The following is a 57,322-nucleotide window of genomic DNA, read 5'->3' as shown; positions in this document are numbered from 1 at the left end:
TCATCCATGACCATCGGTCTTAACCAATATCTGATCGTCGCCGCTATCCTGCTCACGCTTGGAATCGCTGGTATCATCCTCAACCGCAAGAACATCATCGTCATTCTGATGTCGGTCGAACTGATCCTCTTGGCCGTCAATCTGAACCTCGTGGCCTTCTCGTCTTACCTGGGCGACCTCACGGGCCAGGTCTTCGGACTTTTGATCCTGACCGTGGCGGCAGCGGAATCGGCCATCGGCCTGGCGATCCTCGTCGTCTATTACCGGAACCGCGGCACGATCGCGGTCGAAGACATCAACATGATGAAGGGCTGAGGCGGGTCAGATGTATCATCTCATCGTCTTCCTGCCACTTCTCGGCAGCTTGATCGCGGGTGTGTTTCGCCGCCAACTCGGGGCACACCGGGCGGAGCTGGTGACCACGTCGCTCGTCGGCATCTCTGCGCTTCTGTCCTGGGTGGCATTTTTTCACGTCGGACTCGGCGGCGGCACCACGCGCGTCCTCGTCGCGAATTGGATGACGGTCGGCAATTTGCAGATCGACTGGGCGTTCCGCATCGACACGTTGACGGTCGTCATGTTCGTGGTGGTGAACACCGTCTCGACGCTCGTGCACGTCTATTCGATTGGATACATGGAGGAAGATCCGCACCGTCAGCGTTTCTTCGCCTATCTGTCACTTTTTACCTTCGCCATGCTGATGCTGGTGACCGCCGACAACCTCGTTCAGATGTTCTTCGGCTGGGAGGGCGTGGGTCTCGCCTCCTATCTGCTGATCGGCTTCTGGTATGAGCGGCCGAGCGCCAATGCGGCGGCCATCAAAGCATTCGTGGTCAACCGGGTTGGTGACTTCGGTTTCTCGCTTGGCATCTTCCTGGTCTTCGCGCTCACGGGCTCGGTTGCCTTCGATGCGGTCTTTGCCGCCGCTCCGGGCCTCGTGGGGAAGTCCTTTCATGCCTTCGGCATCACCGGGAACGCTCTCACCATCACCTGTCTGCTGCTGTTTATGGGCGCCATGGGCAAGTCGGCGCAGTTCCTGCTGCACACCTGGCTGCCCGACGCCATGGAAGGTCCGACCCCGGTGTCGGCCCTGATCCATGCGGCGACCATGGTGACCGCCGGTGTGGTGATGGTGGCGCGCCTCTCCCCCCTGTTTGAGCTGGCCCCGCACGCGCTTAATTTCGTGCTCATCATCGGTGGGACGACAGCGTTCTTCGCCGCCACGATTGGTCTGGTTCAGAACGACATCAAACGCGTGATCGCCTATTCGACCTGTTCGCAACTTGGCTACATGTTTGTGGCACTCGGCTGCGGCGCCTATGGCGTGGCCGTCTTCCACCTCTTCACGCATGCTTTCTTCAAGGCCTTGCTGTTCCTTGGCGCCGGATCGGTGATCCATGCGATGCACCACGAGCAGGATATGCGGAAGATGGGCGGTCTCGCGGGTAAGATCCCGATGACGTTCCTGATGATGACGATCGGCACGCTTGCGCTGACCGGTTTCCCATTGACGGCGGGCTATTACTCCAAGGACGCGATTATCGAGGCCGCTTACGTCTCCCATCGACCGGCGGCTCTCTACGGCTTCCTGATGACGGTCATCGCGGCAGGGCTGACCTCGTTCTACTCCTGGCGCCTTGTCTTCCTTACCTTCTTCGACGTTCCGCGCACCGTCGAAGGATCGACCGAGCCTCATGATTCAAACGCGCATGACGAACCGATTGCGGGTGATCAGCATAGCCATGCGCATGGAAATGCCGCGGCCGATGTACATGGGCATGCTCATGGCCATGGGCATCATCATGAACCGCACGAGTCGCCCAATGTGATGCTCATCCCGCTTTACGTGCTCGCCTTTGGGGCTTTGTTCGCCGGGCTCATCTTCAAGCATTTCTTCATCGGTACGGGGGCGGAAAGCTTCTGGAAGGAAGCTCTCTTCTTCTCGCCAAACAATCATGTGCTCGAAGACATGGAGCATGAAGTTCCCTTCATGATCGGTTTCCTGCCGACGATCATGATGCTGCTCGGGTTCTTCGTCGCTCTCTATATGTACATTCTGGCACCCGGCACCGCACAACGGCTCGCGGAACGAAACCGACCCTTGTACCTGTTCCTGTTGAACAAGTGGTACTTCGACGAGCTCTATGACTTCCTGTTTGTACGTCCAGCCTTCTGGATAGGACGCCTGTTCTGGAAGGGTGGCGATGGGATGATCATCGACGGGTTTGGACCGGACGGGGTCGCGGCGGCTGTGATCGGCGCCACCGGCCGCGTCGTGAAGATCCAGACGGGCTTCGTCTATCATTATGCCTTCGCGATGATGCTCGGCGTGGCGGCCTTCATCACCTGGTATTTGGTCGGGGGTATTCACTGATGTTCGGGTTCGGAATTCTTTCAGGCCTGATCATTCTGCCTCTCGTCGGCGCCGCTTTCATTCTGGTGCTGCGAGGTGAGGACGAGTCCACGCTGCAGAACGCGCGCTGGGCGGCGCTGATGACCACCGTGGTGGTGTTCCTCTTGTCGCTCGTCGCCTGGGGTCGCTTTGATACAAGCACGTCTGCGTTTCAGCTCATCGAGAGCAAGGCGTGGTTCGGCTCGGGCATCGGTTACAAGCTCGGCGTCGACGGTATCTCGATGCCGTTCGTGCTTCTCACAACCTTCCTGATGCCCTTCTGCATCCTGGCGTCCTGGTCCTCGATCCAGGTTCGCGTGAAGGAATATTTCGTCGCCTTCCTGGTTCTTGAATCCCTGATGATCGGCGTGTTTTCGGCGCTTGATCTCGTGCTGTTCTACCTCTTCTTCGAGGGTGGTCTCATTCCGATGTTCCTGATCATCGGGATCTGGGGCGGGAAGCGGCGCATCTACGCGAGTTTGAAGTTCTTCCTCTACACGTTGCTCGGCTCGCTGCTGATGCTGCTCGCGATCATGAAGATGTATGGCGTCGCCGGCACCACCGACATCACGGTTCTCCTACACACGCCTTTCGCGCGCTCCATGCAGATCTGGCTCTGGCTGGCCTTCTTCGCCTCCTTCGCGGTGAAAATGCCGATGTGGCCTGTCCACACGTGGCTGCCCGACGCGCACGTCGAGGCGCCGACGGCCGGTTCGGTGATCCTGGCAGGTATTCTCCTGAAGATGGGTGGGTACGGCTTCCTCCGTTTCTCACTTCCCATGTTTCCGGAGGCGTCGCATTATTTCGCGCCTCTGGTCTTCGCCCTGTCGGTCATCGCAATCGTCTACACCTCGCTGGTCGCGTTGGTGCAGGAGGATATGAAGAAGCTCATCGCTTATTCGTCCGTCGCCCATATGGGGTTCGTGACGATGGGCATCTTCACGATGACGACCCAAGGCGTCCAGGGCGCCGTGTTCCTGATGATCTCCCACGGGATCGTATCCGGCGCGCTGTTCCTCTGCGTCGGCGTGATCTACGACCGGATGCATACCCGTGAGATCTCGGCCTACGGTGGACTTGTCAACCGGATGCCGCGCTATGCGGTGGCCTTCATGGTGTTTACCATGGCCAATATTGGATTGCCGGGCACGTCCGGTTTCGTGGGTGAGTTCTTGACCATGCTGGCCGCATTCCAGGTCAACACCTGGGTGGCGCTGATCGCGACTTTGGGGACCATTCTGGCAGCCGCCTATGCGTTGTTCCTCTATCGTCGTGTGGTGTTCGGAGCGTTGGAAAAAGCTTCGTTGAAGACCATCATGGACCTGAACGCGCGCGAGATTGTCACTCTGGCGCCGCTGATCGCCCTCACGCTCTACTACGGCGTCCACCCTGGGCCGGTGCTCAATGCGTCGCAGGCGACGGTCGACGGTGTGGTGAAAGCCGTCTCCCTACCTGCCCCGACCCACACCGCAAATCTTGCCGGCCAATAAGGAAGAACAATGGTCATCGCCGGATTTAGTCTCGCACCCGTTCTGCCCGAGTTCATCCTCGCCGTCGGTGCGCTTCTGCTTCTGCTTTTTGGGGCGGTCGCCGGGGAGCGGCTGACCAAGGTAGTCTATGAGATCGCGATCGTTATCCTGGGTGTCGTCCTGCTCACGGTTATTTTCGACAAGCGCGGCGAGAGCATCAGCTTCGATGGTGCCTTCGTGGATGACCCGTTCAGCCATTTCATGAAAGTATTGGCGCTGATCGGGTCGATCGCGACACTGATCATGTCCATCCCGTTTCTGCGACAGCAGGGGATCAACAAGTTCGAGTTTCCAATCCTTGTCATGCTGTCGACGCTCGGCATGATGACCCTGATTTCGGCCGGCAATCTCATCGCGCTCTATCTTGGTTTCGAGCTCATGAGTCTCGCGCTCTATGTGATCGCGGCGTTTCACCGCGACGACGGTCGCGCGAGCGAAGCGGGCCTCAAATATTTTGTGCTCGGCGCCTTGTCGTCCGGGTTGCTGCTCTACGGGGCATCGCTGATTTACGGCTTCACGGGGTCGGTTAATTTCGCGGTGATCGGTACGGCACTGCAGGGCAACGCCGGAATCGGCGTGGTGTTCGGTCTCGTGTTTCTAAGCGCCGGCCTGGCCTTCAAGATGTCGGCTGTTCCCTTTCACATGTGGACACCTGACGTCTACGAGGGTGCACCGACTCCGGTAACGGCTTTCTTTGCGACAGCGCCCAAGATGGCTGCGGTTGCCATCACGGTGCGTGTCGTCATCACGGCCTTTCCGGGCATTGTGGCGCAGTGGCAGCAGATCATCATCTTCATCTCGATCGCCTCAATGCTTTTGGGATCGTTCGCCGCGATCGGGCAGACAAACTTCAAGCGGCTGATGGCCTATTCGGCGATCGGAAATATGGGCTTCGCTCTGGTGGGGCTCGCCGCAGGGACCGAGGCGGGTGTCTTCGGCGTATTGATCTACATGCTGATCTATCTTGTGATGACGCTTGGGACTTTTGCGGCGATCCTGGCCATGAAGCGGAAAGGTCTCAATGTTGAGACGATCTCCGACCTGGCGGGGCTGTCTCGGCATAACGGCCCCATGGCGTTCTTTCTCGCCATGATCATGTTTTCCCTGGCAGGCATTCCGCCGCTCGCGGGTTTCTGGTCGAAATTCTATGTCTTTCAAGCGGCTATCCAGGCCAACTTGTTCGCGCTGTCCGTGATCGGCGTGCTTTCGAGCGTCGTTGCCGCCTTCTACTATCTCAGGATCGTCAAGTTGATGTATTTCGACGAACCTGTAGAAGCCTTCGATCCGATGAGTCCGGCCGTAAACGTGGTTTTGTCGCTTGCGGGAGTCTTTGTCCTTCTGTTTACGATCTGGCCAGGTCCGTTCAAGGATGCGGCGACGGTCGCAGCTCACTCCTTGTTCTGAGGCGTGACCTTACGATTGCGGGACATCGATACTGCGCCCCTGACACATGTGGCGCGGCTTGGCTCGACGAATGAGGAAGCATTGGCTCACGCCCGAAGAGGCGATGCGGGGCCGCTTTGGATTAGTGCCGACCAGCAGACGCAAGGGCGTGGTCGACGGGGTCGATCATGGGTTTCGCCCGTGGGCAATCTCTATGTGTCGCTCATGTTTCGAACCGGAGCGGCACCATCTGCCTTGCCGCAGTTGGCTCATGTCGCCGCGGTTGCTCTTGTTCAAGCGATTCGGGCGACGGCAAGCCCTGTGTCTCGCCTGTGCATCAAGTGGCCCAATGACGTCCTGGTCGACAAGGCAAAGGTGGCCGGGATTCTGGTGGAAGCCACTATGGCGCCCGACCGGACACAAGCCTGTGTGATCGGCTGGGGAGTCAATTGCTCGTATCACCCTGAGGGACTGGCGTACCTCACGACCGACCTCTCGCGCGTGTCCGGGCGTGCCATCTCGGCGGCGGACCTGCTTCAGCACCTGCGCCCGGCGATGGCGGAACATCTCGCCTTGTGGGATGAGGGCCGAGGTTTTGGTGAAATACGGGCTCTGTGGCTCGCGGACGCCTTGCCGGTCGATACGCCCTTGACCGTCCGCTCGGATCGGGAGCAGGTGGAAGGTCGATTTCAGGGTATTGACGGACAGGGTCGGCTCCTGTTGCTCGGGCCTCACGGCCCTGTGACGGTCGAAGCCGGAGATGTATTTTTGGACGAAAGATCAGCCGCCTCTGTCGGCTGACAATGGTGGATGATGATGGCAAATCGCGACGACAATCTCGTCTTCTGCGCCCTTGGGGGCTTGGGCGAGATCGGCATGAATGCGGCTCTCTATGGTTTCGGACCGCCCAATCGCCGAAAATGGATCATGGTGGATTGTGGCTTGTCCTTTGCCGGGCCGGAGTTGCCCGGCATCGATCTGGTCATTCCCGACATCAGTTTTGTGGAGTCGATCCGGCGGGACCTTCTCGCGCTCATTATCACGCATGCCCATGAAGACCACATAGGAGCTGTGGCGGACCTTTGGCCAAAACTCGGATGCCCTGTCTATGCGACACGTTTCGCGGCGGGATTGTTGGAGGTCAAGCGTCTGAACGAGCCGGGTGCGCCGCGGATCCCGATCACGATCATGAAGCCGGGCCAGCGGCTCGATCTTGCACCCTTCGAGGTGGAGATCATCTCGATGGCACATTCGGTCCCTGAGAGTACCGGTCTGGCCATTCGGACCCCAGTGGGTCTTGTGGTGCACAGCGGCGACTGGAAAATCGATCCGACGCCATTCGTGGGTGAGCCGACCGACGAAGCCCGCCTGCGGGAGATCGGGCAGGAGGGCGTCCTGGCCCTCGTCTGCGATTCGACCAACATCATGCGACCGGGGGTCAGCCCGTCCGAGACGGAAGTCGCCGACCGTCTGCGCGAGATCATCGAACATTCACCGGGCCGTGTAGTGGTCACCACTTTCGCGTCCAATGTGGCGCGGTTGCGCGCGGTCGCTGTTGCGGCTGCTGCCTGTGGACGAAGTGTTATCGTGCTTGGCCGCGCGATGGACCGTGTCATCGGTGTGGCACGGGAATGCGGCTATCTGGATGGGGTGGCGCCGTTCCTGTCCTCCGACGCTCTCGCTCAACTGCCTCGCGAACGGGTCGTTATTCTAGCCACCGGAAGCCAGGGGGAGGTGCGTGCAGCTCTCGCCCGCATTGCTCAGGATGATCATCCAGATGCGCGCCTGACGCAGGGAGATCGGGTGATCTTCTCGTCGCGCACGATCCCGGGCAACGAGCGGGAGGTGGGAAAGATCATCAACGGTCTGATCCGTCAGGGTATCGAAGTGGTGACCGACCGCACCGAGCTGGTGCATGTCTCGGGGCACCCCCGTCGTGAGGAGGTGGCCCAGCTCTACGGCTGGTTGAAGCCTCACATCGCGATCCCGGCGCACGGCGAGCCGCTTCACCTGTCTGAGCACGCGGCGTTCGCACGTTCGATCGGGGTTCCGCATGTGATCCGGGCAAGTGACGGGGATGTGGTGCTGATTGGTCCGGATGAGCCAGGCATCATCGCGGATGCACCCCATGGGCGCATCGCCAAGGACGGCAACATGCTGGTTCCGGTTGGCGACCCGTCGATTGCCGCCCGAAATCGGTTGGCCTTTGCGGGAGTGGTCTCGATTGCCTTCGCGATCAGTGCACGGGGTGAACTCACGGGAACGCCGGATGTCGTGTTCTCGGGGCTTCCGTCCAGGACCCGGGATGGCCAAGCCATGGATGCCGTCATCGACGCCGCCATTTTCGACACGCTCGATAATCTCGGTCGCAACAAGCGCCGGGATGCCGACGCGACCTCGACGGCTGTCGAGCGCGCTGTTCGTGGCCAAGTCGGCGCGGCTTGGGGCAAGAAGCCGACCGTGCATGTGTTGGTGGTCGAGGTCTGATCGGGCGTCTGTCGCATGACCCTGCCGGTCAGTCTCCCGATGGCACTCGCCATTTACTTCACTCTTTGGTGGACGCTGTTGTTCGCGGTGCTGCCGTTCGGAGTTCGCTCGCAGCAGGAGACGGGCACCACGGTGCCCGGCAGCGAGCCCGGCGCTCCGCAGACCCCGGCTCTTCTGAAAAAGGCGCTGTGGACGACCGTTCTCACGACGGTCGCCTTCGCGGCCTTGATGGTGGTCCTGGCCTTGAATCCCGATGCGTGAGACCGTTCAGGCCTCCACAGCCTCGGATTTCAGCATGAAACAACCGCTGATGCGCCACTGACCATCGACCTGGGTCATCGTGTAGGCGGCGGTCCAAACGCCGCCTTTGCTGTCGACGATCGTCATCTTCTGCACCAGTCCAAGGGCCGTCTGAGACAAGTCGCCAAAGTGGGTTGACTTGGGATGCACGAGCGCGCTGTAGGATTGGTGCACCATGCTCATGAAGGCGCCGGGATCCGGGAATTTCTCTTTGATTCCAGGCGACGCGAAGGATTCCGCAGTCGTACCATCTTCGCTTTGAAGCGCATTCAGCTGTTGTGTGATTACCGACTGGATGGCCGTTTGGGCCGCCGCGTCGGGCGCATCGCCGTCCGCCAAGGCGGGTGAGACGGAACACAGTGCAAGGAGGGCAGACACCAAGATCGCAGGGCGCATCGCAGGCCTCGCTCGTTCGGTCGCCAATCGACCTGATCTGATCATGGCGCTGAACCATGTATCGGACCAGAGCCAAGGCTGCGACTTCTTCTCAGGCAGCTTCGGCTTGACCATCAGGCACGATGCCGCTAGGTGCAGTGTGGCTCGGTGAGAGCGCGTAGCTCAGTCGGTAGAGCATCTGACTTTTAATCAGAGGGTCCTGGGTTCGAGTCCCAGCGCGCTCACCAAGCGTTATCAACGGGTTTAATGTTGTTTAGGGTCACTCCTGCTTCCCAGAAAACTTGTTTGGGAAGCACATGGGAAGCTTGATGTTATCCACAGCTTAATGGCCGGACCCTCTCGGCCACTCCGGCACGCGATCAATGGACAAGCACTACGCCCACCTTGCGCCGTCCTATATGGCCGATACGATCCGGAGCATGGGGCCTGACTTAGACGCTTGAGTGCGTGATTCGGCCCTAGTGGGCCGTAATTGCAGAAGGCTCGTTCGACCTGGAACAGGAGCTTCACACGTCGCCGCGCCGTAGCAATCAAAAACCGATCCGGATGTACTCGATCCGGCAGCGAACCGTCGCACCCGCATTTCCGCGCAATTTGAAAAAATCCACTGCGCCATAGGCGGTCTCGCCTGAGCCCACGTTCTGGACAGGATGACTGTTGGTCTCGATGGGTTCATCTTCAACCAGCGCCGTACAATCAACGGCGATAATAGCCACCGGCTGTGACGCGTGGTTTGTCACACTGAAGTTCACGGTCGCTTCGTCACGTCCGTCGATCTGCAGCTTGCCCGTTTTAAGTGTGGCATTGCTCGGATCGAGAAATCCCTCCGGCAGAGCAACAGCGCCCGCGATGCCCGTCGAAAGGACTAACAGCACCGACGCCACGACCATCAATCGCATGAATGCGCTCCACGAAGCACTGCTCCAAGGTCGTAGCACGACGGCTCATACGCGCAAAAGTCCTGGGCGCCTTGCCGGATTAAGCAACCTGTGTGACCGTGCGTCTACTAGATCTGGAGCACAGTATTGCTGAAATCGTTCGTTTTTGCGGTCTTCTCTTTCGGCGCTATCTCGACCGCCAACGCGGCCGGCGCGGGCACCGATCTAAAAGACAAGGCCGACGAGGCAATGACGAACTTTCAGTTTTGCACCGCAGAGAAGATCGCCACCCTTGGGAAGGCGGAATCGTCCGAGTTCCTCGTGACTGCGGCCTTGGAAGCATGCCGGCAGGAAGCGGATAATGCGACCGAGGCTTTCTTCGCGTTCGCCAAACAATCTATGCACGCGACGGCGCAGCAGCATGAAGCGATTGCGGAGCTCTACGCAAAAGAGATGCACACCCGGGTCGTTCAGCTCGTCGTCGCTTTCAAATCGCAGCACTAGACGCGCAAAAGCCCCGCTCTTCGACAAAAGCAGGGTGCTCTAGCGCGTCACCTCGCCGGATGCTCCAACGGCGCGGCGCGCCGTTCGTAAAGCAAGTCAAATGCGACCCGCGCTTTGGATGGCGCGCCGAGGCAATCCTTCATAAGCCGTCTGGCTATTGTGTTCGCCTGCATCTCCTCAGCGTTCAAAGTCACGACATTGGATGCCGGCTTGCGAGCGGATAGGCGCGGCGATGCTGGGCAATCGCGAAGGCGATCGGATCGGCGGGGGTGTGGGTCGGCAAAGCGGTGTAGTTCACGCCGAAGGGCGTGGTAAGAATTTGGGTAGCCATTGGACGAGGCTTTTCGTTTGATGGTCAGGCCCGGCGAGGAATTGCACTTCCTCGCCGGTGCCGTCATCATGCGACGAAGTTCGGCCGCCGTCAATAGCCAACACATTGAAAGTATTCGTTTTTGTCGTAACGAAAGCGACAAAAGCGATAGCTTCGGGACACGGAGAGATGCAGCCAATGTCACAACGTGAGTTTTATAAAGAAGGCGATGGCGAGATCGGCTCTCGGTTCTTTCTTGTGCACGATCTGGAACATGGGTCCATGCCGGTCCATGTCCTTCACCTGCAAACAACCGAGCATGACACCTCGCATGCCACAAGCGAAACAGCGTTCATTCTGAGCTTGCCAGACTTTCTTCACGAAAAAAGTCCGGCGCAGGGCGCACTTCTAGACCTCATTGCCACTCTGGCAGCGAGCGAGCCTTAAGGCCCGCCGGCAAGCGTCCAAAACGGAGCACCCAGTTGGCACTTAGCGACCGCAAGAGGCTGGCGGAGCGACGCCCGGGTGCGGGCAAGATGGGGCGATCTGACGCCCGATCGTCTCACCGAGTGCCGCATCCCAACTGGAGAAAGAGGGCTTCCAGTGCAGCATCCGCGGGTCATAGTGCGACTCGGAAAAGGCGTCGCGCAATGGCGAGCTGAGGAGCAGGCGGGCGATGGACGCTGAGGAAGAGAAGAGAACCCTGAAAGAGGAGCTCGATCGCCTGAGAACCGAGGTGGAAGCTGGTCAGGGTTCCGAACCGTCCGATGCCAACCGTGAACGTCAGCAGCAAATCATCCGGCGATTGGCCGATCTTGGCGTTCAACTAGGCTAAAAGGTCGGCGGCTTCGACGCGAGGTAGGCGGCGGAGATCCCGTTCATCCCCCGTCAACCCTGCTCCAACATTATGGTCCAGCAGACGCGCCGCCCCGTACCTCAGACATACAGATGGCGACACGTCGGCACGGTTGTGCTGAGGATGGCTTGGCCGGACAGCCCGGGACAAAACTGGTCGCGCTTAGTGTCGAGGCCTCGATTGACCTTGACGGCCTGAGTTGCCTTGTCGTCTAGCTTGTTAGCAAGTTGGGAGACGCGCGTGGCAAAATTTGAGTGGGGCGGTATCGGGAAGGCCGAAGGGCTGTTCATTTTCGGAAATGAGGAAGGCACTTTCACGTTTACGCCTCGCCAAATCCTTCAAACTTCTACCGAGAGCGAAAGTGGGCTTGTTCAAGTGCCAGTCACGCACGAGCGCGCGAAACAGCGAGCGAGTAGGCTGGCCGAGGAACTCATCGCATACCTCATAGATCATCCCAATGCTTGAGGGCTTCATCAGCCGGAGCGCTTGAACAGCGCCCCGCACTGCTCATAGACCGATCTCGACCGTCGCCGCGGAGCACATTCAGAAGCCCGACTACGATTGACCATCCACAAAAAAACGCCCGCAGCAAAAGCCATGGGCGCGGACGGCGATGTGGCGATCCATCACATCAAAAGTTAGTGGGCGACAGTCCATATTGCGGTGATCGCCACCGCGCCTGTCCCGCATGCTACACACCATCTGGCTCTGGCTGTTCCTTCCACGCGTCATCGTGGACGCTGATCGACTTATGGCCGCCAATCCGTACCGGGCTCACGCTGCCGCGATGGCAGGCGCGAAGGGCGACCTTGAGGTAACCGATAATGGGCACTGGCACGACGTCGCGACTGAGATCAAGCGCCGACGAGGCCGAGCTTCCCGCATTTGGTCGCGATGCCTGTGAGCGCGATGGCCGAATTCAAGAGAGACGAGACACCGGGCGCGCAACGCGGACACGCCCGGCGTAGGGTCACGGCCGGACGAGCATCCTGCCGCATCAGAATAGTGAGATGAGGCGGTGATGAGAGTCGAGCTCATGCCGCCACGCGGGCTACCGATCAAGCCGTCAATCCGGTGGCAGAGCCGACACACGTTCCCGCGCACGCATACCCCGCCGGAGTTCAAGCTCTCTCATGGCGCTTTATACATTACGCAAAGGTAACGCAGTCTCACCTAACCGCGGATGGCCCCGAACCTACTAAGATCAGCCCGCCGCCTTTCACCTCGCGTCAACCCTCGTCCAGCATTGTGACCCGGCTGACGCGCCGCCGCGTACCTCAGATATACGGATGGCGGCGCGTCGGCACGCCACTTCCTGGGTAGGGTTGGCCGGGCCGCCCGGCACTGTCGTGCTTCGCCAGCCGAGAGGTGCGCTCTCGAACAGTCGCGGCCTGTCATCGGGAAGCAATTCACTTGTCATGCGACACGCTCGCGTTCGGATCTTCAATCGGCCGCGGCTTGGATCCCGCTATCACGATGATCGCGCTGAGGATAAAAAGCATGATGTAGGGAAAAATGCTTTGGCGACGGATGCGGACGAATCGGCGTGTTTTGCGAGGGGGAAGATTGCTGGGCATCCAAGCATCCTACCTAAGGTCGCTACATTGAGGTCGCACTGCACTCCGCAATTCATTAAATCCCGCCGATGACCTTTGCCATGACCACGAGCACGACGACGCCTACTAACGCCATCATCGCGACAATGGGCCAGACCTTCTTGGCGACGCCTGAGGAGGGATCGGCTCGAAGGGCAGCTTTGCTGGTTGATGCCTCTTGCCGACGAGCCAGCGCGATCTCTTCTGGTAGGGGCGAATGGCCACCGGCTTCATCGTCAGTGCCAAGTGGTGAGACGCCAAGATCATGTACGGCGACACTTTCGCCGGCCTGAGCGACGTGAATGTCTTGCTTCAACTGGGCAACCGTGTCGCTGCCGCCTTGTGCTGATGTCTTCATGCGGAAGCAACGTGCAAGCGGTGAAAACGTATCTGCGCACATCGCCGCAGTAGAAAGATACAAAGGCAGATTGAGCCAACAAAGCCGGTCCGGCTTGGTGTCGAGGCTGCCGCGGGATCCTTGCGCGAGGCTGATCGCCTGGGTGCGAAGTGATGATCATCGTTTGACCAGATCAAAGATTAACATATCCTGGTCTCAAGCAATCGGCGGTTGACCAGATTGCCTCAGATACTCCGGGGGGAGTGGCGATGATCATTTTTGTAGGCGCCGTGTGCGCCGGCTTGGCCATTCTCGCCTATCTGCTCTACGTCGCGCCGGAGATGGACGTCGACTAAAGGACGGTCCAAAGCCATTTCAGGATCAGGAGAGTGGTCCAAAGCAGGTAGACGACCCAAACGACAGTCAGCAAAATGCCGGCAAGTACGAGCGCCACGCCGATGGATGGAGCTCGACGCGGCGCAGCGTTCGTCTCCCGTTCGTTCTCTATTGGGGCAATCTTGTCCGACAATGGCAGGCCACCGAGCTCAACGGAACTCAGGTGGCGAATGCCATGCCGAATCTGAATGGCAGTCGAACAGAGCGTCATAAACGGTTAAAAGTTAGAATTCTCACCGAGTTACGGATGGTCGCTTCCAGATGACCAACCGGTGTCATCAGCTCGGCCGTTCGAACATCGCCCCGCATTTCTCATAGACCGATTGCGATCGGCGCCGCGGGCATTCCGCCGTCAAGATGACCAGGAGATCCGTCAACCTCGCGTCGCCGCCCGGGACAGCTAAACGAAGGTGCTCCACCGAGAGAACGTCGCGTCGCTCGCATCTGGCACAGGCCACGATGATCTCGGCGTGCGGCCACGTCGAGAGTCGAGGCACCTCGCCGAGAAGCCGCGGCTGGGAAGCAGCAGGCCGTTTCGGCCCGTCCTCACGAGCGGGAGACCGGCGGTGATGCACTGGCTCGTTCGGCACGATAACCATGGTCCGAGACCGTGATTCGCGCTGCTTGTCAAATTGATTAATTTCTCGTAACCAAACAGGTGCAAGTCATTTTTAAGGGAGGTTTTCAATGAGACGTAAGAGCTTAATCACGACGGGCTTGGCCGGGTTACTACTGTTGGGTGTTGGCTCGGCGCAAGCGGGAGTCATCTTCACCGACAATTTCAACAATGAGACTCCAGGCACGCCTTCGACGCTCACGAACTTCAATATCACCGCCGGTTCGATCGACGTTATACCTTCCGGTGGAAACTTCGATTTCTACCCCGGCAATGGTTTGTACGTTGACCTTGACGGCACAAACACTCCCGGGTCGCCGGCCAGCACGATCTCATCAAAGATGCTGTTCAATCCAGGCACCTATACCGTAATGTTCAATCTCGGCGGTAACGACCGTGGCGATGGCGACAAGACGACTACGGTGTCACTGGGCGGGACCACTCAGAGCTACACACTCGCTTCCAATGCTGGTTTCCTAACGGAGTCATTCACGGCGATGGTGAGTGGCTCGGCTTCGGCGCTGAGCTTTACCGAGGTGGGCTCGTCTGACAACATTGGCAACATCCTCGACAACGTGAGCGTGTCGGTTTCCTCCGTCCCGCTCCCTGCTTCAGCGCCCATGTTCGGCGCCGCTCTTCTGGCGCTCGCTGGCTTTGGCTACGCGGCCAAGCGCAAGCAGGCTGCTACTGCGGCCTAAATTTCTCGGCAGAGATACTCGAACGTCCGCGGCGAGAGCTGCGGGCGTTTTCGTTGCTGCGGTGGCCGCCAACTATTCCGGCGTCACGAACACGGCCCCGCACAGTTCGTAGACCTGCGTGCCCTGCCTCGGGCAGCTTGCCGTAACGCGCCAAGAGATCCGTCAGCCGCTGGTCGCCTTAGTGGTGCAGCAGCCCCGCCTTGGAGAACCGCTAGGATTGCGTGCAGCACTAGCCGACCTCGTCGGCGGCCCAGCCCGACAAGTCGAGAAAGCGCGCCATGCAGCGCGCTCCGTATTTTCGGGGTTGCTCATTGTACCAGAGCAGCTTGAGGCCAGCTCGCGCAACAGGCCGTCGATGGTCTGCTCCGGCCCATACTCCGCCGCCAGACGCGCCGGTCGGTAGCAGCAGAGCCGATCGCAGAGCACGCAATCGATCTGAACCACGACCCAGGGATACTGCGCGAGTGTCTTCGGCCGAAGCATTCGCCAGCATGTGAACAGATGGAGAACGACGGCAGGAGTTCTGCTAGGATCGCGGCAAATAGTCGCGGGATGATGATGCCCAGTATCCCCTGATACGTCGTGGTGCCGTTTCTGCGGGATGGGGACGGCATGCTCTCGCCGGCCGAGGCCATGGAAGCGCCGAACGGGGAAGCAGCGCGGCGCCGGGCCTTGGCTGTGTCAACTGCGTCTGGCAACATCGGCGCCATCGCGTTCTCACGTACGGGCGATCCGGACAGCGGTGACTTTGCGGAGGGCGTGGTACTCGCGAGCTTCGGTGACGTCGACCTTGACGCCCTGGAAGGGTAATGTTCCAAGATGCCGCAACCGGTCGACCACATCGAAGCCTTGCGCCATCTTGATCCTGAGGGCGCGCTTGCCGGCCTGGACCTGACAGACTCAGAGGGCATGGCGATCCGTGCCGCAATCGATCTGTGGGGCATATCGCAAACGCCACCGTTGGCTGGGAATGCCGCCATTCGGGCCGCGCTCAAAGATTGGCTGACATGGATTGGATTCTGGGCTCACGTTGAGCCAAAGGAACGTGGATAGCCATGGCCAGCGTGAAGAGGGGACAGCTTGCCTCACCGCCCGAGTGGTGGAAGCACCTGCGCCGGGCAAAGCGCACGTTCAGGAAATCCGAACGGCTTGAGGAAAAATGGGATACTTCGCGGCAGCTACAGGAAGGTGTGAATTGACGTCGGTTGACCGGAAAAACTGCGTCGTCGCAGAACTACGCGGCCGAGCCGAAAACAGAAAAACAATCACCTACGGTGAGATGGGAGCGATGATCGGGCTCGCTTCACAAGGTCCGTGGAAAGTGATGCTGGATGGGATCGCTGCGGATGAGCGCGCGGAAGGGCGGCCGGATCTCGCGTGCTTGGTCGTGCGAGCCAGCACCGGCTTCCCCGGCTACGTCGGGACGAGCAAGGCGGAACGACAAGCTGCTCTGGCGATACGGCAGGCCGTGTTCGCCGCGCATCAAACAAAAACGTCCGCAGCGTAAGCTATGGGCGCGTACGTGTTGACCTGCCACGATGGTACAAGCGGTCGGCGCGAAGGGCCATCTAGCGTCGGCCGCGCTTTAGGCAGCGATGTGACACCCGGTGGCCCTCCGGCAGTCGTCTCGGGTTCCCTTGCTACCCAGTCCCAGCACCTCTCGACTCCGTGCCGTACCTCCACCATTATCAGCCCATGTGCGGACGGTTCACCCAAAATTACACGTGGCAGCAGGTCCGCGAGTTCCTGTCGGTCGTCGGCGCGCCGCTGAACCTGCAGCCCCGCTACAATATCGCTCCGACCACGACGATCGATGTTGTGCGTCTTGATTCAGAAGGATAGCGCGAGCTTGTCCGAATGCGCTGGGGATTGGTGCCGGGCTGGTGGTCGAAGCCGCTCAAGGACGTGCCGGCGACCTTCAACGCGCGTGCCGAAACAGTGGCCGAGAAGCCGATGTTCCGGAGCGCGTTCAAGGCGCGCCGTTGCATCATCCCTGCCTCAGCCTTCTAAGAGTGGACTGGCGAGAAGGGGGCGAAGGTCCCGCACCTGTTCAGCGCGGCAGATGGGTCGCCCGTGCTGGCGTTCGCCGGGTTATGGGACCGGTGGAAGAACCCTGAGGGCGAGCAGATCCTCTCGGCGACCATTATCGTTTCCGGCGCAAGCGAGTGGATGGTCCCCTATCATGACCGTATGCCCGTCCTGCTGATGCCGGAACATTTTGACGCTTGGTTGTCGGGCGGGGCCGGGCCGGATGTGCTGCGGCCGGCGGCGGAAAGCGCCTTGCGGGAATGGATCGTGTCCGACCGTGTGAACCGAACTGGTCAGGGTGATGATGATCCGAGTCTCGTCGAGACAGTCGGCGTGATGAAGCTGGTCCAGGCGAGGGCCCGAGAGGTCCGCTTCGGGGTGGAAAGCCGAAATTGGCACCCGGTCAATAAGCGGACCCTAAGTGGCTCGCATCGAATAGGTCGTTCCGGACTGTCGTTGAGTGGCTATGGTGGGCTTCGGCTGCAGCCGCATCCTGCAGAGACTTTCGGGGGTGACCTTGATCCGACAGCGTGGAGCACTGGTGATTGGGAATGCCAAATACACTGGACCAAACACAAAGAAGCTCAGAAACCCCGTCAATGACGCGACCGCAATCGCGACTAAGCTGAAACGATATGGGTTCTCTTTGACTACAGTTTACGACGGCTCATTCGTAGACATGCGCACCGCGTTGGACAATTTTCGGAGCATGATACAGCCACAAGGCGTGGCTTTGGTCTTTTTTGCCGGTCACGGTATCCAGATTGAAGGCGAGAATTTTATTTTTGCCTGCGATACCGATGCAAGCGGCGAGAATCAGGCGAAGTATTCGTCGCTTTCACTAAACCAAGTCATCGACGTACTTGATCGCTCAAAGGCGGACACCAAGATTGTCATTCTCGACGCATGTCGCGAAAACCCATTCGAAGCCGCATGGCATCGATCAGGTTCGAATCGTGGACTGGCCTCCGTGTTCGCGCCTCGAGGTACAATCATCGCCTTTGCGACGTCCCCAGGGCAAATCGCGGCCGATGGTTTGTCGAGCAATGGCGTTTACACCGGCGCGCTGCTGCAGCATATCGACGTACCGGATATTCCGATCGAAACCCTCTTCAAGCGTGTACGCAATACCGTCGCGGCTGATACGGGTGGAAAGCAAGTAACCTGGGAACATACCTCGCTCGCGGGCGACTTCTATTTCAACACTAGTTCAGCTAATATTGTGACCAGGTACGCGTCGTCGTCGCTTTCCGACAACTTGTTCGTCCCGGACCCAGGCAAAGCTTCGCATCAAATCATTCGTGGCTTGAAGAGCATCGACTGGTACATTCAAAATCCTGCGTTGGACCGGCTGACGCCGAAGTTAGCAAACACGGTCAAGGACGAGACTCTCTTTGTCCTCGGCCGAAACATTTATCAGGCTGCACATGGTGGCGCCCGATCAGCGGAAGCATTCATCCGGAATTTAGTCGGCAGTACAAGCGGGATGAAGCCGGAGAAAATTCGTGCGCTTCTCGATGGTATTCTTTTCGAGATTTTCTTCAACTCCAAAGGCGAGTTGCGCGAAGAAATCAAAGGAAATATGTTCAACGATGCGTTCGATCTGCAGAAACTTCCACAGTTCAAGGACAGTTTTGATTTCATCGCTGAAACCTTGGTCGGAGCGCATGCGGATTTCTACAGAGTGCCTGGCAAGGGCCATGCTCTCTCAGTGACGGTAGTTACGAAGGCTAACAAGCGCGGCAGCCTGGTCACTGGCGTATTCATCGATACGGTAGACGTACTTAGACTGAAAGATCCTGAGTATGCTGTGGAAGAGGACGAACCGATGTTGGCGCGAAGCTTAAGTCAAAGTGATTTCGAGGAGGAGCTTGCGAAGGAGTTGATTATCCCTAAGCGACTGCTGCAGGTGAGGTACACACCTGCGCTTCAGCCCACCGATACGATCCGGTATCGATATGGGTGGGGAGTCTCCAAAAAGTAAGCTCAAGGGCTGAAGTTGCCGATGCGGCTCAGAACCCTGTTCCCGACAGCCGGCCCCGACATCTACTTCCGTATCCCACCCAATTCGATCATTCTGGTCGCGCAGAGCTACGTCACTGAAACGATCGAAATGTTTCGGTGACAGTGGTGAGATGACCTCGCGCCGGCTGCATTCCCCTCAGCAGTGGCGTACGAAAGCCTGTCGCCCTTTAAGATGGCCAGGAATGGCTCACTGCCGGACGTATCAGGCTGCCTGCAACCGGACGGCTCGAACTTCCGCGTTGGGTCGGAATCGGGCTTTACTTTTCAGCCCGCTTCCGACCACTGGCCTCAGTGCGCTCCCTTGCCCAGCAGAGCCATGGCTCCGGCGCGGCCTTCGGCGGCTTTCCGGTGCCATTCCGCTTCATCGACAACCGCTCCAGCTGCCGCCGTTTGCGCCTCGAACGCCGCCGCACGTCGCCCGATCTCGGCGTCGGCGGTCGGATCGGGCGGCATGCCAAGCAAGGCCCTTGCGGTGGAAGCGCCCGCCATCGCGGCAACTTCGGCGCTGCCGGTCGACTTGTTCGACGCGGCAAGATGTTTGCCGGCTTCGTCGACGGACATTCCGGTTTCGAAGGCGAGAAAGGCGGCGTATTTCTGACGGCCGTCCGCCTCAGGGTGCCCAAGGATTGCGGCGATGCGATGATCGATTGAAGCGGACATTAGCGTGCTCCCCCAGTCCGTTTAGACTGGTCGCTCAAATTTGGCTGCTGAGCGGCTTCTTCGGCGGCGAGGCGCTCCTCCCGCTCCCCGAACCACGCAGCCTCATCGGGCCTCTGGATGCGAATGCCAACGGATTCAGTGCCAGCATATCGAGCTGAGATGGGCCTTGGCTCCGAGGGGCGCTGGGCGATAGGGGACAAGCTGATTGCCCGGCGGTCGGCGGCATCCCGTTGGGCCGCCTCGCGCTCCAGCGTTGCGCGCCATGCTTGCTCCTTTGCGTCCCAGATCGCGTCGTCATCGTTATGGATCGGCGGCAAGACTGTTGAGTCAGCTAAAGTCGGCAGGTGCCGGCTGGAGGGAGAGACAAAGCGGAATGCCTCGGTCCGAATGCGCCTGTCCAGCGGGAGCGACGCGTTGATCGAATCAACGGCGGCTGCCTGCGCCTGAAGTCGGTGAAGTGATTCGGCAACCGCGCGAGCTGCCGGCAGATACTCGTACAGAACGATGCGCCGATATTCATCGGCAACGAGTTTCGCTTCTTCCGCGAGATCGTCGAGGCGCGTCGCCACCTCGGCTTCCAGTGCCACTGGCAGAGCCGCTCGTGCAAATTCGGCGACCGCGGTGGCGCGTTCGATGCAACGATCGACGCGGATGATTTCAGCGTCGGCGGTGTCGATTTCGGCATCGTCCGCACCGGAGATGACCAGCTCGTTCCGCTTGGTTTGCGCGTGACGTCGTGCCGACATTAGACTTGTGTGATCGCGTTCGCTTTCCTCGATATCGAGGCGGAGTCTGGCAGCATTCTTCATAATACAACCCTATGGTCGCGAGCCGCCCGGCGACAACATCATACCCGATGTGGAGGGTTTACGCACTCCAAAAAACCGGAAAACGCTGGATTTCGAAACAGCTCTGCTGTCGCAGCTTACTCAATTGCGGAAGACCCAGACTGCGGCGTCCACGTTGAGTTTGAAGACCAAGGCTCGGAGGTGAATGCTGAGAGGGCCGCGGCCATTGCCGGCCGGGCATCGGAAGTTCGGAAGGTCCGCGAGCAAGTAGGCCGACACTTCGCTTCTGAGCCCATCTGGCTGTAGAACGAAACAGCTGCGCGGAAGGGCTGGCGTTTCTACATCGGCACCCTGGTCTGCTCTGACGGGCGCGGAGACGGTGGACGGCGTCGCACCTGAAACGGGAAGCACGGTATGCTCGCAATGGGGAAGCGCAGCGAATGGAAGTTAACAAAACGCCGGTCCTGACCGTTTTCGACGTCAAGCAGCGCCTCGAGGTACCGCTCTTTCAGCGGCAATACGTGTGGAACGAGGAGCAGCAATGGACGCCGCTCTGGGAGGACATCGAGCGCAAGTTCTGTGAGGTTTTGGAGGGCCGTACCAACGCCCCTCACCACTTTCTTGGCGCCATGGTCCTCGACCAGAAACAGACGCCCACGGGGCACGTCGTGGTTCGGCAGGTGATCGACGGCCAGCAGCGGCTGACGACCCTCCAGATCTTCCTCGCTGCCTTCCGGGACTTCTGTCGGTCGCAAGGGTGCCAGCCGCTCGCCGCGGAGTGCGAGAAGTTCATTCTAAACACTGGCATGATGGCAAACCCTGAAGTCGACAAGTTCAAGGTTTGGCCGACCCAGCTCGACCGGCCGCAATTCATCGACGTCACCACGGCCGGGTCGCGGGCGGAGATCCTGAAGCGGCACCCTCTGAAAAAGAAGCCATACGCCAGAAAGCCCGATCCGCGGCCGCGAATGATTGAGGCCTACCTCTTCTTCTTCGCCCAGCTGGAGGCCTTCTTCCTGGGCGAGGAAGGTCAGGAGCTGACGGCCGCCTCGATCCCACTTGCGACGCGCACGGACGAGTGCTTCCAGGCGCTCCGCAATGCCCTGATGGTGGTCGTCATCGACCTCCAAAAGGACGACGACCCGCAGGTCATCTTCGAAACCCTGAATGCGCGCGGCGAACCTCTGCTCCCGGCCGACCTCCTGAGGAACTACATCTTCTTTCGCGCAGCGAGGGAGAAGCTCGTCATCGAGGTTGTCTATCAGAAGTACTGGAGTGGTTTCGATGAAGAGTTCTGGCGGCAGGAGGTCAGCCAGGGGCGCCTGTATCGGCCTAGAAGCGATCTATTCATGCAGCATTTCCTATCGAGTCGACAGGGACGGGACGTGCCGATCAAGCACCTCTATGTTGAGTACAAGCACTGGCTGGAAGCTACAAAGCCCTTTGCCGGAGTGGAAGCCGAGCTGCAGACGCTGTCCCGGCAGCGTGACGACTTCCGTCGGATTATCGCCCCCGCCAAGGACGACCTTCTTTTCGGCCTGTCGACGTTCCTCGACACCTTCGACGTGAGGACGACCTACCCGCTGCTGCTCGCCATGCTGGACGCGAAGACCGACGACGATGAGTTGCTGGCCGTCTGCAGCCTCCTCGAGTCCTATGTGCTGCGACGCGCAGTATGCGATCTCACCACCAAAAACTACAACCGCGTGTTCCTCTCTCTGTCCCGCAACCTGAGAGAGAACGGCTTCACGGCAGCCAACCTCAAATCAGCGCTCCTGGCCCTGTCGGGCGATTCAGCGCTTTGGCCAAACGACGCGGTGTTCCGTGACGCGTGGCTCCGCGAGCCGCTGTACACCTGTCTGAACAATGCGAGGCTGGTCTACATCCTTACGCGCCTCAACCAGACGTTCCTGACCTCGAAGATCGAGATGATTGCATTCGAGAAGCAGCCTACCGTCGAACATCTCCTGCCTCGCAGCTGGCGGCCGAACTGGCCATTACAGGACGGCTCGAAGGGCATGGAGCTGAGCGATATGCTGGCCGCACCGCCGTCGGACGCCCGTGCGCAAGCCACGCGTCGAAGGGACGAGGTGCTGCAGACGATCGGCAACCTGACGATCATCACGATGGAACTCAATTCCGCGCAGTCGAATAGCGCGTGGTCGACGAAGCGATTCCAGCTCGGCATTCACTCCATCCTGCCGATCAATCAGAGCGCGATGCAAATTGAGACCTGGAACGAGACCGCAATTCAACAGCGAGGCGAGGCTCTCTTCGCGCGGGCGTTGACGATCTGGCCGCGATAAGGTGCCTGCCCAGCTCCTTGAGAGGTAGTAGGCGAGAGCAACGGCTGGTTGCGGGTTTCGACCCTTTGCAGACCTTGGAAATGTCCGCTTCCCCACAGCTTGATGAACGACATCTGCGTTCGCGATAGGAAAACAGACGTTGTTTTGGCTGCAAAGCTGAACCGGAATACGGCCTGAGTTATGGACCCCAAGGAACATTAATCTGCAGATAAAAACTCTAGGGCTTCTGCTTGACTCATGTTAGTTATTTGATGGATTAATTCATCTGGTATTTTTCGCGTAGCCACTACTTTTTTGGGCGAGCTTTGCGGTGCAACTACCTTGTGCACACCAACCATAGCGAGTATCCGCAGTACCTTAACTCCCTTTGAAGTCTGATGTCCCCAAGTCTGCCTCACCGCATGTTTACGGTTTATGCTCTGATTAGATGGGCCTCTACCAAGTCGCTCGGAAAGCAGGCCGCGTAAGTACTCTTTTAGATCAATTTGCTCCAACAACTTGCCATCGAAACATTCTACCGCATTCTGAACGGCACGTATAATCGCAGCAGCTTCCTTAAAATGCGGCGGCTCCGATGCGTCAAAATCTTTCAGCATGTCAGAAATCGATAGGCCCGCGTAGTCACGCAGAAGTTCATCTTGCTTTGATATCAGGCATTTCCTTTCTTCCATCGTGATGTCGTTATCCGACAATGAATGGACACGGCGGTTTCTCCAAGCAATTCCGAGACTCAGAAGGTTAGCGTGTTCAGGAGGCAAGAGACCTGTGTGGGTTCGAAAGACAGCAAGTCTTCTGCTTACACTTTGCCCAGTACCGTCCATTGCGTTCCGGAAAGAAGACGAAGAAATAGCAAATGGCTTCCTATTCGTACGCATCATGTACGTGTCAAGTGCATCAATCGCACGGATTAAGGCCAAGTCTAACGAAAACATACGACTTCGATCAGCTGAATCCTTAACGCTCTTAGGGTTCCATGACGTACTAAATTCGTCGTCTGGCGTAACTTTCCCGTCTCTTACGCCTTGCAGCCCAACCAAGATTGTAATTAGAAAATGATTGGCTTGCCCAAGAAGTTGTTTGAAAACGGCCCGAGCATCAGTTCTATTTATTTCATATGACATAGGTACGCGTGCCCGAATCGAACGTGCCCGTCCGCTTTGAAGGAGCATTCAGAGCCCTTTGAAGGCGGTGCTCACCAGAGCTACGACGCAAACTGACGTTAGACGAGTGGGCGCCAAAAAAGCAAGTCTGATAGACTTCTTAACGGGTGCCAGCAGTAACCCGCAAGCGAAGGGCGCCGAAGTGGGAGATCCTGGGCATGAGTCGTCAAAATTGGTGACAGGTCGGCGGCGGAGCATCCGCTTCGAGGCGAAAGGTCAACTTCCGCTTCCCATCCAATCCAGTCGTACGGCTGGAACAGGCGCGACACCTTCGCGTGGTTGGTCAACAAGACCGGGAATTTTTGATTTGGTAGGACAACCTAATTGGGACTAAATCAGTCGCAGCGTGGCGACAAAAGTCTCTGGTGGCACGGACAACGGCCCGTATTGGGTCCTTCCCGACAGTTTGAACGGGGAGCGGGTCCCGCGGTACGCCCTCGTCGCGAGTATTTGCGAAACCGATTTTTTCAGTTTTCTTTCCTTTTGGCTGCGCTTTGTTCCGACACGCCGCTTTGAATTTGACCGAGATTCGGCACGGCAGCATGCCGCCGAAGGCCCTCCGGCGGACCTGCGAGCAGGGCACCCTCTGTGGCCGGGCTGATTGATCTTAACGTGCCGCCCCGACCCTTAGGGCGGGCGGGCACGCATATAGGGGTGTGGGGAGTGTGTGGCTAGGCAGTCTGTACCCGTCTGAATACCGTCAGAATGAGGGTCGGAATGGGGGTCTGAACCCCGTCTGAATCCCGTCTGAGGGCCGTCTGAAGGTGAATTTAGCATCGTCGGAGCCTTTGCACCTTGCGGCTCGCCGGGCCACATTCCGTAATCTCGATCCTTCTGGCGGCAAGGAGGCGGTTGAGCGCGCCTTCGAGGGATTTTTTGTTCATTCCGCCGGCCCGTTGGTCTTTTGCAAAGACTGCGGGAGCATAGCTCGATGACCTGTTTGGGCTGACGTATCGATTTTCGGCCGTATATGTTCCCAAAAGATCCATGAAGATCTGATCAGCGCGTGCTTGAACCGCAATCGCCGCGAACCCGCTGCCTGCCTTGCCGTCCAGAATGAACACGCCCTCGCGCCACCGCAATTTGATCTCCGCGCCCACAGCCCCATAGTTCGCTTTTAGGACCTTGAGAACGCGAGCATCGGGGTCATCCTCGGCCCCGCCGTCGCGCTTGACGCGCTCGAAATACAGGCGGCTGCGAACCGAATTCGACCACGCCGTTGAGCCTGACGTGCCCGAACCCGACGATAGGCCGGATAAGCTCGGGTGAGCGAGAAGGAGCACGGTGCTGCCGTGCTCCACCGTAAAGCGCCGAAGTAAACCAATGAACTGCCGGGCCTGCGTCCGTTGATTTTCGTCACCCGCGAACAGGTCGCTGAGCGGGTCGAGCACTACGAGCGCCGGCTTTGCGATGCGGATATGCTCTTGAATCAATTCGAACCAAACTGTGGGCTTAACGACATGGGTGTGGGCGTCAGAGGTGCCGAGGACTGCATCTACTTTCGTCAATGAGCAAAGCGAAAATCCGCGCGCCCTAAAATCTTCGAACGTCATGCCTATATCGGCAAGAATGTCGTTTAAACGCCGGTGAAGTTCCTCATTATCATCTTCTGCGGTCAAGAAAAGCACTGGGCCTCGTCGCACGTCGCGTCCGATCCACGGCATGCCTAGCACCGTGGCGGCGCTTAGTTGCAGCGCAAGCAGGCTTTTGCCTGTTGCGCCGTCGCCCCCCAGCATTGTCACGGTCCCAGCAGGCATCATGCCTTCAACAAACCACTGGCGTTCCGGCACCTCACGGCCGGCGAAGGAGGCTGCATCGACGATCGGCAGCTTGCGCGGGGGTTGTTTCGGCGCCTCCCGGCTGTTCTTCCGCCAGTCACTCTCAAGTTCGGGCGGCCCATCGTCGAGCCGGGCAGGCCTATATTGATCCATTCAAGCAGCCTCCTGATCGGACTGGCGCTTGCGTTGCGGCACGACGATGCTCTGACGATCCATCAGCGCGTGCCGGGCGTGGACGATCTCACGGGCATGTTGATCGTCCTCGGCCGCGATCCGGGACGTGGGGACGTCGAGCAGGAAGCGGGCAGTGCGCATGGTATCGAGCGCGGCCACCCCTTCGCATTTGGCCTTCAACCAATTCAGCGGCGTGCGAAACACTCGAAGAGGCAAGCCGCCCATGTAGCTGATCGGATCGGCAGCCCATTCGGCTCCAAGCACCGACGCGCGGCCGAGAAGCGTCACGATCTTGTCGGGTCTCCTGATCGACCATGCGACCGCATCAATCGTCTCGCTATGTTCATCACGCACTTCGGTCCACGCTGCCAGCTTGCCGGTTGGGTCGGGTTCGAAAAAGCGTGGGGGCACGATGCGGATCGGGCTCAGGTAAACACCGCCGGCCGCGCGCGTGATTACTTGGGTATTGAGCCGGTGTGCGTGGTAGTATGCCGTGCCCGGCTCGGCTGTAACGGTGAGATCGGCTAGTGCGAGAAGCAGTTCAAGTGTCATGCCGCGCCTCCGACCCAAGTAGCACAGGCAACATCGCAGGGGTTATGCGATATCGGCCTGCCGGCTTAGCGCCGCGGATTGTCTGCGCTCGTCTGCGAAGCGTCGCCGGCGTCACGCCCGCGATTTCCGCGAGGCGTTTGATGTCGAGCGGCTCGCCGTTGATGCCGCATCGTAGGAGAACGCCGAAACCGCGCAGCGGCGGATGTTCGGCGACGATCGCCTCAATCGCTGCGAGAGCGCCAACCAGCCCGTTTCTCGCCACCTGCGCTTGCCCGGCGGCGGCTTTCGAGCTATCTTTTCTGCTGTCCTGGAATGAATAGGGGGCGCGTGCTTGGCGGCGGCGCGTCCCTTTATTTGAATGAACCATCGACGATCACCAAAGGTGTTCGTTTCAGCCTGCCCGTCAACTAAAACGTGATTGCCAGATTTTGCCTTAGTTGGTGCGCGCCATCGCGCGGACGACGCTCATTGGCCAGCCTAGCTTCCGTGCGCCAACGCGCACTGGCGCGGAAATTCGGCCGGTGCGGTACAGTCGACGAACCTGGCTCACTGAAAAACCCAGAAATTCAGCAACTTGCGCGACGTTGAGCACTCGTGCCTCTTCAAGAGAAGCTGGAATGGTTACTCGCTCATGATGACTAGTGTTGCTCTTAGGTTGCATCGAATGACCTCACGAGTGATTGCGAAGTCAAACTGAGCAATAAAGAGCGAAAGCGCCACGGGGAGGAAAGTTTCTATTTTTGCTTTTTGGCCCGAGCGTCCTCGTGGCGTTGGGCGTCGCGCGCGATTTTAGCAGCCCACTGCACCTTCTTTTGGGGCACGCCAAGTGCCGCGAAGATGTCGCTGAGAAGAGTGATGTAGGGACCAGTTTTTGGCTCACTATCGTTTGTGGCGCTGTACAGCGTTACAAGCCTGTCAGTAAGCTTTGTGTACCAGAAGGCGGCCCGCTCAGCGATGCGCATTGCTTTGCTGGTAGGCTTGGCGTGAAGCATGCCAGCTTTTAAGCCTTCATGTGCAGCGTCTGCTTTCGTCGCCAACCAATTTAGTAAATCCATAATAGACGTACTTTTTGGCCCGTAATCGATGTTCCAATTTCCAAGAATAAGCGCATCTTTTCCAACAAAAGAAATGTCATGCATGGCCTTCTGTAATCGCTGAGTGCGACCGATAACTGATTTATAAGTGTCGCGATGTTTTTGCGATTTGACAAATTGGCTCAGCTCTGCCAACGTTCTTTCTAGGGTGTCTGTAAATCTAAGCTCGACGCCTTCTGGCAAATCGTCGAGCGCGGCTCGAAGTCGTCGCGCTCTCGCCGCGACAATTCTCAATTTTGCTCCCGTGACGGTGTCCGGGGTCCAGAAGTTACTTTGCGTTTCATGGAATCCTTCGTCCAACAAAAATCCTGTGATTGCGCGTTCTCGAAGGTCCTCGCGATCAGCCTTCACGATCAACTTGCCGAATGCGGCTTTAAGGGCCAAGTGGCGCGAATCCTGAGTTTCAATCATCGTGTGCGCGCCACGATGCTCTGGACGTGTTCTGCCCAAAGCTCTAGCGCGGCTCGCTTTTCGTCACGAAAGGTGTGGTGTTGGTAGACGCCGACGATGCCGCCGAAGCTGCCGCTGGTGTGGTTCAGAAGCTTCTCGATCACCGGCAACACAACGCCCAGGCGCGCCATGCCGGTCGCCACGGTTCGCCGGACGTCATGCAGCCTCCAGGGAGGCATCTCAACCGGCACAGCTCGTCGGGCTTTGCGGGCGACGGCAATACGAGCGTCGAGGCTCTGTTTCCCGTTGGACCAACCTTGAAATGAGCCGACACCGGACCCGAATGCCAAGTCGCGCCCGTCCTGGCGAGGCCGGCCGTCGAGAATGGCTAGAGCCTGCGGCGGCAGCATCAGAGCGTGCGGCTTGCCATTTTTGGTGCGCGAAGCACCGATCGTCCACAAATCACTTGTCAGTTCCGACCACAGCAGGCCGCCAACTTCTTCGCGACGCTGACCGGTCAAGACCAGAAGGCGCACGATGGCGCCGAAGTCTCCGTCACCGGCGTGGTGCCAAATGTCCGCTAATTCTGCGTCATTGAGTACCCGGTCCCGTGCCTTCTCGTCCGCCGGCTTGTGAGTCCCGACCACGGGATTCGCCGTCGCAACGCCCTCGCCGATAGCCCAAGTGAAGAAGGCCGAAAGGGCAGCCCTGGCGCGGTTTGCGGCGTACGGGCCGTTCTCATTTGCGATGACTGCAAGCCGTTCGGAGACAGTCGCTCGCGAGACTTTCTCCAGTGAAATTTCTGCGAGCGGCGCCCAATGACGTTGGAGGTATGTTCTTGTGCCTTGGTGATGGCCGGCCTTCTGTCGCCGTTCCGCGTAGGCCAAGTAGCGCGGCACGACCGCCGCGAGCGTGACGGAGGCATGCTCTTTGGCCGCTCGCTTCTCGGTTTGCGGGTCGGCACCCAGGCTGACCTTGGCCAGCGCCTCACGGGCCCGCTTGCGGGCCTGATCTGCGTCGAGGGTTTCGGTGGTGCCGAGCGTCACACGCCTCTGCTTCGAGCCGATGCGGAATTGCACGCAAAAAACTCGCTTACCGCCGGCACGGACCCGCAGGCCAAAGCCGGGCAAGTCGTCGTCAAACAGAAGCGCCTCCGCCTTCCCGGCCGGAAGGACGTATTTTGCGATATTCGCTTTCGTTAGTCGCATCGGCCATTCTGGGAAGCACATGGGAAGCAGCCTCCTGCTCCCCAATGATCATCTATGCTTCCATCAATCAGATGGTTCTGGTGTTTTTGCAAGGAAATTCGGCGCTAATGATCAGCTAAGATGTGTACCACACCTTTGGCGGCGGTGACTTTTAATCAGAGGGTCCTGGGTTCGAGTCCCAGCGCGCTCACCAACGAATGAAGTTTCTTAGCCTACGTTTGTGAGTGCACCGCTTCCCTGAGATTAAGATTGGGAAAGCCATGGTGATCGTGCGTGCTGCCACATCGCCTTGCGGATGGCTTCGGGCCCGACGCAACGTAGAGATGATCGACAGCCTATTGGCATGGTTGGAGCACGGATTAGACGGGGCCAACAGCCTCTGTTTTCGAAAACCTTTTGCCCGCCGCCTCGTTTTCCATGGCGGCATGCTCGGATTGCGTCATCCAGATGAGCTGCCAGATTAAGTGAACTCCGCGACGTCATGGAGTGTAACTGCGCCAGGCCCCGTCCTCGTACTGGGCCGCGACATTGGCTGCCGCTCTCGCCGCTAAATTGGTGGCGATTTCTCGGGTGCGTGCGGCCGATGATCGTCGGTGCCTCGCGGACCTCGTTGTGTCGCTCAGTCGCTTGGTCATGTTGAACAACTCTTGGGGGGCGCCCTCCCTCGTGCCCCGGAATTTGGAGCAGGTGCGGCGGTGCTGAGTGATCGCCTATCGCGTGCCGAGATTCTTGAGGCCTCCGGACTTTCGCAAAGTGGCCGGGTCATGACTAACGGCCGCGTCAACATAGCACTGGACGCCGCCGGGCGGCTTGCAGGAAGTTCACCTCTCACATGCAAGGAGGTCACCATGCTCGGACGGATCGTGGGAGCGGTAGTGCTGGCGATGCTGGCCAGTGGCGCGATCGCCCAAGAGGAAGACCGGTACGCTCAGGCCCGGCTTGCGTGCCTCGGTGACGTGGTCCGGCTTTGCCCCGAGGCGATGCTGGATGCCGATCAGGCCCGAGCCTGCATGAAGGACAAGAAGAAGCTCGTCAGCCCTGGATGTGCTGAGTTTTATCCGGGTGGGAAGAGGGCAGCCGAGGTCCGGTAATCGTGAGCGGCACTGTCAACTCTTGACCACGATTGGGGCGCTCGTAAAGCTCCGCGCCTGCTTAGAGTTGCTTCGACAGAGAGGCCCACTGCCGCAATGATCGACCCAGGCGCCGACCCTTGGATACGCTGGTACGAAGGCTACCGTGCCGACTGCGCCGGGATTAGGGCAAAAGCTTTGCGGCGAAAGGAGCAAAAGGAGGTCTCCAACCTCTTCGCCTTCTTGCTGATCGGCTACATGCTCTTAGGCGGCGCAATTGCAGGGATCACGGTCGGGCTCGTGATGGCGGACTGATGGTGTTTTCGGTTCATGTGCGCCAGTCTCCCAGTCCCGAGACGATCCGCTAGATCCTGGAGCGGCGGCCGGCGATCGCCGTGATGCGAAAGGCCGTGTCGGCCCAAATGTAGTAGTTTGTACTTGACCTGACAGATAGCGTCGCCTCGAGTCTGCGGAGACCGCAGCGGCCGAGTTCTGAGTCCCCGAAGCCTATGCCGACGTTGCCGCTCTGGGGCGCGATCCGGCCGTCCATCTCATCATGGTTTGCGTGAAGGTGCCCCACCACCGGGCCCTGTTCGAGCCCGCGCTTGCGGCCGGCAAGATGGTCTACTGAGAGTGGCCGATCGAGCGGGGTAGGCGGCATGGTAGGCGCCCCGAAGGCGGCGATCTGTCCAATCATGTCGGGGCAGCCGACCTGGTAGGCGGCGCCCACGGCGACGTGGTTGACCCGATGCGTGTCCACCATGTCGCCGAATTCGAGGATGCCGGTGACGCGGTCCGTGTAGGCCGGATCGACGGGTACATTGTGGGGATTGAGATCGTTGTGCACCACCTGCCGCCGCAGCTTGGCAAGGCGCGGCAGTATGTTATCCTCTAGGTGGTCGAGCCGCCGTGCAACGAGGGCACGGCTGTCCGAGGCCACATGTGGCAGCAGAGGCCGTAGGCGAGCGGCGCCCTTGAGATCCCAGAGCAGATCATGATCGGCGGCCGGAAGTCGCGAAGCGAGAGCCCGATCCCAGCGAGGCAGCGACCGAGGTTGGCGGCCTGCGGCAAGGAGGGGACCACGCGGTGCAGGGGTTCCCCTCGGAGATAGGTGAGCAGGCGGACAACATGGCGCGAGCCAGCCGCAATCGTGACCGTGGTCTCGTCCTCGCCCGCCAAGGAAGCGCAGACGAACGGTACGGGCAGACCGGGCGAGCATCGCTCGATGTGCCGCAGCGCCGCAGTCTAAAAATTGGTGATCGCCGGGTCCTCGGCCGCGTTGCTGAGTTTCAGAACGAAGGCGCGCCCGTCCGGCGCCTCAACTTGGAAGTTGGCGTCCCGCTCGCTCGTCAGCCGGGCGACCCGCCCCGAGATGCCGAAGAGCTCCTGCGCGAGGCGGGTCGCTTCGGCGTCCTCCAAGCGTGGGACGTCGGTGGTCAGGACCGCAGGCTGAGCCGCTGCCGTCGTGGTTTGCCCCTCACCCACCGTCTCCCGACCCCGTACTCTGCCCATGCGGATGCAGGAGATTGTCGGCCCAGCGCTCGGCGATGTGCGGGAATGCCAGGTCCGGCTTGCGCCCGAGCAGCCGTTCGAGCACGCGTGGCGGCGTCAACGGTAGTTCCTGCACCCGCAAGCCGGTGGCATTGGCCACCGCGCAGGCGACAGTCGCTCCGACATTGAGGATCGGCACTTCGCCGGCGCCCTTGGTGCCGAGTGGGCCCGATGACGGCGCGCCCTCGTAGAGGCTGATCGCGACCGGCACGACGTCGCCCGCGAGCGGCAGCCGGTAGGTTTCGAAACCGGACTGGCGGACGCAGCCGTCCGAGCCGATCGTCACATCTTCATGCAGCGCGTAGCCAAGTCCCTGCACGACGCCGCCCTGGATCTGCCCCCCGACTGCGCTCGGGTTGAGGGCGCGGCCGACATCCTGGACCACACGATAGCCCAGGACCTCGACGTGGCCGGTCTCGCGGTCAACCGCCACGTCGCAGTCGTGAACGGCGAAAACCGGGATATCGATCGCGTCGAGGAAGTGGCCCGCCGCGCAGCCTACCATGGCCTTGACGCCCTGACCCGTGAAGGCGCCGGTTCCGGCCACAGGCCCTTGCAGCGCCTGGGCCCGAGCCGCGACTTCGGCAATCGAATAACCGTAACGGTTCGCGCCCGGACGCTCGATGCGACCGTCGCGCATGACGAGATCGTCGGGCGCGACATCCATCATCGCGGCCGCGACGGCGAGCAACTTGCCGCGTACCTCGGTGGCCGCCTTCAAGCTCGCGGCGCCGAGCGACACCGTAGTCCGGCCGCCGCCCACTCCGACGTCGTAGCCGGCCGCGTCGGTGTCGGCACTCCGCACCACCACGTCGTCGGGCCGGATCCCAAGTACGCCGGCCACGATCTGCGGCAAGGCCTGCATGGTCGATCCCGAGCCGATCTCGACCCCGGACGTTACCAGGGTCGCGCTCCCGTCGGCGTTCATGTTCACCGTCGCGGCCGAGGGCCCGACGAAGACGAACCATGTGCCGACCGTCGTGGCTCGCCCGTAGAGCCGGCCGTCGTCACCCGGAACAAGGTCCGGCGCGTCGGCCCGCAGCTCCGCCATCCGATCGAGCATGGGGCCGAGCACGTCACCTTCGAAGATTTGGCCGGTTGCGCCTAGCGCGCCGTCGCCAAGAACGTTGCGGCGGCGGAAGGCGAGCGGGTCCATGCCGATCGCCGCCGCGATCTCATCGGTATGCCGCTCGAGCGCAAAGGTGTTGTAGACGCCGTTGCAGGCCCGGAAGGCGCCGTTCGGGGCCGTGTTGGTGTAGATAGCGCGCGACACCAGCCGCGTCGCACCCACCCGATAATTGCCTCCCAGCGTGTGCGCCGTCATGGTGGTAAGAAAGATCTGCTCGCCCCCATAGGCACCGCAATCCATCAGCACAACCGCCTCCCGGCCGAGGATCTCGCCGGCCTTTGTGACCGCTGAGCGTATACGGATCTCGGCATTCTCACGGAACAGGCAGGTCAGCATCTCCTCCTCGCGGGAATTCACGAGGCGGACCGGACGGCCGCTCTTCCGCGCGAGCAGCGCCGCGAAAGGCTCGATGGCGAGGTCGAACTTGAGCCCGAAGCCGCCGCCAACCGGCGGAACCGTGACCCGTACCGCGGAAGCGCGGATGCCGAGTAGCCGTGCCGTACCGTTGCGCACCGTCCAAGGCACCTGGGTCGAGGTCTCGATATGGAGGCGGCCATCCTCGAAAGCGGCGATGGCGGCGCGCGGCTCGAAGGCGACGTGGTTCTGGCGGCCGACCCGAAAGGCGCTATCGACGATCGTCACGTCAGGCCGGGCGAAGGCCGCATCGACGTCGCCGCGCACGGCGGTCGCCTCCCAGGCGACATTGCCGCCCCGCGCGCCGCCTGCGAAGAGAACCTCGTAGCTCCGCCAGTCGGGGTGCACCAGCGGCGCCTCTGCGGCGAGAGCCGCTTCCATGTCGAGTACGGCCGGCATCGGCGCGATGTCGAAGACAATGGCAGCAAGCGCGGCCTGCGCCTGATCGAACGTATCGGCCGCTATAGCTGCCAGCGGCTCCCCATGGTAGCGGACCCGATCCACGACGAAGAGCGGATGGTCGGCGATGCCGATGCCGATCCGCCCCGGCGCATCGCCCGCCGTCACTACGGCGCGCACGCCCGGCATCGTCGCGGCCCGGCTGACATCGAGTTTGCGCAAAATGCCCGAGGCTACGCCGGCGCGCAACACCGCGCCGTGCAGCAGACCCGCCGGGAAGCGATCGATGGTGAAGCGCGTGCGCCCGGTGAGCTTGTCGCGCGCGTCGCGGCGGCGGAAATTCATGACGGTGTCGGCAGGATCAACCATCGCGGGCCGCCTCCGGACCATGAGCAGCGGCGATCGCCAGTGCGGCGGCGACGATGCGTTCGTAGCCTGTGCAACGGCAGATGTTGCCCACGAGAGCTTGCCGAACCTCGGCGTCGGTGAGGTCGTGTGTCCGCCTCAGGGCGTGGGTTAAGGTGATCACCATGCCAGGAAAGCACATCCCGCATTGGACGGCGTCGTGGGACTCGAGGGCGTCCTGCAGCGGCGTCAGGGTGCCACCGGGCGACAGGCCTTCGATCGTGCAGATGTCGCTTCCTTCGACCAGGCCAGCAGGGGTCAGGCAGGACAAGATGGGCCGCCCATCACGCAGCACCATGCAGGCGCCGCAGAAACCCTCTCGGCAAACGGGCTTCGCGCCCGTCAACTGGAACTCCTCGCGCAGGATGTCGAGGAGCGGGGTCATCGGTCCCGCGTTGGAGAGGCGGACCTCCCCGTTGACAGTCAAGGCGAGCGGCATGGGCGCGAATTCCCTGACGAGAGTGACTCTGCAATGCCGGCCATGGCACGGCGGACGAGGGACGGCAACACGTGGACGCGGTACCAGCCAGGCGCCTCGATGCCCTCACGTCCCGTAATCTCGTACAGAAGGCGCTCGGCTGCCGCGCCGGCACGTTCCGGATCGACCGGCTCGCCTAGCAGCACGGCTTCGAGGCTCCGCCAGCGTCGCGCCACGGTTTCGACAGCGCCGATTGCCACACAGGCTTTCGTGACGCGGTCGCGCTCGCAAAGCCTGATCGCGACGCTGACGATGGCGACAGGGTAATCCCCGGCCTTACGGAGTGGCAGGCGCGCATGCGCGCTCCGCCCTGCCTCGCGCGGGACGACGACCCTGGTCAGCAGCCAGCCGGGCACAAGGGCCGCTCGACGTTCCAGGAAAACTTCGAGGCTGAGGCGCTCACGGCCCTGCGATCGGGCGAGGTCCACCTCGGCGTCGAGGCTCAGCAAAGCCGGCAACAGATCGGCAGCCGGAAAGCTCGTCGTGCACAGGTTGCCACCGATCGTCGCGGTCGCCCGGATCGCAGGATTGGCCGAGCGGCCGGCGGCCTCGGCGAGCACCTGAAGGTCCGGGTAGCCCGCGACGGCCTCCGCGAGCGCCGCATGAGTGACTGCAGCACCGAGTTCGACGCGTTCTTCGGAGATTGCGATGGCGCTCAATGCGGAGATCTTTGACAATGACACGAAGACGGGCGGCGGCGCTTCATGGCGGATCGGTGCCCGCATAATCCATGTGCCGCCCGCGAGAGGGGCGCAGTCGCGTCCCCCCGCAGCCAGCAGAGCCACGGCCTCAGAAATCGACGCCGGCTGGTGCAGGACGAGCGGCGAAAAGATGCTCATCGCTGCTCCAGTCGGGCACGGTCGAGTACGACCCCGGCGATCACGATGGCGCCGAGCACCACCATTTGCACGTAGCCATCGATGCGCACAAGGTTCATGCCATTCGAGAGAATGGTGACGAACAGGGCGCCGAGGACGGCGGTGCCGACCCCACCCTTGCCCCCCGCAAGGCTGGTGCCGCCGATAACGGCTGCGGCAGTGGCCTGCAGCGATAACGATCCGCCGAGGTTCGGTTCGCCAGAGCCGGTTCGCGCTGTCAGCATCAGGGCGCCGAGCGCCGCGATCCCGGAGCACAGCAGATAGGTGGTGACCAGAATCCGCTTCACGGGAAGGCCCGCCACCATTGCCGCACGCGGGTTGGTACCGATGAGGTAAAGGGAGCGACCGAACACGCTGCGGGTCAGCACGATGTGGAGGATGACGCCCAAAATCAGCGCTATGATGACGACGGCCGGCACGCCGAACAGCGTGCCGCCGTAGAACAGTTGGGTGAAGACATCCGGCACGCCTTGCACGGGACGACCGCCCGATATCGTCGTGGCGATGCCGATGGCGATATTATAGCTGCCCAGCGTCGCCACGAAGGGGTTGACGCCAAGCAGCGCCACCACGCTGCCGTTAAAGAGACCGCAGGCGGCGCCGAGCACGAACCCAGCCCCGAGCCCGAGCAGCAGGATGACGCTCGGCCCCTGATGGGCCGAGGTGCCGGACGCCATGGCGAGAGCCGCCCCGACGCTGACGGCCGACACCGTCGGGCCGAGCGACAGGTCGAAACCACGGGTCAGGATCACCACGGTCTGGGCCATGGCAAACAGCGCCAGATAACCGGTCTGCTGCGCGATGTTCATCAGGTTCGCGGGCGACAGCACCCGGACGTCTACGATCGCGAAGCCAAGCAGCAGCATCAGGAGAGCGATCGGCAATGCTGCTTGAACAAGCGACCGGCGAACCGCGGAGCGGAGCTCTCGCGTCGCACCGAGCGCCATATCGGAGGACGTCTCGGCGTCAGACACGGGCCTTCCTCCGCCGGCTCGCCTCATCGAGTGCGACGGCCACCACCATGATCAAACCGAGGATGATGGGCTGGATGCGGGAGTCGATGTGCAGGAGGTTGACCGCGTTGCTCAGGATGGAGAGGAAGAGCGCGCTGATGGCGACGATCTCCACCCTGCCGACGCCACCCCGAAGACTGACCCCGCCGATCACCGCAGCGGCGATCGATTGCAGCATCATGCGGTCGCCGCCAAAGCTCGCCTGCCCGGAACCGACCTGGGCCGTCAGCAACAGTCCGGTCGCGGCGGCGAGAAGCCCGGAGACCGCATAGGCGGCGATCACATGCCACCCGATAGAGACGCCGGACACCACCGCGGCCTCGACATTGCCGCCGATCGCGTAGTTGTATCGACCGAACAGCGTGCGCCGTTGCACGAAGATCATGAGCGCCAGGATCAGCAGAGCCGCATAGACGGCGGTTGGAAGGCCGAGAAGCTGGGCGCGCCCGAATCCCTTCACGAAACTGTCGGGCATACCGTAGACCGGAATGCCGTTGGTCAGCATCAGCCCCAGCCCAGTCACGGCGGACATTGTGCCGAGCGTAACGACGAAGCCGGTCACCCGGAGTTTCGCGACACAGAGCCCATTGACGATGCCAGCGGCCAGGCCGCAGCCGAGACCCGCTGCGACGCCGCCCGCGATGATCGTGGCGTCCTGACCGGGAACGGATGCGCCGAGTCCCGCCATGGCTTTCGCAGCGACCACGCTTGCCAGCGCCACGATGGCCCCCACGGACAAATCGAACCCACCGCCGATGATCACCAACGACTGTCCAAAAGCCACGATGGTGAGAAAGGCCGTGTTGCGCAGAATATTGAGGATATTGATCGGCCCGTAGAAGTGCGGATCGGCCGCCGACATTCCGATCACGACCGCGAGCAGCAGCGCCGGCAGAATACCGAGGCGTCCGAGAAGGCCGAAGCCAGGGTGCCGCTCAAGGCGCGGATACGCCGCGACCGCGGAACTCATGCAGCCTCCCGCCCGTGATCCTGGAAAAAACTCGCGAGCACGTTCTGCTCGGTCTTGTCGTCGCCCGAGAGTTCGGCCGCGATGCGACCCTGATGCATGACGTAAAGGCGGTTCGACAGGGCCAGCACTTCCGGCAGTTCGGAGGAGACCACCACCACGGCTGCACCGGTCTCGACCAGATGCTTCATGAATTCGTAGACCTCGACCTTGGCGCCGACGTCGATGCCCACGCTCGGCTCATCGAACAGGAAGACCTGCAGGTCGCGCGTAAGGGCGCGGCCCAGCATCACCTTCTGACGGTTGCCGCCCGAAAGCGCCCCGGCGTTGCGTTCGATGTCAGGCGGCCTGAGCTTCAGCCGCTCCATGACGACCGAGATCGCCCTGCGCTCTGCGCGCGGTCTCAGGAAACCTAACCGGGCGAAACGGTCGAGATCCAGCGCCGTCATCGAGGAGTTCTCGCGGATTGGGCGTGACAGGGCGAGGCCTTCGGCCACGCGGTTGGCCGGGAAGTAAGCTACGCCACGACGTAGGCTCTCCCGAGGGCCGGACTGCTCGACGGAATGTCCATGCAGTCGTACCATCCCGTCCACGATGGCGTCGATCCCGTAGATGGCGCGGACCAGCTCGGACTTGCCGCAGCCGACAAGGCCCGCAATGCCTGTGATCTCGCCAGCCCTGGCGTGGAAATTGACGCCCTGCACGGCGCCGTCAGCCGTCGTCAGATTCTCGACGTCGAGGGTGACGGCACCCGGCGCATGCGGAATGGCCGGAAACAGAACGTCGATCTTGCGGCCCGTCATCAGCTCGACCAGATCGCCGTCCGAGGCCGACGCGGCATCGAGCGTACGGATGTGGCGGCCGTCGCGCAGCACGGTCACCCGGTCGGCCAAAGCGCGGATTTCCCGCATCCGATGGGAGACGTAGATCAAGCCCACGCCTTCGGTCTTAAGCTTCACAATGAGCTCGAAAAGGCGTCCGGTTTCCCGCTCGGTCAGTGAGGCGGTGGGTTCGTCGAGGATCAGCAGCCGCACGCGGCCAAGCAGCGCCTTGGCGATCTCGGTCATCTGCTGGTGGGCGCGCGACAGGTCGTCGACGCGGCGCGACGGATCGAGATCGAAGCCGAGTTCGTCGATCAGCGTGCGCGCCCGCTTGCGCATCCGCCGTGCATTGAGCACGCCGCCGGCTGCGATCTCGCGTCCGAGGAACAGGTTGTCTTCGACGCTCAGGCTCGGCACGAGGGAAAACTCCTGGAACACAGGCGAGATGCCGATCGCCCGCGCCCGATGCGGCGTCAGATCGTGGATCTCTTCCCCGCCGAAGCGGAACGTGCCTTCATCAGGCGGAAAGCTGCCCGAAATGACATTGATGAGGGTGGACTTCCCTGCGCCATTCTCGCCGAACAGCACGTGAAGCTCGCCGGCCCGGACGTCGAGATCGACGCCATCGAGCGCCCGTACGCCGGTGAAACGCTTGGAAATTCCCTTCAGCTCGAGCAGGGGGGCATCCTGCCGGCCTGCGGTGCCGAGACTGTTCATGGGCAGAGCCTGGCTGCTGGGTGGCACCGGAACGCCGCCGTCCGATCGAGGGCGGCGTGCCGCGTCATCTCACTTGGCTTTGACGTTGTAGACCGGCGTCCAGTTGGACGGCGCCAGGACGAGATCCATCTGCAGCTTGGGCACGGTCGTCTTGTCCACGACTGCCGCGATGGGCTGCACGAGGCTGATGACCGGCTTCTTCTCGATCAGGCGCACGGCCTGGTCGATCGCCATCGCGCCCTCGCCGACCGGATATTGCGTGGCGAAGGCCAGGATATCGCCGCGGTTCAAGGCATCGAGCATCGCCTGGTTCTCGTAGGACGACATGATCTTGATGTCGCTGCGGCCAGCCTCGGCAACGGCACCGATGGCGGCCTCGGCGGTCGGTGCCGAGCCCCAGATGACGTTCATCGAAGGGTAGGCCTGCAGCGCGTCCTGAATGAGCTGCAGCTGTACCGCAACACCGGAGTCACCGAATTTCTCACCCAGGATCTTCACGTCCGGGTTCTTGCTGACAGCCTTCTTGAAGCCATCGTTGAACGACTCCGCCCAACCCGAACCAGCCGGGCCTGGGAAAGTTACGATGTTTGCCTTCTCGCCAGGCTTCAACTGCGCCAGGAGTCCTTCGCCCGTCACACCGCCCATCGCGGTGAAATCGACATAATTGGCGGCCGGCAGAGCGTTCGGCGGCAGCGGGTTGGTGACGCCGACAACCGGGATCCCCTTGGCTTTGGCTTCCTCGAACTTCTTGGTCAAGCCGGCACCCGAGATGGCGCCAACAATGATGGCATCGACGCCGCCCGCCATGCAGTCGTCGAATTGCGAAAGCTGTTTTGGCAGGTTCTCGTATCCCCCCGCCTCGTAGAGGTTCATGTTGACGTTCTCGGTCTCGGCCTGCTTGACGATGCCGTAGGCGACCGCGACCCAGAAACTGTCCTTCATGTGCGGGAAGAGCACGCAAAGGTTGTAGGGTTTCTGGGCCTTGTCGAGTGGCTGATATTCGGCTGCCTTCGGCGTGCCCGATGACGAGTCGTAGATCTTCATGGGAAAAAAGGGAGCGTCCGCGGCCCAGGCCGGTGTCGTCGCTATCGCCAGAACAGCCAGGGAGCACAGCCCAAAGCGGCTGGACGCCTTTATTGAGGATGTCGCAATGCACATAGAGACGAACTCCTGAAACAAGGGTGCGATAATGAAGTCGGCTTTGTCGGCCCGCATTCGCAAGATTCGGGCTGGGTTTGTGTGCTGGTCAGCCACCCTGCCACTGGGCGGCTGACCGACGTTCGAACACGTCCCTGAACTGGCGCGTGGATTCGGGCAGAAGCGCTCCCGTGTCCCAGTCGAGGATCACGGCGTGCTGGCGAACGGCATCGAGTGCGTTGATCTCGCCGGCCCGATAACGAGCCGCCACGACTTCGGGATCGAGCCGCGCCCAGGCGAGCCGCTCGGCCCGTATGGTGTTGCGCAAGCGATCGGTTGCGGCCGCATCGACCTCGTAGTGGCACAGTTCGACATCGACGGGCCGGATCACGACCCCGTAGTCCTTGGCGGCGCGTTCGACCGACACGTAGTCGTCCTTGATGTCCTCGCAGACGAGGGCGGGGTCGCGCTCGAGGGGATCGCCGAAACCACCGCCACCGGCGGTCGGTCGCGAGAAGACGTCGCCTTCGCGGAGCGGCACGTCGGAGAAAATGGAGCCGAGGCGCTCGTCCCGCTCCGCGCCGACCCGCCTCAGGGTCAGGCCATGTGGCATCGACGGCAGGCCGCCTTCGATGCCCCACACCACGGCTCGCTCGCGGTCGCAGATATAGGAGATGACGGTGTTCTCGGATTCGAGCAGGCGGGACGTCTTGATCGCGCCCGCGCCGCCCCGCCATTTGCCGGGCCCGGCCGAGTCGCGGAGGATCTCGAACTCGGTCGTGAGGATCGGGTTTGCCCGTTCCTGGCCTTCGACCGGTTGCGCCATCATGCCGGTGCCGAAGCAGGCTGTCGTGACGTTGCTGCCGTCCTTGCCGTTGCGGCCACCCCAGCCGCCGGGAAGCCAATCGTAGAACATGAAGAGGGGCTTGTCGGCGCTACGCGCGTCGCGACCGCCCGTCAGCAGGTATTCGAGGTTGAACGCGCAAGCGAGCGCGCGTTCCGGCATCAGCTTCGACCACATCTCGTAGATCGCGTTCATGATCTTTTCGAAGGGCATCAGGAATCCGGTGACCGCGACGGGCCATTTGGCATCCACGATCGAGCCTTCCGGGACCACGATCTCGAAAGCACGGTAGAATCCCGAATTGAGCGGCAGGTCAGGGAAGAATGTCTTCATGCCGGCCGCGACCGCCGAGAAGGTGGCTCCAAAAGCCGAGTTATAGATGGTGCCTATCGTGGGGTGGCTGCCGGTGAAGTCGTAGATTGCCTTATCGCCCCGGATGGTCAGTTTGATGCGGATGGGGATCATGCCCTCGCCGCCGGCCGGGTCGCGGTCGATGAAATCCACTGTTTCCCAGCTGCCATCCGGCAGCGCCGCGATGCGCTGGCGCACCGACCGTTCGACATAGTCCTGCACGGCGCCAAGTCCGGTTTCGACCGTGTCGCGGCCGTATTTACCGACGAGGCGCAGGATCTCGCGCTCGCAGACCTGGGTGGCCTGCGCCTGCGCCTGAATGTCGCCAATGATGGAGGCCGGGTCGCGTGTGTTCGACGCGATGAGATGGGCGACGTCTCGACAGAACCGCCCCTTGTCGAAGAGCCTGACCGGCGTGATGCGCAAGCCCTCGCGGAACATATCCCGGGCCGCGACGTCGAACGACCCGGGCACGCTGCCGCCCATGTCCGACCAGTGGCCGTTCGACTGCGCGAAGGCGATGAGTTTGCCGTCGGCGAAGATCGGCCGGATGAGGCGCACATCCGAGAAGTGGGTGCCGCCCGCATAGGGGTCATTGATGGCGAAGACGTCGCCCGGGTTCATGTCGCCATCGAAGTAGCGCATCACTTCCTTACAGGTGAAGTGCAGGGTACCGACGTGGACCGCGATATCCTGGTTACCCTGGGCGGCGCATTCGCCCTGCGCGTCGTGTAGCGCGCTCGAAAAATCGTGGTTGTAGATCACGAAGGAATAACAGGTCCTCAGGATCTGCTCACCCATCTGATCGACACTGGTGATGAAGGCGTTCTTCAGCACCTCGAAGGTCACGGGGTCGAGCCGCAGGTCTCCGGTCATCGGATCAGCCTTTCACGCGGATGAGGATGTTCAGGTATTTGTCGACCTCCGCGCGCGTCCCCGGCGGGATCACGACGGTGGCGTCAACCTGCTCGACGACGGCCGGCCCCACCCAATCGAAGCCGCACGGCAAGTCGTCGCGCTGATAGATCGGTGTGTCGTGCTCGGTGCCGTCGAACCAGACCGGACGGGACCCGGCGGGCGAGGGCACGACGCCGGTTGGCTCGTGCACGGGGAATTCGGCCTTGGGCACCAGCCCGGTGGCCTTGAGATTGATACGGAACAGGCTGACCGGCGCATCGTCGCGACGGAAGTTGTATTCGCGCTGGTGCTCGGCATGGAATTTCGCAACGAGTTCCGTGATCGAGACGATACGGGATGGCGCCTGGACGGCCAGCGAGCGCCATTGGCCCCGATACATCATGTCGACCGAGCGCTGCAGGAGGATGTCGGCCTCGGCAACGCCTTCATGAGTCAGGCGGTCCAGCGCCTCCCGCTCGATCTCGGCGAACTGCGCCTCGATGGCGGCCGGGTCGGCCTCTTCGGTGCCGACCATGCAGCTTTGCGAGAAGTCGTGCTGCATGTCGACCAGCAAACAACCAAGGGCCGAGGTGACGCCAGGGTTCGGCGGCACGATGACCACCGGGATCGCGAGCTCACGCGCCACGTCGACACCATGCAGCGCCCCGGCGCCGCCGAAGGCAACCAACGCGAAATCACGCGGGTCGTAGCCGCGGCTGATCGAGATGAGCCGCACGGCATCCGACATGTTTGCATTGGCCACCCGTAGAATGGCATCCGCGGCGTCCGGCACGGAGAGACCGAAGGGCTTGGCCACGCCTTCCGCGACGGCGGTGCGCGCAAGCTCTGGATCGAGGGTGATCTTGCCGCCGGCGAGCCGCGTGCCGAGCCGTCCCAGCGTCACGTTCGCGTCCGTGTTGGTCGGCTGCCGATTGCCGTTGCCGTAGCAGGCCGGCCCGGGATGGGCGCCGGCCGATTGCGGGCCGTTGCGCAATGAGCCGGCGGGGTCCGTCCAAGCCAGCGAGCCACCACCGGCCCCGATGGTGAGCACCTCGATCGACGAGAAGCGGATCGGGTAGCCAAACTCGATGTGCCAATCCTTGGTGACACGGGACTGACCGTCGTAGGCCAGCGAGACGTCGGTCGAAGTTCCGCCCATGTCGAGACCGATGGAGTTGGGATAGCCGCAAAGGCCCGCGATGTAACGGCTCGCGATGGCACCGGCCGCGATTCCCGAGCCGGCGAGACGGGCCGCGAAATCCTTCACGCTCGCCGGCGTCATCACGCCGCCGCCGGTGTGGAGCAGCAGCAGGTCGCGGGTGTAGCCTTCGCGGGCGAGCCGGTCCCCGAGCCGGGTCGTGTAGTCGACCACCACGGGGCTGACGGCCGCATTGGCCACGGTCGTGGAAAAGCGCTCGTGCTCGAAGATCTCCGGCAGCACCACTGAGGAGATCGAGATCGGCACGTCGGGCATTGCCTCTCGCAGGATCGCCTGCATGGCACGCTCGTTGGCGCCGTTCAGGTATGCGTTCATGAAGCACACTGCGATAGCCTCGACGCCCCGCCGTTTGAGGATGCGGGCCATCTCGCGGGCCGCGGCCTCGTCGAGCGGCTCGACCACGCGGCCGGCCGCGTCCACGCGCTCCGGCACGGTCAGCCGGTCGCGCCGCGGGACATAGGGCTTCACTACATCCTTATAGACGTCCCAGAGGTCCTCCTTGTTGGCGCGGCGGATCTCGATGACGTCGCGGAACCCTTGCGTTCCGACCACAGCCGTGCGCGGCAGGCGGCGCGTGATGAGCGCGTTGGTAGCCACGGTCGTGCCGTGGGAGAAGAGGGCAACTTGGGTGAGGTCGATGCCGGCCTTGCCCACTCCGCTCATGATGCCGTCAATCGGATCGCGGGTGGAGGCGGTCTTCTCAATCCGGATTGCACCGGTCGTCTCGTCCATGATGCAGATATCGGTGAAGGTGCCGCCGACATCGACAGCCACGCGCAGGTTCGGCACGAAGGCTTCCTTCTCAGACGCAAGCCTCGACGACTGACGCCGAGGTCTCACTCGTTCCAGCGGATCTGCGGTTGGACGAAGCTGCCCGGACCGGGTGATCTCGGCAGTCGTCGCGCAGGGCGTGATCGGGATTAGAGGAAATTTCGGAGCGTCGTTCTTGCGCCTGAGGGGCGTCGTTCTTGCGCATCAGCGCATAAGCTGCCCAGATTCTCGGCAAACGAAGAACTGCCACTTACGCAGGCACGTCACGGGCGAAGTAGCCGATGGAGGATCCGCCTTGGCCGGCCGGAGCTATTGGACCGTGAAGCGCGACATCGCGCGGGCTTCTCGCGGCGTGCAGCCGAACCGGGCGCGGTAATGGCGGCTGAATTGGGCTTGATCGCTGAAACCCATGCCATAGGCGATCTCGGCAATGCTTTTCCGGCAGAGCGGGTCGCGCAACATGGCATCGCACGCCAGCAGGCGTTCGGTGCGGATGAAATCGCACACCGTTGTGCCTTCTTCTTCGAACAGCCGGTGCAGGTAGCGCAGCGAAATCCCGCAATGGTCAGCGACCGCCTGCGGGGACAACCGGGCATCGGCGAGACGGGCACGGATGAAGTGCTCCGACCGGTGCAGATGCGCGTTCCGGATCGACGAGGCCTGGCTTCCAAGAACGCGGTCGTCGGCCCCGATGGTCAGGGCCAGCAGGTCGATCAGGTGCCAGCCGGCGGTGGACTGTGCCGCCTCGCTCCTCCCGTCGAGCCGTTCGACGCTCAGACGCAGCATGTCAACGAACAAGGCGCCGACGCCGCCCGTGACGTCGAATTGGAGCGTGGCGAGGCGCTCGGGCCGAGCCACTCGGGCTTTCAACTGAGCGTTGGGGATCTTGAGCACCCAGAGCGACGTCGGGTCTCGGTGGCTGAACTCGTAAGGAAGATGACTTCGCTCGACCAGGCAAGCGCCTGGTCGGCATCTGACTTCCTGGCCGGCCTGGGAGAAGCGAATCTCGTTCCGCTCAGGTATGGTGATTAGAAAGCTTTCCTCGCGCTCGGCGGCGAGGTGACGGGCATGCCTGCGATAGAGTAATCCGTCCGACACGTTACGGGACACCGAAACTTGCCCGAGAGACCATGTGTCGAGCTTTCCGGCGAACTCGCGCCCATTCTCAAACTGCAGCTCCAGCGGGAAGTAGACGGCAGCGACAGCTTCTTCCCAAAAGCTGCGAGTTCTGTCCCTCGCAGTTTGAGCGGAAGAGTAGGTGGCTCTCAAAGTGACGACCTCCACTGACCTTCTTCGGGCGACATTCTTCTCAGGTTCGAGGCTTCGCTCGCAGCTCCTGTCGGCATTTTGCAGATCTGCGCCGCAAGCGGCATTTGGCGGACGGCGAGCATGAAACGAGCACAGATAAGCCTAGCTGTCCATCACCGTACCGTCGTATCTTTGATGTATTGAGAAGGCTGGTCGCACCTGCGCCGCCGTTCCCGTGATGTGGGATCTCGCACGGCAGCGGTCCGCCCTGGCCCGTAGGATCCTCCACATCCCGACCGGGCCGAACACCTCGCTCAGCCTTCGCCCTCTCACCTTGAGCGCGCCGCCGGTTCCAATCGGCTCACCCCAATTGATGAGCATCGGCGGATCGTTGCCACTGCATCAGAGCCAGCAGCGGCAACTCGCTCAAAGTACCCAGGCGCGAGCTTTCGTGACGTCGGGTGGCGCCATGCCGCCGCTGTCATTCCCGCTGCCCGATGGTCCGATCATGTCCGGCTCGGTGCCGATCCCGTACCCAAACGTCGGCTTCGGGAGCTGATCTTGCGGTGAGGGTGCGACCGTCCCTCAACACTTGTCACGATGGGCGTCGGTCCCGTGCCGCGATTTCGTCGGCAGAGTCGGTGCGTGAAAATCGTCGGATTCGGCGCGGCGCCCACGCGAGGAATGCTGCGAGGGCCGGATCCGACCTCCCAGCACCATCATCTCAATCGGATGGGCGAATGAGTCTTTGCGGGTCAACCTGAGGGCATTTGGTATTATGAGGATGACGTGGGACGAATATTCCGAGCCGATCCGAGGTCAAACGCCGCCTTGCCGACAATGCTCAGGGTGACCGGAGGTTGTCGCGTAGCGTGGCGCCTTGGTACGAGGTGCGGAACAGGCCGCGGCGTTGAAGGATCGGGACCACTAGACGGCCGAACTCCTCGAACATGATGGGGAAGACGGTGGGCATCAGGATGAAGCCATCGGCACCGCCCCCCAAAAACCAGTCCTCCATATGGTCGGCCACCAAGTCCGGCGTGCCGACGATCATTTCGTAGGGTCGCTTCGCCGCGGCGGCAAAGCTCACCCCTGCTGCCTTGGCTACCTGTGCGACATGCGCTCGCTCGCCTTCGATGCCGTGATTGCCCCGGGAAAGTTCGTCCACCACGGCTGCCTCGCTCTCGATGCCGCGACTGAGGTCGACGCCGACAAGTTGTGAGGTGATGGCCAGTTGAAGTTCATCGCTGACCAGCGTGTCGAGATAGGCCGCCTTTTCGCGGGCGATGCTCTCCGTCTCGCCGAGCACGACCGACATCAAAGGCAGCACGGCGCAGTGTTCGGGCGGTCGCCCATAGGCCGCCATTCGGCTTTTGATGTCGGCGTAGAAAGCCTGCGCATCGGCCTTCGAATACGATTCTGTGAAGATCGCCTCCGCCCAGCGCGCAGCGAATTCGCGGCCCCGGTCGGAGGCGCCCGCTTGCAAGAACACGGGGCGCCCTTGCGGGCTGCGCGGAATCGTGAGGGGACCGCGCGTGCTGACATAGCGGCCGACATAATCGGCGCGTGCCACCTTTGTCGGGTCGATAAAGATGCCCTTCTCGCGATCGAGCACGAAAGGATCGGGCTGCCAACCGTCCCAAAGAGTACAGCACGCCTCCAGCACCTCGTCGGCCCGATCGTAGCGCTCGGACTTGGAGGGAAGTGCATCAAAGCCGAAATTCCGAGCCTCCATCTCGGTCGCGGAGGTCACGACATTCCAGCAGATGCGCCCCTTGGACAGGTGGTCCAGGGAAGCCAGGGTTCGGGCGATCCAGTACGGGGTGTTGAAGGTCGTCGACAGTGTCGCGCCGAGCCCCAGATGATTGGTCACGCGAGCCATGAGGGGCAACACCGCCATCGGGTCGAGATAGCTGGTCTGCCCGCCCAGGCGCAGGTAGGTGTCGTAGCTGCCACCAAACGTATCGCCGAGACCGAAGGTATCGGCGAAGAAGCCAGCGTCGAAGCAGGCGGCCTCGAGGACACGGGCGATATGTTCATACCGAGACGGTTCGAAGATATCGTCGAGCGCCGCCGACGGATGGCGCCACCCGCCGCTGTGGCCGGCGCTGGGACCGGTCTTGAGATAGGCGATAAGCTTCATACGGCGTGGCGTCGGCATCAGTCTCGGTATCCATGATTGATCCCGTCAAAGGCGGCATCCGCCGTTTCGGGTATCCATGAGGGCGATCGGCATCGATCCATCGATATTGCCTTCGCTACGCTGCCCCGCCTGCGGCGTTCCGATAGCTGTAGTTCTTGTCGATGCGTTCCATAAGGTATTTCCCATAGACGATCGGTTCGAACCGGGGCGCCTCGTTGGCGGCCACGCAGCCCGGCAGGCAGGTGATGGTTTCGGACATATCCGGGTCGAAGAAGAAGGGCACGGAGTAGCGATCGACGGTGTTCTTGTTCTGGACCCGGTGGGGCGTCGATTGCCAGCGGCCGTTCGTCCATCGCGCCAGGATGTCGCCGACGTTGATCACGAATGTGCCCGGCACTGGCGTGGCCTTGATCCAGCCGCCGCCACGCCGCCTGACTTCGAGCCCCCCCACACCGTCCTGCAGGAGGATCGTGATGAAGCCGTAGTCCGTATGCGGCGCCGATCCGAACTCGTCGTCCGCGGCGTTCGGCTGTGGCGGATAGTGGAGCAGGCGCAGGAACGTGGTCGGCCTGGCGAAGAAATGGTCGAGGGCGTCGGGCGCCATACCGAGCGCACGCGCGATGAGCGTCGTGAACCGTCGCGCGAGGCCGAGCATCGCGTCCACATACTCCTGCACATCGGCGCGGAAGGCGGGGAGCTTGTCGGGCCACTGGTTGGGGCCCTGGAGATCTTGTCCGAAGCGCGGGTCGTCCCCCGCGATCTCGTGCATGATCATCAGGGATTCGCTGTTGTTGGGCTTGGTCACTGTCGCGACCGACGAGGTCACGATCAGTGACGTCTTTGGCGCCATGTAGCCGCGATGGTAGGCATTGATCGCGACCGCCTCCTTGTCGGCCTGCGGCAAGGCGTGGAACGCTTTGGATGCCTCGAAAATCCTGGCTATCTCGGCATCCGACACCCCGGTGTTGCTGAGATAGCAGAAGCCCGTTTCCGAGAAGATCCGGTCGATCTCCTTAGCGATACGATCGGCACCGGCCTCGTCGAAGGCAAAGTTCTGAAGGTCTACGATCGGCAGGCGATCGATCGTCTCGTCCCCCGCCGAGACGGGCTTGACCGTTCTGGTCGCTGACATGGCTTGACCTTTGCTTAAGGTGGACTTGTACGACACACCTTGACTCGTTCCAAGGCGCAGTCGACAGTATACAGGCAATCAGAGGAACCCCCCGCTTGTCTAGTCCCTTTCCGCAGGTCCATCCCGGTGTGGCGTCGGTCATGGAAGATCGGCCTGTCACGCGCCGCCGTGGTTGAGCACATGTCCGGCGAAGCTTTGCAACGGCCGGCGCTTTTAGGCGAAGACCTCCTGCGAAGGCTCGAGGAGGACCTTATTCACATGCACTTCCCGCCCGGCATGCGTCTGGTCGAGGAGGAGATCTGTCAGCGCTTCGCGGTCAGCCGGTCGCCGGTGCGGGAGGCGCTTCAGATCCTCGCGTCGTACGGCTTGGTCGAGCGTCGCCCTAGGGTCGGCATGTTCGTGACCGAGCTCTCAGTACGCAAGCTGGACGAGGTCTATGCCTGCCGGGCGTCGCTCGAAGCCCTCGCCTCGTCGGGGGTCGCGCGGAATGCCAGTGCGCGGACCGTCTCCTCGCTCGAAAAGCTCGTGCGGGACATGGGCCGTGCGATCGAGAAAGATGCTCGCGACACCGCCTTCGCGGCCAACGTCGCCCTAACCAACCTGCTGCACGCCGAATGCGGCAACGAGACCCTGCGCACCATCCTGGCAAGCCTCGACAAGCAGGCGCTCCGCTACCGCCTCTACTGCTATCGCCGTAACCGCGACATGATGCTGTTCAGTATCGAGGCAAACGTCGCACTGGTCGCCGCCATCAAGGCGCGAGCGCCCGATCAGGCGGCCGAGGTGACCCGGGATCTCGTGACGCGGTCCGGCCAGATGATCCGCGCCGCGCTCCTGGCTACGGCCGGGGACGATGCCGCCAAGGAATCAGCCTGACCCATAGAAGGTTGGACTGCCCGTGGCCAAGAATAACCGCTCTCAATGGGCGGAGGGGAAACGCTTCAGGTCACCAGCGCGGCTCTAACGGGTCGGAAACAGGAGCTTCCATGCAGCGGTTCATACACTCGATGGTTGGCGCCGGCGCGGTCGCGCTGGCGTTTCTGAGCTCGGGAGCGCAGGCCCAGTCAAAGGAGCCGATCCCCATCGGCGTCATCGCGAACCTGACGGGCATGGACGTCAAGACCAGCACCGACATGGTGCGCGGCATCCAGATCGCGGCCGATGCCGTAAACAAGGACGGCGGCGTCGACGGCCAGCCCATCAAGCTCATCATCGAGGACGCGCAGTACAAGACGCAGGAGGCGCTCAACGCCGCCACCAAGCTCTACGACGTAGACAAGGTCCCGGCCGTTATCATGTTCGGCGGCTCCAGCATCGAGCTGGCCGTCGCGCCCATCGCCAAGCAGAAGGGCAAGATCATCGTCAACACCTCTTCGAGCTCGGCCAAGCTCGGCGACTTCCCCGGCACAGTGTATTCGGTGTTGCCGCTCGACGACATCGTGGGCAAGGCACTCGGCGAATGGACGGCGGCACAAGGCGTCAAGTCCGCCGCCTTCGTCGTCCCCAACAACACCTTCGGCACCGGCCTTATGGACGCCGCCGCAACTGCCTTCGAAGCGAAGGGGGGTAAGATCGTCGCCAAGATCGCCTATAGCGAGGGCCAGCCCGACTACCGCGCCGACATCCAGCAGCTGGTATCGAGCAAGCCGGATGCCATCATGACGACCGGCTACGGAGACGATTCCCGCACGATCTTCAAGGACGCCCGCACGCTCGGACTGAAGCAGGTCTGGTACGCCGGCTATCCCTCGATCCTGACTGTCGAGAACGAGGCCTGGATGAACGGCCATCTGATGGGCGTCGACAATGGCGGCTTGTCCGGTGACGTCGCCAAGAAGGTCGGCGCCGACTATGCCGCCAAGTTCGGCAAGGAGGAGCCGCTGCCGCACGTCTTCTATGGCTACGACGCGCTGATGCTAATCGCCCGCGCCGCCGCCGCGCCCGGCGGCTTCTCGGCTACCACCATGGCCAAGAGCATCGACGGCTACCAGGGCGCGACGGGCGCCATCAAGTGGGACGTGCGCGGCCAGCGCATCGATCCTCCCATCGACGTCATCAGCTACAAGGACGGCAAGTTCGTCACGACGGGTCAGCAGTAGCCCATCCGGATGGCATGCGGCGGTGCCACAGCAACGCTGCGTGCCGAAGTCCACCCTTTGCGATCTTAGGGGCTTACACCCTCGATCGGGGCGACGTCGCCTGGTGCTTGACCGGCCATCGCTCCCAATCGAGCTGCGCGAGCGTGACAAGACATCATCGAGCCAGGCCGTCTGCGATCGCAAGGGCCCGGCGACGACCTTATCCACCTCGCGGTCAAGAACGGGTTTCCGTGCTGCAGATCCTTCTGAACTCGATCGTCTACGCCAGCGAGATCGCCGTCATCGCGGTGGGAATTTCGCTAGCCTACTCGGTGGTCCGCTTCGCCAATTTCGCCCATATCCAGTATGCGGTGCTGGGGGGATACTTTACCTATGCGGCGCGAGGCCTCGGCCTCGGCTTTCCCGTCGCTACGGCGATCTCCGCGGTGTTGACGGGGCTGGTGGCGATCATCGTCGAACGGCTGGTCTTCCACCCGCTCCGCGGCCTACGGCCCGAGGCCAAGATGATCGCCTCATGGGGGGTGGCCCTGGCCTTCCGTTCCGGGGTTGCTGCCGTCTTCGGCGGCGCAGCGCGCGTCTTCGACGTGGAGACCGACACTTACCTCTTGGGCGATGCCGTCATCACGAGTCTCGACCTCGCCGTCGTGGCGACCACGATCGCGGCAATGGTCGTGCTGCAACTGCTGCTCTACCGCACGCGCATCGGCACTGGCCTGCGCGCGCTAGCCGACAACCGCGACCTTGCCGCGACGCGCGGCATCCCGCCCGACCGCTTGACCGCCCTCATGTGGTTCCTGGCCGGAGCCTTCGCGGCCCTCGGCGGTACCCTTTTCGCCCTGGAAACCCGGCTGCAGCCCGACATGGACCTGCAGATCCTGCTGCCCGTCTTCGCTGCGGTGACCATCGGCGGCCTCAGCAGCATCGCCGGCGCGGTGGCAGGCGCCTGCATCCTGTCACTGGCCCAGAACATCGCGATCGGGGTCGACTTCGGTGCCGTGCTGAGCAGCCGGTCGTGGTTCCTCCCCAGCCAGTTCCGCGACACGATCGCGGTTGCCGCCATGGTGCTGGTGCTCTGCTTCCGGCCGCGCCAGTTGCGAAGCGGCGGAGTGCGCTGAGCCATGCTCGACTTCCTCGTCTTCGCCGTCACGATGATCGCGATCTGGTCGGTCGTGGCCCTCAGCCTCGATCTCCAGTTCGGACTCTGCGGCCTCGTCAACTTCGGCCAGATCCTGCCGTTCGCGCTGGGCGCCTACGGTCCGGCCATTTCCGCCGCTCACGGCGGCTCGATCAGCGCGGGCCTCGCGCTCGGCTTGGCAATGGCCGCCGTCGGTGGAGTGCTGGTGCTTGCTCCGGTCGGGCGCCTGTCGCAGGACTACTGGGCGCTGGTCTCTCTCGGAGCATCGGAGATCTTCCGGCTGCTGATGGTCAACGTCACGCCCATCGCCGGCGGCCAGGACGGCACCGCTGTCGCTCGCGTCTCCAACCCGCTCGCCGCGCTGGGACTGGCGCTGGGCCTGTTGCTCGCCATGCTGCTGCTTGCCCGCCGCATCGATCGCTCACCGCTCGGGCGCCTCATGCGCGTGCTGCGGGAAGACGACCTGCTGGTGGCGACGCTCGGGCGCAATCCCTTCCGGGTCCAGGCGCTGGTGACAGTCGTAGCCTGGCTGATGGCCGCGCTTGCGGGAGCGCTCTACGCCCATGTCGTCGGCTTCGTGGCTCCCTCGTCCTTCTCGGTCGCCGAGACCTTTATCGTCTGGACGGCGCTGATCCTGGGGGGAGCCGGCTCGTTGTTGGGCGCCGTCGTCGGCACGGCCTTCGTTCAGTTTATCAGCGTTTCGACTCGTTTCCTGGCGGCCTGGAGCGGCCTGCCGTTCGACCTTGTGGCCAATCTCCGCCTCGGGATCTTCGGCGTCGTCCTGGTGCTGGTCTTCCTGCTGCGGCGCGAGGGCCTCGTGCCCGAACGAAAGGTGAGGGTCGATGCTGTCGGTCCGTGACGTGACGGTCGCCTTCGCCGGAGTGCGGGCACTGGATGCCGTCAGCCTGGAGGCGCGGCCCGGCCGCATCCTCGGCCTCATCGGCCCGAACGGTTCGGGCAAGTCGACGCTGCTCAACGTCGTCGCTGGTGCCATCGCGCCCGATAGCGGCTCCGTCTCGATCGAAGCCGTGCCCATCCCGGCGGGCCGACCGGAGGAGGTCGCGGCACGGGGCGTCGCCCGCACGTTCCAGATCCCACGACTTGCGCGCCGGCTGACCGTGATCCAAAATATGATGGTCGGGCGGCGCGACCAGCCGGGCGAGAACCTGCTCACCCTCCTGTTCCGTCCTGGGGCAAGCCGCCGCTCCGAACGGGCCCTTGTGGTCGACGCCCGCGCCATGCTTGCCCGCCTCGGCTTGATTCACCTCGCCGACCATGCGGCAGGCGGCCTGTCGGGCGGTCAACAGAAGCTGCTTTCGATGGGCATGGCGCTGATGAGTGATCCACCCGTGCTGCTGCTCGACGAGCCCGCCGCCGGGGTGAACCCGGTATTGGTCGAGCAGCAGATCGTGTTCCTCAAGTCGCTGGCGGCGGAGGGACGGACCGTCCTGCTGATCGAGCACAACATGGAGATGATCGCCGACGTCTGCGACGACGTCGTCGTGCTCGACGCCGGCACTGTCATCGCCCGCGGCTCGCCGGTCGACATCCGCCGCAACGCGCAGGTGATGCGGTCTTACCTGGGAGAGACCGCATGAGCGTCCCACCCGAATCGAGGGCGGCCGGCGCGGCGCTGCGGCTCGACGCCGTCAGCGCCGGATACGGACCACTCGTGATCCTGGACAGGCTATCGATGGCGCTGCGGCCCGACGAGATCCTCCTGGTCCTCGGTGCCAACGGCTCCGGCAAGTCGACGCTGCTTAAAACGGTCATGGGGCTGACGACCATCACGGGCGGTATCCTGCACAAGGATGACGTCGACATCACGCGTTGGGCGACCCACCGCCGCGCTGCCGGCGGTATTGGCTATGTGCCGCAGAACAACAACGTCTTCGCCGGCCTGTCGGTGCGGGACAACCTCGGTATGGGTGCCTATCTGCAGCCCGCAAAACGCGCGGCGGCGCAGGAGGCCGTACTCGACCTCTTTCCACGCCTGCGGGAGCGCCTCGGCGCCACGGCGGGGGCGCTCAGCGGCGGTGAGCGGCGAATGCTCTCCATCGCCCTGACCCTGATGGCTGATCCTGCCGTCCTGCTGCTGGACGAACCCTCGAGCGACCTCGCTCCGGCGATGATCGACCTCGTCTTCGCCGCGATCCAGCGCATCCGCCGGGAGCGGCGCATCCCCGTCCTGCTGGTCGAGCAAAACGTCGCGCGCGGCCTTGCTATTGCCGACCGCGTCGTCGTGCTCGTGCGCGGCAGCGTGGCGGCAGATATGCCGGCAGCCGCCGTCCAGCGTGACCATCTTCACGCCCTCTTCTTGCACGGCAGCGTCGGTGCAGCGCCTGCCATTCAGGCCCAGCGGAGCGTTCCATGAAAACCTACATTCGCGCCGGTTCATCGGCGCCCATTGTGTCTACATGGATGACGAAGAGGCCGGCATGATAGGCGACACCGGCTCCTACCCGCTGCGCGTCGAGAACCTGATCACCAACATCGTCTACAACGCCTGCGGCCGCGACGTGACCCACGTTTTCGTCTGCGGCGAATGCCTCATCGACGAGCAGCGCCTCACGCGCTTCGACAAGGCGGAAGCGATTCGCGAGGTACAAGTGGTCGCCGAGAAGGTGTGGGAGCGATCGAAGCCGCTGCTCGCCGCGGAGGGCATGCCGTGAGTGCGCCGCGCAAGATCATCATCGACACCGATCCCGGCCAGGATGATGCCTTTGCCATCCTTCTGGCGCTGGGCTCGCCCGAGGACCTGGAGGTGATCGGTGTCACGTCGGTGGCCGGCAACGTGCCGCTCGCCCGCACCACCCTGAACGCCCAGATGGTGCTCGAACTCGGCGGCCGGCCGGACATACCGGTCTATTCCGGCTGCGCCCGCCCGATGGTGCGGGCGCTGTTCACGGCCGAATATGTGCACGGTGACAGCGGGCTCGACGGCTGCGACCTTCCGTCTCCGACCGCTCCGCTGGGCACCGGGCACGGCGTCGATTTCATCATTGACAGCCTGATGGCGGCCGAGCCCGGCACGATCACGATCTGCACGCTCGGCCCCATGACAAATCTCGCCATGGCCATGGTCAAGCAGCCTGCCATCGTGCCGCGCATTGCGGAAGTGGTGCTGATGGGGGGCGGCTTCTTCGAGGGCGGCAACACGACGCCGGCCGCGGAGTTCAACATCTTCGTCGATCCGCATGCTGCCCACGTCGTCTTCACCGCCGGCGTGAAGCTGACGATGGTTCCCATCGATTGCACCTACAAGGCGCTGATGACGCCAGCATGGCTCGGCGAGCTTCGGGCACTCGGCACTAGGACCGGGGTGCAAGGGGCCGGCATGGCCGAATTCTACCAGCGCTTCGGCAATCAGAAGTTCGGAACCGATCGCTATCCGCTGCACGATCCCTGCGTGATCGGATACCTGTTGCAGCCGGCGCTGTTCAGCGGGCGGCATTGCCACGTCGCCATCGATCTCGTCTCTCCATTGACGGGTGGAATGACCGTCGTCGATTGGTGGAACGTCACCAAAAACCCGCCAAACTGCACCGTCCTGCGGGAACTCGACAACGACGCCTTCTATGCCTTGATGCTGGAGCGCCTGGCGCGCCTGCCTTGAGGCAGTCTCTCATCGACTCAGGGGATACTTGAAGGCGGCCGCAGGGTGCGTTGACCGCACGCGCGGCGTCGGCGTGCCGAACATGTTCTCGCGCAGGCTGGTTGCCTCGTAGCGCTGACGGTAGCGGCCGCGCCTTTGCAATTCGGGCACCAGCAGGTCGGCAAATTCGTCGACCGAGACAGGCGAGATCATCTGGCGCATGAGGAACCCGTTGATGTCGAGTGTGTCGGCCCACTCCTCGATCTTGTCGGCCACTCGTTTCGGCGTTCCCCAGGCGAACAGGGCCCTCGAGCTATCGAGGCGGGTGGCCTGATCGAGCACGGCGCCGACGGTTGTGCCCAGCGGATAGTTGTAGTGGCTGAGGAACACCGATCCCGGGCCTCCTTCGGCGGTGATCTCCTCGATCGTCTTGTTGCGATCGTATTTGAGCAGGTCGGCACCGGACCCGAAGTGATGCGAAAGGTAGCCGTCCGGACTGCTCAGTGCCTGGAAGTCCGCGAGCTTGGCCTCGGCTTCCGCCTGCGTCGCAGCGACGATGAGGCCCATCTCAGCCAGGATCTTGACGTCGCCTGCCGCCCGACCGTGTGACACAACGCTGGCGCGAACGTCCCTGGCATTCTTCCGGTAGGCGTCGGCGGACCTGCCGCCGATGAACACGACCTCGGCGTGCTTGGCGGCGAAGTCTTTTCCGCGCCCCGAACTGCCGGCTTGCAGGATCACCGGTGTGCGCTGGGGCGAAGGTTCGACCAGGTGCGGCCCGGCAACCTGGAAGTAGCGACCGGCGTGGTCGATGCGTCGAACCTTCGCGGGATCCGACACCATGTTGCGATCGGAGTCGCGGATCATGGCATCATCGGCCCAGCTGCCCTCCCAAAGCTTGTAGCAGACGGCCATGAACTCCTCGGCCCTGTCATAGCGCTCGTCGTGCGTGTAGAGGTCCGGGGCAATCCCGAAGTTCTCGTTGGCGTTCGGCAGGTAGGAGGTCACGACATTCCAGCCGATGCGCCCGCCCGTGAGATGATCAAGCGTCGACATGCGCCGCGCATGGGCGAAAGGCGCCTCGTAGGTGGTCGATACGGTGGCGGCGAAGCCGAGGTGAGTCGTGACCGCCGCCATGGCCGATAGAGCCATCAGAGGATCGTTGAGCGGCACATGCATGCCCTCTCGTAGAGCCACGTCGTTGTTCCCCCCGTAGCCGGCCGCGATCCCGAGGACATCGGCGAAGAACAGCGTGTCGAGCAAGGCCCTCTCGCAGGATTGTGCGAAGTCCGTCCAGTACTTGAGATTATTGGAGCGCTTGCGGTTCCTCGGATGCCGCCAGAGGCCGTAGTTGTTATGGCCGACCGTCTGCATGTCGAGAAGGTTGAAGCTGAGGACCTTGATTGCGGGATCACGTGAAAACAAAGACATCTTCGAAGGCTCCAGACTGGTTTCCACGCCGGGCATCAGGTCATCGAAGCAAGTGGCGCTAATCGACGTGGCAATCACGCGAACATAAAAGGAATGCCGCCCGCGCGTCGCCGTGAATGAGCATGGCCATCAGCGGCACATGTCGCTACGCGCACGTCATAGCCTGGACAGACCGGTCGCGATCGGTAAGCGCGTGCGGCGTCCGAGGGCTGCGATCCCAACAACGGGCCCGCCGATGCCTCCTTTTTTGACAGGCTCTCGCCTTCAATTGCGGCCGACCTCCGAAGAGTGTGCATTTCCAAACAAGCTTGACCTCCTCCTGACCGCCCTACTTGGCTCGGACGCGTTGGAAGTATCTGCCGCTGAGTGACTGCTTTGACTGCTTACCCACGTTCCGTTCACGGGAGCGGTCAAGCCGCTTCCGTGAAGATCCCATGGGTATGGCGAGCGACCGCTGCTCTGGCAAATTGAGGCCGCCAAGACCGTGGAGACCAGCATGAGCGTTGCCGCCGATCACACTGCAGACCCGGCCGCTTTCCGGACCGACCTCGCCGCCATCTTCGCATCCGGCCTCGGCGTTTTGCAGGGGCACGACCATGACGAAGGATCAGAACGTCATCCGGGCGAAAGTGGGCCTT

General features: G+C 62.0%; 53 protein-coding genes, 1 tRNA gene and 1 pseudogene. 28 read left to right on the top strand and 27 right to left on the bottom strand.

Annotated features, from left to right (window positions below; all coding sequences use genetic code 11):
- Positions 1-6 precede the first annotated feature (6 nt).
- Genes nuoK through M8523_RS17000 form a run of 7 tightly spaced genes read left to right on the top strand, consistent with a single transcriptional unit; the run spans position 7 to position 8,052 of the window.
- A complete protein-coding gene (gene nuoK / locus M8523_RS17030; protein WP_282586087.1) occupies positions 7-315 on the top strand; it encodes an NADH-quinone oxidoreductase subunit NuoK in 309 nt (102 codons plus the stop codon).
- Positions 316-325: 10 nt separating this feature from the next.
- The gene (gene nuoL / locus M8523_RS17025; RefSeq protein ID WP_282586086.1) at positions 326-2,374 is read left to right on the top strand and encodes an NADH-quinone oxidoreductase subunit L; all 2,049 of its coding nucleotides are present in this window, start codon (positions 326-328) and stop codon (positions 2,372-2,374) included.
- Complete coding sequence (locus tag M8523_RS17020; RefSeq protein WP_282586085.1) at positions 2,374-3,882, top strand: NADH-quinone oxidoreductase subunit M; 1,509 nt, start codon at positions 2,374-2,376, stop codon at positions 3,880-3,882. Before nuoL ends, M8523_RS17020 begins: the two co-directional genes overlap by 1 nt.
- A gap of 9 nt (positions 3,883-3,891) precedes the next feature.
- Positions 3,892-5,325 (top strand): NADH-quinone oxidoreductase subunit NuoN, encoded by a 1,434-nt coding sequence (nuoN, locus tag M8523_RS17015; protein ID WP_282586084.1) that lies wholly within the window; start codon positions 3,892-3,894, stop codon positions 5,323-5,325.
- Positions 5,326-5,328: 3 nt separating this feature from the next.
- Positions 5,329-6,105: a biotin--[acetyl-CoA-carboxylase] ligase gene (locus M8523_RS17010; protein WP_345894261.1), complete on the top strand. Its 777-nt coding sequence runs from the start codon at positions 5,329-5,331 to the stop codon at positions 6,103-6,105.
- 15 nt (positions 6,106-6,120) lie between these two features.
- The gene (locus M8523_RS17005; protein WP_282586083.1) at positions 6,121-7,791 is read left to right on the top strand and encodes a ribonuclease J; all 1,671 of its coding nucleotides are present in this window, start codon (positions 6,121-6,123) and stop codon (positions 7,789-7,791) included.
- Between the two features lie 15 nt (positions 7,792-7,806).
- Positions 7,807-8,052 (top strand): DUF1467 family protein, encoded by a 246-nt coding sequence (locus tag M8523_RS17000; protein WP_282586082.1) that lies wholly within the window; start codon positions 7,807-7,809, stop codon positions 8,050-8,052.
- 6 nt (positions 8,053-8,058) lie between these two features.
- On the opposite strand, the gene M8523_RS16995 is transcribed toward M8523_RS17000, so the two are convergent.
- The gene (locus tag M8523_RS16995) at positions 8,059-8,430 is read right to left on the bottom strand and encodes a DUF4864 domain-containing protein (RefSeq protein ID WP_282586081.1); all 372 of its coding nucleotides are present in this window, start codon (positions 8,428-8,430) and stop codon (positions 8,059-8,061) included.
- A gap of 208 nt (positions 8,431-8,638) precedes the next feature.
- Here M8523_RS16995 and M8523_RS16990 point away from each other — a divergent pair.
- Positions 8,639-8,714: transfer RNA gene (locus M8523_RS16990), tRNA-Lys, on the top strand.
- A gap of 303 nt (positions 8,715-9,017) precedes the next feature.
- Here the strand turns inward: M8523_RS16990 and M8523_RS16985 are convergent.
- On the bottom strand, positions 9,018-9,386 hold the full coding sequence (locus M8523_RS16985; protein ID WP_282586080.1) for a hypothetical protein: 369 nt from the start codon (positions 9,384-9,386) through the stop codon (positions 9,018-9,020).
- Positions 9,387-9,512: 126 nt separating this feature from the next.
- Here M8523_RS16985 and M8523_RS16980 point away from each other — a divergent pair, with 126 nt between their 5' ends.
- Positions 9,513-9,869 carry a hypothetical protein gene (locus M8523_RS16980; protein ID WP_282586079.1) on the top strand — a complete coding sequence of 119 codons (357 nt, stop codon included), beginning with the start codon at positions 9,513-9,515 and terminating at the stop codon, positions 9,867-9,869.
- A gap of 190 nt (positions 9,870-10,059) precedes the next feature.
- Here the strand turns inward: M8523_RS16980 and M8523_RS16975 are convergent, their stop codons facing one another.
- Positions 10,060-10,200 (bottom strand): hypothetical protein, encoded by a 141-nt coding sequence (locus M8523_RS16975; RefSeq protein WP_282586078.1) that lies wholly within the window; start codon positions 10,198-10,200, stop codon positions 10,060-10,062.
- Between the two features lie 177 nt (positions 10,201-10,377).
- Here M8523_RS16975 and M8523_RS16970 point away from each other — a divergent pair, with 177 nt between their 5' ends.
- Positions 10,378-10,626 (top strand): hypothetical protein, encoded by a 249-nt coding sequence (locus M8523_RS16970; protein WP_282583319.1) that lies wholly within the window; start codon positions 10,378-10,380, stop codon positions 10,624-10,626.
- Positions 10,627-10,855: 229 nt separating this feature from the next.
- Positions 10,856-11,014: a hypothetical protein gene (locus M8523_RS16965; RefSeq protein WP_282586077.1), complete on the top strand. Its 159-nt coding sequence runs from the start codon at positions 10,856-10,858 to the stop codon at positions 11,012-11,014.
- Between the two features lie 1,430 nt (positions 11,015-12,444).
- Here the strand turns inward: M8523_RS16965 and M8523_RS16960 are convergent.
- Positions 12,445-12,612, bottom strand: coding sequence for a hypothetical protein (locus tag M8523_RS16960; protein WP_282586076.1), 168 nt, complete (start codon positions 12,610-12,612; stop codon positions 12,445-12,447).
- Between the two features lie 55 nt (positions 12,613-12,667).
- Positions 12,668-12,988 (bottom strand): hypothetical protein, encoded by a 321-nt coding sequence (locus M8523_RS16955; protein ID WP_282586075.1) that lies wholly within the window; start codon positions 12,986-12,988, stop codon positions 12,668-12,670.
- Between the two features lie 1,062 nt (positions 12,989-14,050).
- Here M8523_RS16955 and M8523_RS16950 point away from each other — a divergent pair.
- The 6 genes and pseudogenes from M8523_RS16950 (at position 14,051) to M8523_RS16925 (ending at position 18,689) form a co-directional block, all read left to right on the top strand.
- On the top strand, positions 14,051-14,677 hold the full coding sequence (locus M8523_RS16950; RefSeq protein ID WP_282586074.1) for a carbohydrate binding domain-containing protein: 627 nt from the start codon (positions 14,051-14,053) through the stop codon (positions 14,675-14,677).
- 585 nt (positions 14,678-15,262) lie between these two features.
- Positions 15,263-15,487, top strand: a complete 225-nt coding sequence (locus tag M8523_RS16945; protein ID WP_282586073.1) for a hypothetical protein — start codon at positions 15,263-15,265, stop codon at positions 15,485-15,487.
- A 9-nt stretch (positions 15,488-15,496) separates the two neighbouring features.
- On the top strand, positions 15,497-15,730 hold the full coding sequence (locus tag M8523_RS16940) for a hypothetical protein (protein WP_282586072.1): 234 nt from the start codon (positions 15,497-15,499) through the stop codon (positions 15,728-15,730).
- A 142-nt stretch (positions 15,731-15,872) separates the two neighbouring features.
- Positions 15,873-16,184 (top strand): hypothetical protein, encoded by a 312-nt coding sequence (locus M8523_RS16935; protein ID WP_282586071.1) that lies wholly within the window; start codon positions 15,873-15,875, stop codon positions 16,182-16,184.
- Between the two features lie 188 nt (positions 16,185-16,372).
- A pseudogene (locus M8523_RS16930) lies at positions 16,373-17,308 on the top strand (SOS response-associated peptidase).
- On the top strand, positions 17,217-18,689 hold the full coding sequence (locus tag M8523_RS16925) for a caspase family protein (protein ID WP_282586070.1): 1,473 nt from the start codon (positions 17,217-17,219) through the stop codon (positions 18,687-18,689). Before M8523_RS16930 ends, M8523_RS16925 begins: the two are co-directional and overlap by 92 nt.
- A 329-nt stretch (positions 18,690-19,018) precedes the next feature.
- Here the strand turns inward: M8523_RS16925 and M8523_RS16920 are convergent, their stop codons facing one another.
- Both M8523_RS16920 and M8523_RS16915 read right to left on the bottom strand, forming a co-directional pair.
- A complete protein-coding gene (locus M8523_RS16920) occupies positions 19,019-19,390 on the bottom strand; it encodes a hypothetical protein (protein ID WP_282586069.1) in 372 nt (123 codons plus the stop codon).
- Positions 19,390-20,199 carry a hypothetical protein gene (locus M8523_RS16915; RefSeq protein WP_282586068.1) on the bottom strand — a complete coding sequence of 270 codons (810 nt, stop codon included), beginning with the start codon at positions 20,197-20,199 and terminating at the stop codon, positions 19,390-19,392. Before M8523_RS16915 ends, M8523_RS16920 begins: the two co-directional genes overlap by 1 nt.
- 419 nt (positions 20,200-20,618) lie before the next feature.
- Between M8523_RS16915 and M8523_RS16910 the strand changes: the two genes are divergently transcribed.
- On the top strand, positions 20,619-22,484 hold the full coding sequence (locus M8523_RS16910) for a DUF262 domain-containing protein (RefSeq protein ID WP_282586067.1): 1,866 nt from the start codon (positions 20,619-20,621) through the stop codon (positions 22,482-22,484).
- A gap of 197 nt (positions 22,485-22,681) precedes the next feature.
- Here M8523_RS16910 and M8523_RS16905 read toward each other — a convergent pair whose 3' ends face one another.
- The 5 genes from M8523_RS16905 to M8523_RS16885 all read right to left on the bottom strand — a co-directional run bounded on the left by M8523_RS16905 (position 22,682) and on the right by M8523_RS16885 (position 28,840).
- Positions 22,682-23,155, bottom strand: a complete 474-nt coding sequence (locus M8523_RS16905; RefSeq protein ID WP_282586066.1) for a hypothetical protein — start codon at positions 23,153-23,155, stop codon at positions 22,682-22,684.
- Between the two features lie 1,259 nt (positions 23,156-24,414).
- Positions 24,415-25,575, bottom strand: a complete 1,161-nt coding sequence (locus M8523_RS16900; protein ID WP_282586065.1) for an AAA family ATPase — start codon at positions 25,573-25,575, stop codon at positions 24,415-24,417.
- Positions 25,576-26,148: a hypothetical protein gene (locus tag M8523_RS16895; protein ID WP_282586064.1), complete on the bottom strand. Its 573-nt coding sequence runs from the start codon at positions 26,146-26,148 to the stop codon at positions 25,576-25,578.
- A gap of 734 nt (positions 26,149-26,882) precedes the next feature.
- Positions 26,883-27,626: a hypothetical protein gene (locus M8523_RS16890; protein WP_282586063.1), complete on the bottom strand. Its 744-nt coding sequence runs from the start codon at positions 27,624-27,626 to the stop codon at positions 26,883-26,885.
- 23 nt (positions 27,627-27,649) lie between these two features.
- On the bottom strand, positions 27,650-28,840 hold the full coding sequence (locus M8523_RS16885; protein WP_282586062.1) for a tyrosine-type recombinase/integrase: 1,191 nt from the start codon (positions 28,838-28,840) through the stop codon (positions 27,650-27,652).
- Positions 28,841-29,688: 848 nt separating this feature from the next.
- On the opposite strand from M8523_RS16885, the gene M8523_RS16880 reads away from it, so the two are divergent.
- Positions 29,689-29,931: a hypothetical protein gene (locus tag M8523_RS16880; protein WP_282586061.1), complete on the top strand. Its 243-nt coding sequence runs from the start codon at positions 29,689-29,691 to the stop codon at positions 29,929-29,931.
- 343 nt (positions 29,932-30,274) lie between these two features.
- On the opposite strand, the gene M8523_RS16875 is transcribed toward M8523_RS16880, so the two are convergent.
- The 12 genes from M8523_RS16875 to M8523_RS16820 form a co-directional block, all read right to left on the bottom strand.
- Entirely contained in the window at positions 30,275-31,129 is an 855-nt protein-coding gene (locus tag M8523_RS16875; protein ID WP_282586060.1) for a phosphotransferase, read from the bottom strand.
- A gap of 26 nt (positions 31,130-31,155) precedes the next feature.
- Positions 31,156-31,395, bottom strand: a complete 240-nt coding sequence (locus M8523_RS16870) for a hypothetical protein (RefSeq protein ID WP_282586059.1) — start codon at positions 31,393-31,395, stop codon at positions 31,156-31,158.
- Positions 31,388-33,772, bottom strand: coding sequence for a xanthine dehydrogenase family protein molybdopterin-binding subunit (locus tag M8523_RS16865; protein WP_282586058.1), 2,385 nt, complete (start codon positions 33,770-33,772; stop codon positions 31,388-31,390). Before M8523_RS16865 ends, M8523_RS16870 begins: the two co-directional genes overlap by 8 nt.
- Positions 33,765-34,247 carry a (2Fe-2S)-binding protein gene (locus tag M8523_RS16860; protein WP_282586057.1) on the bottom strand — a complete coding sequence of 161 codons (483 nt, stop codon included), beginning with the start codon at positions 34,245-34,247 and terminating at the stop codon, positions 33,765-33,767. The genes M8523_RS16865 and M8523_RS16860 overlap by 8 nt, the downstream gene beginning before the upstream one ends.
- Positions 34,232-35,125 (bottom strand): FAD binding domain-containing protein, encoded by an 894-nt coding sequence (locus tag M8523_RS16855; RefSeq protein WP_282586056.1) that lies wholly within the window; start codon positions 35,123-35,125, stop codon positions 34,232-34,234. The genes M8523_RS16860 and M8523_RS16855 overlap by 16 nt, the downstream gene beginning before the upstream one ends.
- Positions 35,122-36,138 carry an ABC transporter permease gene (locus tag M8523_RS16850; RefSeq protein ID WP_282586055.1) on the bottom strand — a complete coding sequence of 339 codons (1,017 nt, stop codon included), beginning with the start codon at positions 36,136-36,138 and terminating at the stop codon, positions 35,122-35,124. Before M8523_RS16850 ends, M8523_RS16855 begins: the two co-directional genes overlap by 4 nt.
- Positions 36,131-37,147, bottom strand: a complete 1,017-nt coding sequence (locus M8523_RS16845) for an ABC transporter permease (protein WP_282586054.1) — start codon at positions 37,145-37,147, stop codon at positions 36,131-36,133. The genes M8523_RS16850 and M8523_RS16845 overlap by 8 nt, the downstream gene beginning before the upstream one ends.
- On the bottom strand, positions 37,144-38,682 hold the full coding sequence (locus M8523_RS16840) for a sugar ABC transporter ATP-binding protein (protein ID WP_282586053.1): 1,539 nt from the start codon (positions 38,680-38,682) through the stop codon (positions 37,144-37,146). The genes M8523_RS16845 and M8523_RS16840 overlap by 4 nt, the downstream gene beginning before the upstream one ends.
- A gap of 69 nt (positions 38,683-38,751) precedes the next feature.
- Entirely contained in the window at positions 38,752-39,726 is a 975-nt protein-coding gene (gene torT, locus M8523_RS16835; protein ID WP_282586052.1) for a TMAO reductase system periplasmic protein TorT, read from the bottom strand.
- 202 nt (positions 39,727-39,928) lie between these two features.
- Complete coding sequence (locus M8523_RS16830; RefSeq protein WP_282586051.1) at positions 39,929-41,890, bottom strand: hydantoinase B/oxoprolinase family protein; 1,962 nt, start codon at positions 41,888-41,890, stop codon at positions 39,929-39,931.
- A gap of 4 nt (positions 41,891-41,894) precedes the next feature.
- Entirely contained in the window at positions 41,895-43,919 is a 2,025-nt protein-coding gene (locus M8523_RS16825; protein WP_282586050.1) for a hydantoinase/oxoprolinase family protein, read from the bottom strand.
- 291 nt (positions 43,920-44,210) lie between these two features.
- Entirely contained in the window at positions 44,211-45,185 is a 975-nt protein-coding gene (locus M8523_RS16820) for an AraC-like ligand-binding domain-containing protein (RefSeq protein ID WP_282586049.1), read from the bottom strand.
- A gap of 202 nt (positions 45,186-45,387) precedes the next feature.
- Here M8523_RS16820 and M8523_RS16815 point away from each other — a divergent pair, with 202 nt between their 5' ends.
- Positions 45,388-45,708: a hypothetical protein gene (locus tag M8523_RS16815; protein WP_282586048.1), complete on the top strand. Its 321-nt coding sequence runs from the start codon at positions 45,388-45,390 to the stop codon at positions 45,706-45,708.
- Between the two features lie 285 nt (positions 45,709-45,993).
- On the opposite strand, the gene M8523_RS16810 is transcribed toward M8523_RS16815, so the two are convergent.
- Positions 45,994-47,310 (bottom strand): LLM class flavin-dependent oxidoreductase, encoded by a 1,317-nt coding sequence (locus M8523_RS16810; protein ID WP_282586047.1) that lies wholly within the window; start codon positions 47,308-47,310, stop codon positions 45,994-45,996.
- Between the two features lie 97 nt (positions 47,311-47,407).
- Complete coding sequence (locus tag M8523_RS16805; RefSeq protein WP_282586046.1) at positions 47,408-48,424, bottom strand: isopenicillin N synthase family dioxygenase; 1,017 nt, start codon at positions 48,422-48,424, stop codon at positions 47,408-47,410.
- 180 nt (positions 48,425-48,604) lie between these two features.
- Between M8523_RS16805 and M8523_RS16800 the strand changes: the two genes are divergently transcribed.
- From M8523_RS16800 to M8523_RS16765, 8 genes are all read left to right on the top strand, one after another.
- Positions 48,605-49,300 (top strand): GntR family transcriptional regulator, encoded by a 696-nt coding sequence (locus M8523_RS16800; RefSeq protein ID WP_282586045.1) that lies wholly within the window; start codon positions 48,605-48,607, stop codon positions 49,298-49,300.
- A 110-nt stretch (positions 49,301-49,410) separates the two neighbouring features.
- On the top strand, positions 49,411-50,523 hold the full coding sequence (locus M8523_RS16795) for an ABC transporter substrate-binding protein (RefSeq protein ID WP_282586044.1): 1,113 nt from the start codon (positions 49,411-49,413) through the stop codon (positions 50,521-50,523).
- A 230-nt stretch (positions 50,524-50,753) separates the two neighbouring features.
- A complete protein-coding gene (locus tag M8523_RS16790) occupies positions 50,754-51,638 on the top strand; it encodes a branched-chain amino acid ABC transporter permease (RefSeq protein WP_282586043.1) in 885 nt (294 codons plus the stop codon).
- A 3-nt stretch (positions 51,639-51,641) separates the two neighbouring features.
- A complete protein-coding gene (locus M8523_RS16785; RefSeq protein WP_282586042.1) occupies positions 51,642-52,517 on the top strand; it encodes a branched-chain amino acid ABC transporter permease in 876 nt (291 codons plus the stop codon).
- Positions 52,501-53,256, top strand: coding sequence for an ABC transporter ATP-binding protein (locus M8523_RS16780; RefSeq protein ID WP_282586041.1), 756 nt, complete (start codon positions 52,501-52,503; stop codon positions 53,254-53,256). Before M8523_RS16785 ends, M8523_RS16780 begins: the two co-directional genes overlap by 17 nt.
- Entirely contained in the window at positions 53,253-54,032 is a 780-nt protein-coding gene (locus M8523_RS16775) for a branched-chain amino acid ABC transporter ATP-binding protein (RefSeq protein WP_282586040.1), read from the top strand. The genes M8523_RS16780 and M8523_RS16775 overlap by 4 nt, the downstream gene beginning before the upstream one ends.
- Before the next feature lie 43 nt (positions 54,033-54,075).
- A complete protein-coding gene (locus tag M8523_RS16770) occupies positions 54,076-54,330 on the top strand; it encodes a hypothetical protein (protein WP_282586039.1) in 255 nt (84 codons plus the stop codon).
- Positions 54,327-55,274 (top strand): nucleoside hydrolase, encoded by a 948-nt coding sequence (locus M8523_RS16765; RefSeq protein WP_282586038.1) that lies wholly within the window; start codon positions 54,327-54,329, stop codon positions 55,272-55,274. The genes M8523_RS16770 and M8523_RS16765 overlap by 4 nt, the downstream gene beginning before the upstream one ends.
- Positions 55,275-55,283: 9 nt before the next feature.
- Here M8523_RS16765 and M8523_RS16760 read toward each other — a convergent pair whose 3' ends face one another.
- Positions 55,284-56,684 (bottom strand): NtaA/DmoA family FMN-dependent monooxygenase, encoded by a 1,401-nt coding sequence (locus M8523_RS16760; RefSeq protein WP_282586037.1) that lies wholly within the window; start codon positions 56,682-56,684, stop codon positions 55,284-55,286.
- Positions 56,685-57,322 lie beyond the last annotated feature (638 nt).

The organism is Lichenifustis flavocetrariae (assembly GCF_026130545.1).
GTDB classification, from domain to species: Bacteria; Pseudomonadota; Alphaproteobacteria; order Rhizobiales; family Beijerinckiaceae; genus Lichenihabitans; species Lichenihabitans flavocetrariae.
Note: the sequence above shows the minus strand (reverse complement) of the source record. Positions and strands in the feature narration are given on the sequence as shown.

Excerpts from the sequence above, each read along its gene's own strand:
- nuoK (WP_282586087.1), top strand. The coding sequence starts at position 7 with ATGACCATCGGTCTTAACCAATATCTGATCGTCGCCGCTATCCTGCTC.
- M8523_RS16815 (WP_282586048.1), top strand. The coding sequence starts at position 45,388 with ATGTGGGATCTCGCACGGCAGCGGTCCGCCCTGGCCCGTAGGATCCTC.
- M8523_RS17020 (WP_282586085.1), top strand. The coding sequence starts at position 2,374 with ATGTTCGGGTTCGGAATTCTTTCAGGCCTGATCATTCTGCCTCTCGTC.
- M8523_RS16920 (WP_282586069.1), bottom strand. The coding sequence starts at position 19,390 with ATGTCCGCTTCAATCGATCATCGCATCGCCGCAATCCTTGGGCACCCT.
- M8523_RS16965 (WP_282586077.1), top strand. The coding sequence starts at position 10,856 with ATGGACGCTGAGGAAGAGAAGAGAACCCTGAAAGAGGAGCTCGATCGC.
- M8523_RS16880 (WP_282586061.1), top strand. The coding sequence starts at position 29,689 with ATGCTCGGACGGATCGTGGGAGCGGTAGTGCTGGCGATGCTGGCCAGT.
- M8523_RS16975 (WP_282586078.1), bottom strand. The coding sequence starts at position 10,200 with ATGGCTACCCAAATTCTTACCACGCCCTTCGGCGTGAACTACACCGCT.
- M8523_RS16905 (WP_282586066.1), bottom strand. The coding sequence starts at position 23,155 with ATGGAAGAAAGGAAATGCCTGATATCAAAGCAAGATGAACTTCTGCGT.
- M8523_RS17005 (WP_282586083.1), top strand. The coding sequence starts at position 6,121 with ATGGCAAATCGCGACGACAATCTCGTCTTCTGCGCCCTTGGGGGCTTG.
- M8523_RS16810 (WP_282586047.1), bottom strand. The coding sequence starts at position 47,310 with ATGCCGACGCCACGCCGTATGAAGCTTATCGCCTATCTCAAGACCGGT.
- M8523_RS16950 (WP_282586074.1), top strand. The coding sequence starts at position 14,051 with ATGAGACGTAAGAGCTTAATCACGACGGGCTTGGCCGGGTTACTACTG.
- M8523_RS16785 (WP_282586042.1), top strand. The coding sequence starts at position 51,642 with ATGCTCGACTTCCTCGTCTTCGCCGTCACGATGATCGCGATCTGGTCG.
- M8523_RS16875 (WP_282586060.1), bottom strand. The coding sequence starts at position 31,129 with ATGCTCGCCCGGTCTGCCCGTACCGTTCGTCTGCGCTTCCTTGGCGGG.
- M8523_RS16830 (WP_282586051.1), bottom strand. The coding sequence starts at position 41,890 with ATGACCGGAGACCTGCGGCTCGACCCCGTGACCTTCGAGGTGCTGAAG.
- M8523_RS16770 (WP_282586039.1), top strand. The coding sequence starts at position 54,076 with ATGGATGACGAAGAGGCCGGCATGATAGGCGACACCGGCTCCTACCCG.
- M8523_RS16795 (WP_282586044.1), top strand. The coding sequence starts at position 49,411 with ATGCAGCGGTTCATACACTCGATGGTTGGCGCCGGCGCGGTCGCGCTG.
- M8523_RS16985 (WP_282586080.1), bottom strand. The coding sequence starts at position 9,386 with ATGCGATTGATGGTCGTGGCGTCGGTGCTGTTAGTCCTTTCGACGGGC.
- M8523_RS16895 (WP_282586064.1), bottom strand. The coding sequence starts at position 26,148 with ATGACACTTGAACTGCTTCTCGCACTAGCCGATCTCACCGTTACAGCC.
- M8523_RS16940 (WP_282586072.1), top strand. The coding sequence starts at position 15,497 with ATGCCGCAACCGGTCGACCACATCGAAGCCTTGCGCCATCTTGATCCT.
- M8523_RS16855 (WP_282586056.1), bottom strand. The coding sequence starts at position 35,125 with ATGAGCATCTTTTCGCCGCTCGTCCTGCACCAGCCGGCGTCGATTTCT.
- M8523_RS16955 (WP_282586075.1), bottom strand. The coding sequence starts at position 12,988 with ATGAAGACATCAGCACAAGGCGGCAGCGACACGGTTGCCCAGTTGAAG.
- M8523_RS16865 (WP_282586058.1), bottom strand. The coding sequence starts at position 33,772 with ATGGTTGATCCTGCCGACACCGTCATGAATTTCCGCCGCCGCGACGCG.
- M8523_RS16915 (WP_282586068.1), bottom strand. The coding sequence starts at position 20,199 with ATGAAGAATGCTGCCAGACTCCGCCTCGATATCGAGGAAAGCGAACGC.
- M8523_RS16910 (WP_282586067.1), top strand. The coding sequence starts at position 20,619 with ATGGAAGTTAACAAAACGCCGGTCCTGACCGTTTTCGACGTCAAGCAG.
- M8523_RS16760 (WP_282586037.1), bottom strand. The coding sequence starts at position 56,684 with ATGTCTTTGTTTTCACGTGATCCCGCAATCAAGGTCCTCAGCTTCAAC.
- nuoL (WP_282586086.1), top strand. The coding sequence starts at position 326 with ATGTATCATCTCATCGTCTTCCTGCCACTTCTCGGCAGCTTGATCGCG.
- M8523_RS16885 (WP_282586062.1), bottom strand. The coding sequence starts at position 28,840 with ATGCGACTAACGAAAGCGAATATCGCAAAATACGTCCTTCCGGCCGGG.
- torT (WP_282586052.1), bottom strand. The coding sequence starts at position 39,726 with ATGAAGATCTACGACTCGTCATCGGGCACGCCGAAGGCAGCCGAATAT.
- M8523_RS16960 (WP_282586076.1), bottom strand. The coding sequence starts at position 12,612 with ATGCCCAGCAATCTTCCCCCTCGCAAAACACGCCGATTCGTCCGCATC.
- M8523_RS16845 (WP_282586054.1), bottom strand. The coding sequence starts at position 37,147 with ATGAGTTCCGCGGTCGCGGCGTATCCGCGCCTTGAGCGGCACCCTGGC.
- M8523_RS16900 (WP_282586065.1), bottom strand. The coding sequence starts at position 25,575 with ATGGATCAATATAGGCCTGCCCGGCTCGACGATGGGCCGCCCGAACTT.
- M8523_RS16775 (WP_282586040.1), top strand. The coding sequence starts at position 53,253 with ATGAGCGTCCCACCCGAATCGAGGGCGGCCGGCGCGGCGCTGCGGCTC.
- M8523_RS16840 (WP_282586053.1), bottom strand. The coding sequence starts at position 38,682 with ATGAACAGTCTCGGCACCGCAGGCCGGCAGGATGCCCCCCTGCTCGAG.
- M8523_RS16780 (WP_282586041.1), top strand. The coding sequence starts at position 52,501 with ATGCTGTCGGTCCGTGACGTGACGGTCGCCTTCGCCGGAGTGCGGGCA.
- nuoN (WP_282586084.1), top strand. The coding sequence starts at position 3,892 with ATGGTCATCGCCGGATTTAGTCTCGCACCCGTTCTGCCCGAGTTCATC.
- M8523_RS16800 (WP_282586045.1), top strand. The coding sequence starts at position 48,605 with ATGTCCGGCGAAGCTTTGCAACGGCCGGCGCTTTTAGGCGAAGACCTC.
- M8523_RS16860 (WP_282586057.1), bottom strand. The coding sequence starts at position 34,247 with ATGCCGCTCGCCTTGACTGTCAACGGGGAGGTCCGCCTCTCCAACGCG.
- M8523_RS16970 (WP_282583319.1), top strand. The coding sequence starts at position 10,378 with ATGTCACAACGTGAGTTTTATAAAGAAGGCGATGGCGAGATCGGCTCT.
- M8523_RS16805 (WP_282586046.1), bottom strand. The coding sequence starts at position 48,424 with ATGTCAGCGACCAGAACGGTCAAGCCCGTCTCGGCGGGGGACGAGACG.
- M8523_RS17000 (WP_282586082.1), top strand. The coding sequence starts at position 7,807 with ATGACCCTGCCGGTCAGTCTCCCGATGGCACTCGCCATTTACTTCACT.